Raw genomic sequence first — 57,671 nt, 5'->3', positions numbered from 1 at the left:
ACAAAGCATGGGGCTATGCTTTAAAGTTTACGCCAAGTTTGACTTTGGCCAGTCAATCAAGAAAGGGTGTAGCCAATAAGATTTCTGAAATCTATTACAAAAATGGTTTGGAATTGTTCAACTCAAAAAAGGTGGATAATAACATTCAATCGGTTGACCAGTTTAAGTTGGCTTTAAAATGGAATGCAAGTCATCCGGATGCCAAAAACTCTTTGCAGGCAGCAACAGAGAAAATTGCAGAATACTATTATGCATCTGCAATCAAATTGGAAAAATCAAAATCGGAAAAGGATAAGATCATTGCTTTGTATCGAAATGCCCAAAAGTGGATCCCAGATTACAAGGACTCTATGTACCGCATTTACTCCTTGCAGGTTGGAAGTGAATTGGTGAGTTTAAAGAAAAATTTAGCAGAAACAAGGAAGCAATATACAGCACTAACTGGAAGAATCAATACGGTTTCGACAGCGGTAAATAAAAGCTGCGAGGTAATGGATATGCTAACCTATGTATCAGACCAAACCAGAAGTTTAAATACCAAAATGAAAAATGTTGGTAGTACTCTAAAAGCATTCAATCTAATTCCTATTGTAGGAACTGTGAGTGGTGTAACTTCAAAATCATTGTCTATTGCTCAAAAACCAATTGGCGGTTTGGTTGGCAAGTTTAATACTATAGAAAAACCATTTATAGACCCTACAAAAACAGCGGTTCATAATGTAAAAGTAGCAGTAGATGGACTGAAAGGCGTTGTTGTAACTACCAAAGATGTATTGAAAAAAAGTGAAGTTACTGTTGCCACCATCGATGATTGTATTAAAACCTTGAAAAAAGAGAATGATTTTAAAAAGGTAGAAGGTGCAATTAAAGAGGTCAATAAAGGATTAAAAGGTGCATCAGATCAAATGAGAAGTTTGAATAGTAGCTTAACTACATTCGAGAAAGGAGCTAAAGCTTTGGCCGTTATGCATAATCCAGCTAAAAAAATTAAGAACGGATTGGGTAAGATTAAGAAACCTCTTGATAAGGCTAGTAAGGTGACTCATGAAATGGATAAAGTGCTGAAAAAAGAATTTGAAGTTCTTGGGAAAAAATTATCACTTCATAAAGCACTTACTGCAGGCGGTATTGTAGCTGAAAAAATTGCTGATTTGGGTATGAAAGCTGCCAAACCAATTATGAATAAGATGAAGATAAAATTTCCAACTGTTCCTGGAGTGGATGAACTAAAAGGAAAGCTTGATGTTGTGAAAAACGAATACAACAACATTAAAATGAATACCACGAAAATCAAAGATTCTTACCAGAAGTATTCAGATTTCCAGGGAATCATATCAAAGAACCTAAACAAAATTGTTGAAACGACAGGCTGTAGTATTCATGTTGAAGAGAACCAGGAAGTAGCAGCCAAATAATTTGAAAATCTGTGCATTGCTCTCTATGCTTTTTGTGTGCATAATTGGGTAGAACTGTGATTAGTATAGGGGGCAATTTTAAAAATAAGAATGATTATAAAGCTGACCATTTCAATCTGAAAAGGATTTGAAAACAGGTCAATAAAAAACAATGAAACACATGAAAAAATTAATTACAGGATTATTGATTCTATTCTTTGGCATTCAGGTGAATGCACAAATTAAAACCAATAAGTCAGGTACGATGATGGGACAGGCTTATTACAAGCTTAAGTGTAAATCGGTAGAGGGATTTGTGAATTATGATATTGCAAATCTGGTATTTACTAGTGGAGATGAAGAGTCGGCTTGTGCTTTTAAATTGGTGGAGATTCCGCATGATGATAAAAGTTTGACAAAGCAGACATATACTTACAAATCGGATAAGGTGAAGGCGAATAAAATAAATCTGCAAAAGAAGGTTCTGAGCGGAAGTAGTGGCTTAGTAATTGACAAAGATGGTTATTTAAAGATTCGTATTGCTGCTGATGCTGATTTGCCTAATGCAAGTTTAATATATGTTGAAGTCTGTGAGGATGGTGAGCACGTTCGTTTTTACGATGCTAAAAGAAAAGCACAACTGAATGATGCAGGTACCTTGGATCACTATAAGTTAACCGATATAAAATACTTAACTCTTGTGGAAACACCAGAAGGCAAAAGAATCACTTTCAAGAATAAGCCCGAAGGAGATAAGTCGATGTGGAAGTTGTTTAGAGTGCAATAATTTAATAAAGAAATAATAATGCTAAACCCTATAATTATTAGGGTTATGTAACAACTGAAGAAAATTTAAATACATGAAAAAGATATTTGCAATGTTAACATTGGTAATTGTTGCAACAACATTTGCCAATGCCGAGAAAGTAAGAACCTATACCATGAAAATGCCTTCTTTTGTTTTCGAAGGGGTTAAAACGGTATACATTAAAGATATTCCTGTTGAGGATGGTGAATTGTGGAACAGAGGAACAGGAATGGAAGTGAAAAAAATATTAAAAGAGAACATTCAGAATGCCAGAATTGGTGAGAAGGCAGGACATAAACTTTGTACGCCATGGATGAGCACTCAGTTCTACCAATTGGTAAGTAGTGAGGCTGAGGCTGATTTGGTAATTTCAGGAAGCATTCGTTCAAGTTTAAGAAAAAATGAAGAGGTTGGTTTAAAGGGAAAGTACAACACAGAAACACACAAACTTCCTTTTTTCGTAAAAAAATATTCGAAAAATAAGGATGCTGAAGCTTCTATCGATTTGCAGTTTACAAACAAAGATGGTGTGGCAGTAAAAAGTTATTCGAAAATGAATATGACCTATCATTATTCGAAAGAGTATTTGGGCGCTCCTAAATTGACCAAAGATGGTAATTACGAAGGCGAAATTCGCGATTATGATATTACTATGAAATGCATTGCTCCTTATCTGAATACCATTGTAGCCGAAATTACACCTAAATTACTTTGTAAAACCTACGATGTAAAAAAAGTAAAAAAGATCAAGGATAAAGAATTGAAAAAAACGAACAAATCGGCTAACAAACTACTTAGAAAAGGAAGCTATGTCGAAGCGGCTGATATTTTTGCAGAGGTAGCAGCCAATGCAAACGATTCTAGATCTGTTGCTACAGCGAACAAGGATGCTGGCATATTGTATATGGTGACGGGAAATTTTGAAAAGGCTGAGGAGTTCCTTAAAAAGACAAGTGATTCTGCCTTGCTAAACGATTTGAACAAGAGAAAAGAGCTTTATAACGAATTGAAAAGGATAGGTATTCTATAATTTTTCAATCGCAGAAAAATAGATTTGTGAATAAACAGTGCACTCGAATGAGTTGATCTAAAATCGTAAGTTTAAATATTCACTTTAAGCCTTAATTCATTCGAAGTGGATTGGTATTGGAATGTGATTTTTTAGGTGATGAATAACTATGAAAGAGAATTGGTTCGATTAAAATAGAAGCTAATTATATTCATGTAACAGAACGGTAAAAGTGAACTCTTGTCAGTTGCTTTGAATAGGAAAAGCCTAGAAATAGAAAAGTAATAAAAATTAATTCAAAATTTTATAATGATGCAAAATGTTAAATTATTATCATTAGTAATAATTCTTTTATTTGGGAGTATTTTGCCATTAAAGGCGCAGTACGAAAAAGCAGCTGATATGCCACAATATAAAAGGGTAAGAATCCAATCGGCAATGAGTTATGGGCGCAGCGACAAAGGTTTTCTGGAGTTTCCTGGCGGCGAGAAATATTGGAAGAGAAAAGGAAATCAAATGGATATTTGGACCAAAGATAATAACAGTAATAAATTATTTTATCTGCGCAGGAATGCAGATGGGTATTTCTTTATTCAACCATGCGCTTGTAAAGGAAACCTTGATGCCAAAAACGTACCACCTGAAAACGGTACGCCTCTACATTTGTGGGATACTCACGGAAAACCATCTCAACATTTCTATTTTAAGCATTTAGGAAATGGTAGATATAAGATTTATCATAGAAGTGGAAAAGTAGTATGTCTTAAAGATAATAAAACTGACAGGGATGGTAATAAAGTACACCTTTGGAATGATCACAATGCCATTTCAACCGAATGGTTCATTCTAGATGCCAATACAAATAAACCTATAGTAATAGACAAAAAAGTAGGTATCGTACATAAATCATTAAAAGGGGCAAGAATTAATGAATTTCAAACCTTCTATATTCAATCAGCAATGAGTCATGGTAGAAGTAGTAAAGGATATTTTGAATTTGGCGGTGCAGATTGGCAAAAAAAAGGTAATCGTGCACAAATTTGGACAAAAGGTGGTTCTTCATCAAACAATAAGATGTTTAGATTTCAGAGAACACCAAATGGAGAATTTTATTTAATTAGAGCTGCTAAAAGTGGAAATGGTGTTGTAGATTGTAAAGGTGGAGGCACAAGTAATGGTACGCCATTACATTTTTGGTCTGAACATGGTGGTGAATCGCAAAAATTTTACCTGAAAAAATTACCTAACGGTAGTTATAAGATATATCACAAAAGTGGTAAGGTAGTATGTTTAAAAGATAACAAAACCGATAATAATGGTAATAAAGTACATCTTTGGAACGACCACAATGCGATTACCACGGAATGGTATTTAATACCTGTTCGTTAAAATAAATTTGCAACTACAAATACTCAATTCTAATGTTTATAAGTGTTAGAATTGAGTATGTTATTGTTTTTATAAGGAAATTACTACACTTCCCATTTTATAGTTTGCAAGCATTTGAAGATTGCTGGCAATAATATTAAAAATGACAAATGAATAAGCTTAAATTCTTTCTTGTGGTATTAATAGCCCTATTTTGTGTCAATACGCTTTTTGCAAACAAGCACAATGCAAACTATCCCGATAATAATTCAATAGCATCTGCTGATGAACAAGTAAATATTGGTAGTAATATTTATACACTTCAGAGAAATGAAGAGTTTGTTTATGGTAAAATTGGGAAAAACAATAATGGAGGGATTAAGTATACGGTAGCTGTAGTTCGTGTTCCAAATGCAGAAAAAGAAGTATACGAATTTTACGGTCCATATTATGGCCCTCGCCCAATTGGAGCGAATTTAAGAAAAGCCAGAACGCCAAAGGAATACAATAAGTATGATTATTACCTAATATTTAATGGTAATAAAATGGGTCCATACGATCATATTTATTCGCTCGACAGAGATCCGGATATCGACAAATGGGTGAGTGAGGATGGCAATCGAATTAGCTTTTGTGGCACAAGAAAAAATAAATACTATCCAATTATTGGCAATAACAAAGCCTTTTATTATTGGGGGCCTAGTCAGGCACCAGAATATGATACCTATACAGGCAAATATGCATTTAGTATTCAGTGGTCGCAAAATGATTACCGTATTTACGAAAACGGCATGAATATAATTAAAGGAGCCAAAATGGTGAGTGAACCGGTTTATTCAAGAAGTGGCAGGTTGCTTTATGCCAGCGCGCCCGAAAAACGTGATGAGATGTATGTTTATGTGGATCATCAACAAAAATTCGGCCCTTTTAAAATGATTGCACACAAAGGAATTGGCTTTATTACCGGAACCGAACAGGTTTTCTACAATACATATCAACAAGTGCGTTGTGGCGAATATGTATACAATTGCAAACCTAACGAATCGTTGAATCAGTTTTCAGTAAGCTCGGATTATGTGGTGTTTTGTGCTAAGGATACCAAAACCCAAAACAATACTGTTTATGAATACAATGTTGCCAATAAAACGGTAAAGAAGCATGGTCCGTATAAAGGGAATTTGTATGTAAAAGAAGCAGGTAATCAATTTTATTACCGACACTATAACACACAAACAGAACGTTACCAATATTTAGGAATGGGTGGAAAAATACTTTGGAATAAAAATCACCTTACCGGGATTGATGGATTGGTTTTTTCGCGTATGAGCGATACCAATGACCTTTATGTGAGCTATGTTGGAACAGATAAGAAAACGCATGTCGATAAAAATGGCAAAGACATGCAAATCAATAAAAACATTGCCAATGTAAATACTCTTCAACCACAGGATAATGAAGTTCTGATACATTTGAATGTAGATGCCAAAGTAGCTGCCACCAAACATGAGATTATATACAAGCAAAACAAATTGTTTGTACATGGCGATTTGGATGCAGGACAAATATTTACGCTTAAAAATACTTCTGATCTTTTTTACACTCTTCGCATTAAAAAAGGTCAAAACCACAAATGGAAACTGTATCGAAATAATCAGTTGGTAAATGATGTTGAATACAGTGATATAAAAGAATTTCAGGCATCTCCTGATGGAAGTACTTATGCTTATATTGATGGAGGCCGATATATTATAGAAAATCGTAGCATGGATTTTTCTAAAAAAGTTTACCTAAATGGAAAAGCCCTTCAGGGAAAGTATGGAGCACCGATTTGGAGCGAAAAATACAATGCCATGTTAAGCATTAAACAGAAAGGAAATCAGCTTGTAGTGAGTGAATTGTAATGATTTGAACTAAGTTCTGTAATTTTCTCACGAGAACTTAATAACAAATTGAAATGAACAGCTATTCAATAATTTTCAATGATATATAAATAGTTTTGTGAATAAACAGTGCACTAGAATGAATTGAGCAAAAATCGTAAGTTTTTTATTCACTTTAAGTCTTAATTCATTCGATGCGGTTTTATAATTGGTAGTAGAGGAACCCCTTCGCCTTTTGGTGAAGGGGTTTTGTGCTAGGTAAGAAATCCTTCTGTTGAAATTTATCAGAGTAAAACTCTTTGATTGAGGTTTGTTGTTTATAGAGTTGCTTACTATGTGGTTACATGCTTTACGATAGATTCACTTTTGATGTGTGTTATGAAATTAGATCGTAAGAAAAATATGTAGAAGGTGGCATTTTAATAAGTTTTTTGAATTTTCAATAAAATATGGTAAAAGATATACAACGAATCATTGAAAACTTATTAATAATCTTCTATAACTTAGGTAATGAGGTGGTTGTTTTGGCTGGAACAGGAAGAGGTCGATAATTTCGTTTTGTGCAGTAGTGGTGACGATTAAGGAAAAGAAAGAGTTGTCAGCTATGTAGCGGTTGGAGAAACTTTTTTAATTTAGCCTCTTCAAATTTTCTCTTGTCGTTTAAGTTTAGTTAAACTATATTGTAGCCCTTTATCTTTGGCATCATGTTGCAGTTATTGAATGTTAATTAAAAGGGGAAGGTTTTGGAAATTGGAGAATAGTTTGAATTGCCATTATTTCCAATAAAATTTCGCACCTATTCATTGCTCAATTGAGTAAGAGTGGACATTGGCTTAATTCCAATTGGAGAAGAGATTGTGAAAAGTCTGCTTCTTTTGAAACAAAATGATGCTTCGCATGTAAAAAAATATATTGTGCCAGTCGATTTGTACTCATGATAATTGATGAGATATGCAGTATTAGCAATGCTGTAGTGAATTAATTTGTGTTAAGTTTTATTATTTAATGAGAAGTTTTATTTCAAGCTGTTTTCTGGTAATTGGCTTCCTACTTTTAACAGTTGTCGCTGAAGCCCAGATAGTACCTGCTAAATCTCTTTGGCTTAGAGCTGACGTGGGAGTAAATTTATCTGGAAGTCGTGTTGTTTCTTGGGTAGACCAATCGGGAAATAGTTGGAATGCCTTTGCTCCTAGTTCTTCAAGACGACCTTTGTATCAATTATCAGGTTCAAACTTTAATCCTACTTTTTATTTCGATGGATCAGATAATTTGGATATTTCTTATCGCAGTGGGCTTAATACAAATAATTTTACTGTCTTTTCGGTTCATCGATTAACAGGGGGAAACAATAGATACCGTTCGCCATTCACTTCTCGTGATGATCGTCCACAAAGAGGTTATATTTTATATGTGGCACCCAATGGAAGGTATCAGTTTTGGAATGGACAAGGAAACAATAGTGGATGGAGAGTTTTAAGTACGACTCGATCTGCTTCTTCGAGTTCCGAGTTATTAATTTACAGAGGTAGTCAAAGTGGTAATAATTTGGTGAAGAGGGGCTATGTTAACGGACAAAGTTTTGCAGGTCCAACAAGTCATCGTTTTGCCCGAAATAGAAGAAGGCCTTATCGAATAGGAGCGGGAGCAACCGAAGGGTCGGGAAATTATTTCTGGTATGGTGATATTTCTGAACAAATTGTCTTCAATAGAGCTTTAAATAATACCCAGCGTCAAATTACAGAATCGTATTTGGCAATAAAGTATGGGTTGAGTTTGGGGAATAATAATCAGGCAATAAGCTACCTAAAAGCTGATGGGACCTCAGTTTGGGATGCTACCTCTACGTATCGTTACGATGTGGCGGGTTTGGCAAGGGAAAATTCTCCATTTGATTTGGACCAAAAGGTTTCATCTTCGGGGAACCTTGGTGTAAATACAAGTGGAAATACTGTTTTTGCAACAACAAATAATTTTACTCTATCAAACCTCGATAATAGCAGACAATCCTTAAGTGAAGGTCAATTTCTATTATGGGGACATAATAATCAAAGCATGAATTCTTGGGTGAATGTGGGGTGCTCTAAACGTATAAATCGTTTTTGGCGATTACAAAATACGATGGATGTAGGGACAATCTTTCTGCAAATAAATTTGAAAAATTTTCCAGCTTCTTCAACAGGAACTTATACCTTGTTTTTAGATAATGACACAAATCTTTCCAACGGTGTTATCAGCACTCATACCTTGATTGGAAATGGAGATCAGTATGCAACCTCTTTTGATCCACCTGATGGGGTGAGCTATTTTACAATTGGAGTCCGTGATGAAACTCCTCCGGTTATTTCTAATTGTCCTTCGAATATTGATGCTTGTAGTGGAGATGTGATAACATGGACAACTCCAACAGCAACTGATAATTGTGGTACACCAACATTAACGGCAAATATGGCATCAGGACAAGTATTCCCAGATGGAGATACCACAGTGATTTATACAGCTACAGATGCTTGGGGTAATACATCAGAGTGCCGTTTTACAGTATCAGTTAATTCAAAACCAGTTCCTCTTGGAATATTTTACGAGTAATTTAAAATACAATAAGTTGGACTCTAAAAATATTCCCTTAACTGCCGCACGAAAAGAAGTGCGATGAAAGTCCACCTTTCGTGCGATAGTATAGGCTTAGAAATATTATTTCTTAATCAAACTTCTTTTCGAAAGGGTCTGTATTTGAAATTTTAACATTGACTTTCTTTACTTCCTCAAGGAGTTGATTGGGGTAAATGACTTTATTTTTAAAAATGACCAGTTCTATATTACGTGTGTTTTGAATCTTTTCAAGAGGATTGGCATTCAACAGTACCAAATCAGCCAATTTGTTTTCATCAACACTTCCCATTCTTTTTTCCTTGTGCATATAAGTGGCTGCATTTATGGTGGCAGTTTGAAGTGCTTCGGCATTCGAAAATCCCGCATTCACAAAATATTCAAGCTCATCATGTAAATTATAACCAGCACATCCCTGATCGGAACCCGCTATTATTTTTATTCCTTCCTTTTGCATTTGATAAAGTAATTTCTCTTGCAACTTTAACTCTCGCTCAAAAGGCTTCATTTTTTTCATCTTTTCCGCATCGGGGCGATATCTTTTCTGAACAGGAGGAGGGAAAAAGTCATATCGATTGTCGGTATATACCCAATCCAATTCATTGTATTGAAAGCGATGTTTTACGCCAAGAGTTGGACATTGGTACATGTTATATTTGCTGAGTTCATGAATTACAGAATCAGCCTTTGCCTGATTGAAAGACCAAAGTGCTTTGGTTGTACACCCCATGATTTGCATTTTCAAAATCCCTGATAGCTTTTCCTCTTTCGAAGCTACATCAAGCAAACTGTCTAATCTTGCATGTAAAAACTTCTCTTGTGTCGAGCATGACAGGAGTAAACCATTTAGATGTTCATTCGATTTTTGACCCAATCTTGCCGCTTCAATAAGTCCTATGCTGTAGGGAACATGTCCTGCAAATTCAAAATTTAATCGATTACATTCATTAACAATGGCCATATATTGATCTCTGGGAACCAAACTAAGTAATTTGATAAATTTACTTTCACTTTTCTTTGCCTCCTGAACAATTTGAATGGCCTGCTTGCAATCTTTAACGGGAATCTCATTTTCGAACCATGGAGTAGGACCATCTATAATCTGACTGGAAAACATGATTCTCGGCACATTGCTATTTTGCTCTGTGCTATCTTGCCATTCCATACGATATCCTGTCATTTCCCGGACGCCAACAACACCCTTGGCCAGGTACATTTTTAGATATTCTTTATCAGGAAAATAAAAATGCACGTGCATATCCCAGAGCCCAGGAATTAAATACTTGCCATTCCCATTAATCACTTGAGTGGAATCATTTGTTGATAATTGATTTCCAGTCGTTATTTTTTTTATGACTTGTTGTTGAATGCCAACATCCTTATTTTTTAGGATACTGCCTGTTTCAACATCAACGATATTTACATTTTGAATGATAATATCGTAATTTTCACTTTTTGAAGGAAAAATAAATAATGTGCATAATAGTAAGCATAAGCTTAATTGTTTCATTTTTAGGTGTTTTTATTATTAGTTAAAGGTTTGAAAGAACTTGTTCCCAAAAAATACCAAACATATCATGTCATATTGAACGAAGTGAAATGTTTGATTTTCAAATCCTGAGATTCTTCTCCCGTGGCTTTTGAATCTGAATGACAATTAATATTGGATTTTTTAAACAAGCACTAAGCTTACATTATGACGAATGAAAACAGGATTTGACTACAGAGAAATTAATTAATATTATTCTTTATTTGTAAGATGTTTATAGGTAGGGGAATGGAGAAATGAATAAATGATAATAAAAGCTTTGTTTATTCCTCTGCGCTACCGAACTTTGTTTTGTGCGGCGGCGAAGATGTACTATGATTAAGTTAGTAGTCTTGCTCACGCCACCCTTTGATTCATTAAAGGGAACAGTACTTTAAGCAAGCTCCTTTGAGGGGTGGGTATAAGTTAATTGAAAGCTAAATTAAATAACAAAGAAACTACTATTAGTATTACTATTTTTTATTTTTTGCGAGAATTGCAAAGCACAGCTCGAACTTCACATTCAAGAATTGAATAGAAGTGAGAATGCAATTAATCTGGAAATAGAAATAAAAAATACAAGTCAAACAGATAGTGTGTTATTTTATTTTCCTCGTGATGAATCTGTTTTTATGTCGCTCATTAATATTGTGTTCAAAAATAAAGAAACAGGTAAGATACATGAATATTGGCCCAGTGATGAAATTTTAGATATTGACAGATTATTTGTGACCAAAAATAATTCTGTACTAATATTACCAGACTGTACTGGTAAATTTCAACAGGAAATTCGATTGAAAAGAATATCTCCATACTTAGAGAAGTCAAAATATTCAATGAGTATGCAATTGTCATATGAGTATGGAAATCTGGAAACAGATCTAGGATGTAAACTATTCACAGGAGCTATGAAATCTAATTCAATAGAAATCAATAGGTAATAGTATGAATACATTTTTAAATATTCTCTTTAAGACCTCGGACACCTTTGATTATCTGGATGACCAATTTGAAGATCAATTAGAAACGAATGCTAATCTTTTATTTATGTTGGCAGGAGCAGTTTCGGGAATAGATTCCTTCTTTAAAGATTATCATCATTTTCAGGAGTATCCTCTGCTAATCGTGTTTTTAGGATTCGTGTTGGCGACTGCAGGGATTGGTCTATTAATGGGAAGATATCTTTCTACCTACATTTTGTATGGAATAGGAAAACTATTAAATGGCAAAGGAAAAATCATCGACATGCGTGTTGTTGTAGCTTATTCAGTGGTTCCAATCTTTATGAAGTTTCCAGTAGTTTTGTATTTAGGCATTACTGGAGATTTATTGAGTCCGAAAGGCTATTTGTATTGGATTATCAGTTTGTACTATCTGATCATATGGTTGTGGACATTAAAGATAATGATTCAAGGTGTAATGAGATTTAATGGATTTGGATTTATAAAAGGAGTTATTAATGTTAGTCCATATTTAATATTAGGTGGAATTACATTCATTGTAATTGTTAGAAATGTGATTTCTTCATTTTAATGGACAAACAAACTCAAACCACGCATAAGATCAAAGAACAACAAAAACATGATAGATCACGAAGAAGAGGTAAGGCGCAAAGATTATGAATTGCTAAAAGAAATAGCAGGGGATGAAGTGGCAAACAGATATGCCAGTAAAGAAAATTACAGCATGAGAAGAGCGGGTTTTGCTATTCAGAGATATTCTGTCGTGAATTTTGCAAAGAGAAGTCCTTTAGATTTTACGATGATCACTATAGTGGCATTGCTACTGGGCTTCATCTTCATATGGAAATACTTTACTTATTGAATTCAAAACCAATATTAGCAGAAATTTATATCACCCCCAATAAACAAACATCTCAATGCAAAGAAACAGACTCTATTACTTCTTATTAATCTTATTTACCATCATTATCGGATTGGCATCTCGACATTTTTCGAACTACCTTCCCGAAATCATCAACTTGGGATTGGGAGATGCCTTATGGGCATTGATGATGTATTGGATGATTGCCTTTGTTTTTCCTGCAGCAAGTATTAGAAAGCTGACCGCAATGGCTTTGAGTGTCTGTTTCCTGGTTGAGTTTAGCCAACTGATACAAGTTGATTGGCTCAATGCATTGCGCAGCAACAAATTTGGCGCATTGGTTCTTGGCCAAGGCTTTTTATGGTCGGACCTTTTGGCTTATACCATTGGAGTAGCTGGTGGCATGTGTATTGAAATGAATTTGATGAGGAGGGGAGTAGCTTCATAGCATCTCATTCTATCTTTCTTCCCGGTTAATCGGGACGGGCTCTAAAGGAGAAAAGAATACGTGTTGTAAAAAATAGTAATGCATTAATACAATATAACTGTTTTGCCTGTAAGGCAAATATCATAATAGCCCAGGGGAAGGGAGCGAAGCGACCGTCGCCCTGGGTTCATGGATTCTATAGTAAATCGTCGCAATTGGGAGTGTTGTTTTGTTGGCGGATTTTATTGCGACGGAAAAGGATGGTTTTACCCTAGAAAACTCTCACAAATATCCTACGTCTTCACAATCTTTGCACAACTTCCTCTCCTTAAGGAGAGGATTGAGGTGAGGTGATATAGGAAGGAAAACACTTTATTCTATCTTGTCTTCAAGCCAGACGGGCTATTCTTTTATTCATTCATAATTTTAACGGGCATTCATGAGCTCGCATAGCTCGGTTATCATTGCTATAAAAGAACCAAAAGATCTAGACGCCAAAAATTTAGTTACCCATAACGATTTAAAGTCTAAACAACCGAACGAAGTGAGCTCATGAACACCTTACAGATATAATTATTCTGTGAATAAAATAATATTCACTCGTACCTCGTTCATGGAATTCTGTTTTTAACGACTTTTTCATCTATGGGGCCCAACAAATTTTTGGATGTCACACTTACTGCAACAAACAGGAGGTGGTTTCAATATGTTTTGCCTGAAAGGCAAAGATCATACTAGCCCAGGTGAAGGGAGCGAAGTGACTGCCGCCTTGGGTTCATGGATTTTGTAATTGATCGTCGCAACTGGTTAAGTTGTTTTGTTGGCGGATTTTATTGCGACGGAAAAGGATGGTTTTATCATAGAAAACTCACACAAATATCCTACGCCTTCACATTCTTTGCACAAATTCCTCTCCTTGAGGAGAGGATTGAGGTGAGGTGATATCGGAGAGAAAATACCTCCTTCTATCTTTCTTCCCGATTAATCGAGACAGGCTCTAAAGGAGAAAAGAATACGTGTTGTAAAAAAAGCATAATACAAATTACCATTTGCCTGAATGGTAAATATCATTAAATCATTCTATTGTGGTCTTTTTATTCAAGTAAAAGCTATTTTAAATTTAATAAGATAGGGGTGAAAATTTAACATTAATATTTGAAGATGGATTGTTGAAATTTTTCATCAATTAATGTGATGGTTTTTGTAATCAATTGAAAAATAATGTTTAAGTTTAATTAAACAGAAGGATATATGATGAGAATGTAAATGCTTATTAAGCTTTGTTTTTGCAGATTTTAGCAATGGAATGAAGAGTACAATATACTTATTGATAAGAAAGTGAAAAGAAGTTGAGTGCTGGCAATTAAAGATTGACAGAAAGAAGGGGAAAGGTGATGCTACTCTTTGAAAAATTGTTAATGCCATCATAAAAATGGTAAGTGAAGTTTGGCTAATTGTAAGTGTTGATGCCAAAAGTGTAAGTGCAGCATCCAAAACTGTAAGTGCAGAACCCAAAACTGTAAGTGCAGCAAGCAAAAGTGTAAGTGATCAACTCAAAACTGTAAGTGCAGCAAGCAAAAGTGTAAGTGCAGCAAGCAAAAGTGTAAGTGCAGCAAGCAAAAGTGTAAGTGTTGAACCCAAAACTGTAAGTGATGAACTCAAAACTGTAAGTGCAGCAAGCAAAAGTGTAAGTGATCAAATAAAAATTAAGGCATAGAGTTTTGAGAATGCTTCTGTTGAAATAAAAAATGCGCATGACAAAGAAGAAATTGCTTCTTCTGAAACAGAAATGCTTCTGAACAAACTAGAATGTAAGTGAAACAATTGGATACGTATGGTACTAAAACCTCTCTCTTGAAACTCGAATAGAGTTAGATACCTAATAAAGCTTAAAAATCATAAACATATTTTGTATGAAATCTAAACAACTGATTTTACACAGACAGGTGCAAGATTTGTGTGCATTTGATCTGAAGCATCAGACCAAGTTACAGGAGGATACAAATTATAATGATTTGATGGCACCCATAAGGGAAGTGAATGCGGAATTGGCGGTGCTGGTTCCAAAGCAAGCCCTTAGCAGTAAAGCCTATACCATTAATAAGAACAATTTGTTTGAAATTATGGTAGGCAATTGTGCCAAAGTGAATGATCTGATTATTAGTTACGGTACGCTTCATGAGTTTGAAATATTCTCGAGTGTGGAAGGATGTTTTGAACACCAATTGCACAATTGCAAGGAGGAAGAGGCCTTAATTCGTGCTGATAGTTTACTCTCTATTGTTGCCAATAATGCTACGCAGGCTACAGCAGCCAAAGTAGATGAGGATTTAAAAAGTGCTTTGGAAACAAGTATTACGAATTTTTCCAATGTGATAAGTGCGCCCAAAGACTTTAGGGTAGAGCATGCCGATATTACCAAGCAGATTGATGTATTGTTAGACAAATACAATTTGTTGGTAAAAAGAGGATTGATGCTATACATGCGTAGCGTTTATGCTGAAAGTGATCCTGATTTGTTCGATGAGTTTTTGGTGATCATGACCAAGGACAATGCTTCGAGCAGACAAAGAGCTCTACAGGGAATGTTTTCCAATGCCAAAACTGGTGAATCCATACGTAATGTAAGGATTTCCATTGATGGCAAGAAAGCAGTTACCCACCGTGGAAAGCAGGGTGGTTTTTATATCCAAACTTTAAGTGCTGGTGAACACGAGTTGCGTTTCAGCAAGAAAGGATATCTGGATGTTGTAATGCAGGTAGTTGTTTTACCAGAACATACCTTACAGTTGGATGTGAAACTGGAAGCTGTTGAAACCAATAAGCCTGTAATGGCTTAATAAACCTATAGTACCATACTTTTCAATTGTATTTAGCCCCCAAGTAATTGGGGGCTTTTGTATTACCCAATCATAATTATGTAGACTTATTCTATTTTATGCATGCAAGTTATTTTACTCCAGTAAGTTTATTGTTTGCTTTTGATTTTTCATAAATTTGATAGGCTAGATATTTAAGTTGTGTTTATATACAAGTTGGCGTTCATTGAGTGCAGAATCCAAGAAATATTACATTTAATTAAAGCTGGAATATAAAAGAAGGAAAAATGAGTTCATCAGCAGCAAAGACTATAATAGGATTTGATTATCAATATTACTATTTTCTATACTTACTTCTCAATTTAAAGCAAGGTGAGAAAATAGGATATGAAGTCAAAGATGATATTCACCTAGATAAACATGATGGAAAAAAAATTCTACTTCAATTAAAGCACACCCTTGATTCAGAGAAAAATTTAACGGAAAAAGATTCTGATTTATGGAAAACACTTTATAATTGGTTATCAGATATTAAAAAAATTGAAACCAGAGATGAAAGGATACAAGAGATAAAAAGTACATCATACGTATTAGTAACTAATAAAAAATTCAGTTCACAGAATGAATTATTAGTCAAACTAGGGAAGTTACAAATATCTGAAATCGATTATAGCGAATTTGAACAATACGTTAAGAGTTTGAACTCCAGTAATGACGATATTAAGAAATATATGGAATTTTTACAGAGCTTACCAAAATATCTCTTAATTAACTTTTTTAATCAAATTTCTTTTTCATTCTCAGTAGATGAAATTATTGATAAGATAGAGTTAAGACTGCAAGAGCTATTTATTAAAAAGGAATACGTTAGTGACGTATTTTCTTGCTTAGATAGCAATATCCGCAAAGATTTCTATTTAACAACAAAATCACATGGAATAAATGAAATATCATTTAATGATTTTCAACTTAAATATGTAAACTGTTTTAATTTTGGTCGTACAAATAGGTTGCCAATTCGGGAATTTGACGATGCAATCCCTCTAAATCCATTAAATCAATTATTCATTAAGCAGTTAGTTGAAATAGGTGATGTAGATTCGTCCGAAGAAGATATTATAAGGGAATATACAAGGCTAAAATTATTGATGTATAATAACTTAAAAACTTGGAATATTAAAGGTGAGTTAACAACACAGCAAAGTGAGAAGTTTACAAAAAATTGTTTGACAATATGGCGTAGTTTGTTTAGGGAAAGTCACCGCCAAAATATAAAGGATTTGTCTAATGGGCTAACTGTTGATGATATTCAAGAGAAAATTGAAGTTGCAGGTCTTAATTGTTTAAATGAAATTCGAAAATTAGAATTAACAATTGATGGTGAAGTACTCGATTACGAAGTTAGCAACGGACAGTTTTATTTACTTTCTGATATTCCTAGTATAGGTTGGCATGTCGAATGGAAGAAAAAGTATTTGGATGAAAAATAATATACATAACAATGAAGCTATTTCTGCAGCAGTTCTATCTTCATTTATTAAAGAATATGGCGAGATTGAATATGCTAAAATCGTTTTGATTTTACCTTTTCTTTTGAACCCAAATTTAGTTCGTTTTTTAAAAAATAAACGAACAATAATTAGAAGTTTTGAAGAGCTAATTGCTAAAAAAGGTGATTTGCTAATTAATTTTACTGCTCGATTTAATGAATTATTGCCTGTCTCAATAAACGCTATTTATATTTTATCACAGCTTAAGTATATAAAATTTGAGGACGGAAAAATTGAGCACAATAAACTGCTTGTTGTTAATAGTAAGCGAGTCGAAGAAATAAAGGCTGCTATACCGACTTTGTCTTCGCTATTTAGTGAAAATACTTCTTCAATGTATTTAAAATTAAGAATTCAATTATGAAGTTTTATATAAAAAAAATACTTCTTTGGCTTAAAGATTCAGAACAGCCAAGAGAGCTTGAATTTAAACCAAATAAAATTAACGTAATAACAGGCGCTCCTGGTACTGGTAAATCCTCAATTTTAGCAATAATAGATTATTGTTTACTGGGTAGTGAGACAAAAATTCCTGAAGATATTATAAATGAAAATATTTTGTGGTATGGTTTGGATTTTAAGATAAATGGTAAGGATTATTTTATTGCACGTCAAGGAATAGTAAACGAAGTACTATCTTCATTTTTATACTTTTCATCAAACGGAGAAATTCCTGATGAATTATCCGGAAATATCGGATATACAGAACTAAAAAGAATAATTGAGACTGATTTTGGTGTAAATCAAGATTTAGTAATACCTTATGGTGGGAAAAAGATTAAAGCGGGCTCTAAAATCTCCTTTCGATATTTTCTTTTATTCAATACTCAATCAGAAAATGTTGTAGACAATAGCAATACGTTTTTTGATTTTGACCTTTATGATAGTGAGAAATATAGAGAAGCACTTGATAGAATATTTGATTTGTCGATTGGTGCTCTAAACCAAAAGAATACACTAATCAAGGAAAAGGTTCAATCTCTAAACAAAGAAAAGTTAAGCCTAGAAAGAAAACAGAAAATTTTAGAGAAAGAATATAAATTATTTAGTGAAAAAATACTTGAATTAATATCAAAAGCTCAAGAGTATGATTTAATTGAGTTTAAATTATTTGAAATACAGGAAGGATATAGTCGGCTTAAGCATCTAATTTCAGATTATAAAGAGGATAAGATTTCCACAGATATTTCCTTATTAGAAGAATTATATAGTCGCAGAAGAAATATTGCGCGAACCATACGTAATATTAAAGCTTTTGATTCTGAATATACTCAATATCAGAAAACTCTAAAATTCGATTTTGACAGTTTATTGCCAATTCAAGCTATTAGTGAAAGTAGTCAAGAATTGATAATTAATCCAGAAGTAGCACATTTCATAGAAGGCTTAGAATCCGAATTAAGAAAGATTAAGCAAGCTATTTCGGGTAAAAAATCTATGAATAATAACCTAAGTTCTAAATTAAAAGAATTAAACGAAGAGCTTAAGGATGTGCAAGGTAAAATAGACACCATGCCAATGAAATCCAATGATTTTAAGAATAATGTTTCAAAATATATATTCATTGGAGAGCTTAAAGCAAAATTGGCATTCTATGACAAGGAAACTGAGCAAAGTTCTGAAATAGAAAATAGAATAGAGGAGATTGATGATGAATTAGAGTTACTAAGTCAAGGATTAGAGCAAGACGCATCAGAACGTAGGATTTTGCTTGAAATGTTAGAAAGCTTTATTCAAAAGAATATTGACGAATGTAAATCATTAGGTAATTATACAAAATACAAAGCATTCTTTGACACTAAGAAAAAGGTTTTGAAACTTAGAAAACCAGATAAAGCAAGTCCTATAAATCAAATAGGTAGTAGTTCTAATCATATGTTTCTTCATCTATTTTTATTCCTAGGTTTACATGAACACTTTATTAACCTGAAAGTCCCATATATTCCAAGCTTCTTAATACTAGACCAGATAAGTAGACCATATTTTGATATGTCTGTTCAGACAGAAGGTAAAGAAACTAAAGTATCAGAGGATAAACAAAAACTTACTGATGCATTAACTCTTCTTAATAGTTTTATGGATAGAGTATTACAATATGAGGATGCTGAATTTCAAATTATTTTGTTAGAGCACGCGTCTAAGGATTATTGGGAGAATGAAAAACTATTGCATTATCATTTAGTTGAAGAATTTAGATTTGGCAATGCGTTAATTCCTAATAAATAATAACAACGAAACGCCAACAATGTGTCATACGCAATATGCCTGCCGCAGGCGCAACACAGGCAAACTGCGCATACACGCAACGTTGTATGCAATAATAAAACCAAGATTACTCTATGATTGAGTTTTTAATAAAATACAAAGAACTGATTGTTATTTTCTCAGGAATTGGGACTTTCATTTCTGCATTGATTGCTGTCTTTACTTTGAAAGAAGTAAAAAAACAAAGGTTGTCATTATACCAACCTGATATTCTCATAAAATCATTTTTAGTTTCAATTTCAAAAAGTCCTCTTCACAAGGAAAATGAAGAATTAATAGAATATAAAACTTGTGATTTTAACGATTACTCAAATAACTATAATGAAATAGAATTTGAAGTGTCCTCGAAGTATAAAATAGACAATCTAGGTTTTGGGATAGCAAAAAATATTAAGTGCACTTGGCAATTTGACACAAAAAAAGCCATCAAAAAAATAGAAAAATTATTGCCGACTAATTATCAATTTAGTTGGCATAAAAATTTGAACTTATATTTCTTGAACAACCTAGAAAATGAAGATTTTCACTATTCTGCGAATGCGAATATCGGAAGACAAGAGATTGATTATATTTCACCAATAAACGTCCAGAAAAATAATCATTTACATACTATTCCTGAGATTGTTATTTTCACTCATTATCTTTTCCTTCTTTTTGAGAATAACTTAACAGATAAAGAAGGAAAGAATTTTAACGTATTTGAGTTTTGTGATTATAAATTCCCAAACCCTGTTTTAAAGGTGGAATACAAAGATTTAAATGGGAAAAAATATAAATATGAATATAAATTTCAACTTTCCGCAGTTGACACCCAAGTTCAAGAGAAGTTAGATTTGACAAAGGAATTTGCTTATCTACATTTTGAATTAATATAAAATTACAGCATACAACAATAAATTTAGGTCATTTGGCAGATATCGGTAAATTAGAAGTGAGTACAATTAATAAAATATATAGCGGTTTGACAGTTTGGAGCTTTGAAATGCCAAACTCTTGCTAGCGAGAGCATGTAGCTCGTGCTCTGCGTAGCATAATTCTTTTCTGCCCAATGGCAGAGGTCCGAGCTATAAGCTCGAACCAGCAGAGACTAAAAACACATTACATTGAATGAATAATGGGGAAATAAACGCAATTGCTTGTGTTTGTACATATGTTACAGCTTATTATAAGAAAAGAAATAAATGAAATATAATATTGATAGAATACAAAAGGATTTTCGGGCAAGTAAGAAACAGAAGTTCTTATTTTTCTGGGGACACCAAAAATTAAAAAATGCTGAAATCGGACAGACTTGTTTAAGTCAATGGTGGTCTTCTGAATTTGAAATAAAAGGAATTAAATATTTTTCTGCAGAACACTATATGATGGCAGAAAAGGCAAGACTATTCAATGATCAAAAAAACTTAGAAAGAATAATAAATTCAAAATCACCTGGACAAGCAAAACAATTTGGACGTGAAGTTACTGGATTTAAAGAAGAAATTTGGATTCAAAATAGATTTGAAATTGTTAAAGAAGGAAACCTTGCGAAATTCGACCAAAATGAAAGCTTGAAAGAGTTTCTATTATCAACCAAGAAAAGAATATTGGTTGAAGCAAGTCCAGTGGATACAATTTGGGGAATTGGACTTGCAAAAGATAATGAACACATTGAAAATCCATTAAAATGGAAAGGACTAAATTTATTAGGTTTTGCACTAATGGAAGTTCGAGAACAATTATTAAAATAATAACAAGCAAAATCAAGCCTGATGACAAAATTACTAATAATATTATCAATCATTACCCTAAGTTTTTCTGGTTATAGTCAGGAAAGTAAAAGAAATTTTAAAAATGTAAGGGGAGAAGTCACTTGGCAAAAAGTATTTGAAAGTGAACTTCAAAAGAGTGCCATTAAAGAGTATTTTCGAAACTCAGGCATTTTTAAAGAAATTGAATTTACAGATAATGGCTTAACGGGCGAATTACGACTATTCGAACCAGACCATAGAGGTGCAGGCTATTCTGTATTCAAAGCTTCTGATTTAATTTATGAATATTATCATTCTGCTTTTGTTTCAATACAGTTTAAAGAATCACGATATCGCGTTACCATTAATAAAATTACTTTGATTAAAAAAAAGGATAACTCATCGGGAAGTCAAGGAAGTATAGAGCTTTTGAATGCGCATGCAATCACTAATAAAGGTCTCTTTGGAAGATTATTTATTAAAAATTCAGTACCTATTTACGATTATACTTTCCTGAAAATGTTTGAGCCTAAAAACATTGGTAGTGATGATGATTGGTAGACTTGATTCAACTACTGGTGAAAACTCCCCCGCTGCCGCACGAAACGAAGTTCGATAAAATCAATCCCTTCGTGTGGCTTCATATCTAAAGCAAAATCTCACGAGAGGACTAGTAATGGGTTGATGTTTATTTTAAAAGGCAATTTTATTCACGAATAAAGTTTTTTTTAAGATTAATAATAGAGAGTTTTAGAATGAAAAAATTCCAATTGGCAAATACAATAGGAGCAATTTTATGGTGTGTTGGATTTACTTTAGAAAGATTTGATCTTTATCCATACTATAATATTGGGTTATATGGAGCTCCTCCGATTATCTTTATAGGGATACTGATGACATTCAGTTATAATGTAAAAAAGAGAGGATTGTTTCCAAGTTTATCTGCACCCACAAATACATCCGAAAAAATTGAAGACTATATAAAGCACTATCAAGAAATATGGATGATCGTGATTGTATTGTGGGTTATCATTGTTCATATTACAACTGCATCATTTAAAACTTCAAAACAATTTCAAGCAGCTGTTGAACACATCAAAAAAGATTCAACCATTCAGAAAAAGATCGGGGGATTTAAGACAACAGGTTTTTCGGTGGAAGGAACAATGGGACACGTTAAAAGTAAAAGTGAATTCTATTTTACTGTGGTTGGTAATGTAGATCAATTAAAAGTAAATGTTGTGGTTGATCCTATTGGTGAAGGAATGTTTGAAGTAACCAATATTGAATATGAAGAAATAAAATAACAATACATAAATGAAGAAAAATTTACTAAGTCTATTATTCTTTCTTTCAATTACATTTTCCTATGCTCAAGAAAAGAATAAACCTGGAACGGAAAAAGTTTTGAGAGTGAACTTTCTAAATCCTGGTGTTGAAATGGAATGGCCAACAGGCACTTATTCTACATTTTCTGCTGAACTTGGAATCGGATATGGTGGTGGATATCCCGATCTGACTTATGCCGGGAATGGATTTATTTATGTCATTAGTCCTTTCTTAGATGTTCAGCAAAAATGGTTTTTCAATCTGAACAAACGAAAGAGAAAGAATAGAGTAACTGATAATAACTCTGGAAACTTTGTTTCTTTAAGGTTTATAACCCGTGGAAGCTCAATTGCCGAGAACGTTTATCGAACTTCTGATTCCGATTTCGCAATTGGTCCTACTTGGGGAATTCAAAGGAAATTTGGAAAAAACTTTCATTTGCTTTTTGATATTGGACCTCAATACTATTTCGATACTCATGGAAATGGAAATATTTGGCCAATAATGTTGCAAATAAACTTAGGTTTTGATTTAAAGAAGAAATAAAAATATTTAAACTCGGCTAGCGCGAACTTGTAGCTCGTATTTTGCAAAGGTAAAAGTGATAAGGAGACTAAACTAACTGCTTGTGTTGATATACAATTAGTATTTTATTATAAAAAAAAGAAATGAAAGTATTCTGCAAAAAATGTAATGTTGAATTGACAAATGAGTTGGTAGAGTTATCAGATAGAGAATTATTAACAGAAGATGATGGTAAAGATTTTTTACCCAAAGGATATTACTTCGTAAGTGATGGAGGATATTTTACAGCTTCTGAAGGCAAAATAATAATCAACCTTAAAGATCTTATAAATACTCAAAATCATAATGATTTTAAAAGACTTAATGGTTGTTGCGATCTTGACGGAATGGATGGAATTAATAAGGTCTGTAAAAACGGACATGAAATAGGAACTGTGAAAAAAGATTGTTGGATGCCACACTGTATAATATTTGAATCTAAGCTTGTAGATCCTAAATGATAGAAACCCGCTAAGCCATATTGGTGTGCGATTCTATCGCATTCATATCTAAAATAAAACCATATGAGCGGACTTATGCGATAGTAGGGAAAATATAAAATAATACATATATGAATCCATTTAAAACAAAAGGAAGAATTACCATAAAAGAATATGCTTGGAACATAGCAATTTCCATAGCCATTTTGACAGGAGTTGTAAAGATTTCAAACTTTATGATTGATGATTTACAAGGGGTATCAAGTTTTTATGAATCTTTTGGATCTGTTCTTTTAATTGTAGGAGTGATATTTTTTCTAATATCAGTAGCTTCTTACAGTGGCAGAAGACTTCAGGATATAGGTAAATCACCATCGGGTTTCGTGACAATATTCATTCCCTTATATAATCTTTATATGATAATGATTCTATTCTCTCAAGTAGGATTTGGAAATAATATGTATGGGCCCGAAGTGACAAGAAATGAAGTTAAGGACAAAGTATATTTACTAAGGTTAATCTCAATAATTTTAATGGTTACGATTTGCGATCAGGGCTTTCAATCCTATAATGAAAAACTACTACAGAACTTTCTGAATGCTCCTGAGAAAAATGATCTATATGTAATTAAAACAGATCTGGATGGACAATATAAGTATCAGTTATACAATATCACTAATGTTTCTGATAATCAGATCAATTTTGCTGTGGCTAACTATGTTTATATAAGTACTTCTGAAATAAAGAAGGACATTGAAAGCAAAGAAATTAAGGCTTCTGAGTATTTTATAGAAAATATAACTGTTGATCGAGAAAGTTTGAATCCCCAAAAAATAGAAAAAATCATTAGATACTATTAAGTGTATTCTTTAGTTAATATGGGCTTGTAGCTCGTATTTTGTGAAAGCAATAGGAAGTATAATAATAATTCAGAATATGAAATATTTAATAGCAGCAGTATTATTACTCATTTCGATGAATTCATTTTCTCAAACGACATATTACACTACTGATGGGAAAAATAGGATTACAGAAGCTGAAGCGAATAAAATCCTTTCTGAGCAAGTTGAGAAAATTAGTAAAGTAATGGGAAAACAAGTATATGGAAATTTAACGATTACCACTACTGAAAGGAAAAAAGACTCTATTATTTCAAGAATAACATTTACAATTAATTACAATAAGCCTGAAAACCCGAAGAATTCAGGACAGTTATCTGCATATAAAAACAAGGAGTTTCCAAAATTTGACTTGAATACTTTGGCAAATGAGAAATTTAATTCGGAGCAATTAAAAGGCAAACCAACCATTATAAATTTTTGGTTTACAGGATGTGCACCTTGTGTTGACGAAATGCCAGTTCTAAATAAAATCAAAGAAAAGTACAAAGATGACTTTAACTTTGTTGCTATCACCTATGAGAAAAAAGAAGACGTAACGTCTTTTTTGGAAAAGCACCCTTTTGAATTTCAGCATTTGGTGGATGCGAAAGATTTCATCGATCAATTAGGTATAAAAACATACCCAATGAATTTGTTTTTGGATAAAAATGGAGTTGTAAGAGATGTTAAAGGAGGAATTCCATATGAAAGCATGGAAGGAGAAGAATTGAAAATGGGAGAAGGAAATGAATTTATTAAGATTATAGAAAAACTAAGATGACTCTCCGCAGATGTGCGATTCTATAGCGTTGCAAATCTAAAAAAGAACAATATGTGAGGTCTCGTGGGATAGCCGGGGGGAATTACACTTATAATTAAAATGAGAATAAAAGAAACTATTTTTGGAATTCTATTATTTGTAACAATGATTATTGGTTTTTTTACAATATATATAATAGTAAGTCAGACTATTGTAAATTACGAAAAGCCATATCTTTTTGGGGCAATTTTTATTGTTCTAGGTATTCTGTTTGGAATTAAACTATCAAAAAGGATTAATCGGGATAAAGCAATTAAATATGATTATACGCTACCTTTTTACTTATCAATTATTTTTGTGGGGCTTCTAATGTTTTCTTCTACCATATGTAATGAGAGGCTTTCAGAAACTTCGGATTATAAAGTAATAGTTGAAAATAAAGATTATAGCCAGGGTTATCGTGGTAGTTCTGGCACATATACTCTATACTTTTATATTGGAGATGAAAGAAAACGATTAGTTTGTAGTGAAGAATTAGGAGAAACAATAAATAGAGGAAATGAAATTGAGATTCGTTTTCATAAAAGTAAAGTTGGATTTGATTTCATTACCTATATTGAGAACTAAACCATGATTGTGGGAGCTTGTAACTCGTATTTTCAAAATCAATAACAAGAGTAACAACAGGGATTTATATAAAAATCACCCATTATTTAAGAAAATGATAACCCATAGAATAAAACCAAACCTAATGAAAGAAAACGCCATGAAAAGAATAATGCTAATTGTATTGTGTGTGTGCATGTGTGTGTGTTATGCATGCGAACAGAAACAAATTACGAAGCTGAAAGTAATGTCTTATAATATCAGGCACGGAGAAGGAATGGACAATGTTTTGGATTTATCGCGTGCAGCAGGAGTAATAAAAGAACAAGCTCCTGATTTGTGTGGCTTGCAAGAGGTTGATAATTCTTGCTTGCGTACTAACAAGATTGAACAAAGCTCTTATTTGGCTGAAAAAACACAGATGACAGGAACCTTTAGTAAATTCATGGACTTTGATGGTGGTGAATATGGTATGGCCACCCTGTCGGCAAAGCCTATCATTTCAACAAAACGATTACAATTGCCTGATGGAATAGCAGAAGCTCGCTCTGCCATAATTCACGAAGTGCAAATTGCTAAAGCCTGTACAATTGTATTTGTAAATGTTCATTTCGATTGGATAGAAAGTGAAGAGGGAGTGTCTTCTCGTTTAAACCAGGCCAAAGCGCTGATGCAATATTTGGATGCTATCAACAAAGCAGTAATAATAACAGGCGATTTCAATTGTTCACCAGCTTCTCCTACAATGAAATATTTTAATGAGCAGGGTTTTGAGTTCATAAACAAAGGAGAGGATAATTTAAGCTTTCAGGGAGAAACAAAAGTTGAATTGGATCATGTTATTTTTCGAAATACAAATGATATAAAAATTAAGGCGATAAGTATTGATTTGTTGGAGGAACCTATCGTATCTGACCATCGTCCTTTGGTAGCAGAATTGGAAGTGGAGTATTAATATCCCCTGGTAATTGCGCTTGTTGATTGTGTTTTGCAAAGGCAAGATTGATAAGAAGAGTAATGAATTGTATTAATATACAAATTGGTACTGGACTTCATGAAAAAACAGGAAGTTACAAAGTGATTATTTGGGCGATTATTCTAAAAAATCTCTTTAAAAAAGAGATATACAGTTGCCAATCAAAAAATATAGCCTTACTTTTTGGCTTCGCTCAATATTACAATTTAAATATATGAATACCGATATCCCATTAATAGAGTGTACATCTAATCGATTTAAGAAAGATGGAATAAAAATCCTTAGCATTGATGACTTAAAAAACAGAGATAAGAGTGAGAGGTATGAAAGACCTCACCGTTTAGATTTTTACATGTTTGTTTTTTACACAGAGGGGAAAAGCAAACATTTAGTAGATTTTAATTGGCATGATATAAATAGGAATACATTGGTTTATTTAACTCCGGGGCAAATAAATGCTTTTTCTTTTGATAATGAGAGCAAGGGGTTTGTTATTATTTTTACGAAAGACTATTTGAAGAAGCAATTAAGTAGGATTCCTAAAGACGCAATGATATGTCTGTTTACTCCTCATTTATTTAGATCTGCTTTTTATATACCCGAAAAATCAAATACAGAAAGTTATATTCAACTTTTATTTAATGAGTATAATACTGATGAACCTGATACTAATAATGACCATATAGTTGATTCCTTATATGTTATCATTTTTTCGAAAATAGAACAATTAAAAACACTAAATGCTTTGTATCCAAAAGAAACAGACAAGCTGGATACATTTTTAGAATTCTTACATATTTTGGAAACTGACTTCTCTAAAAGTAGAAACGCCGATTATTACGCCAAGAAATTAAATATAACTTACCAGCAATTGAATCTTATTTGCAAAGAGATTGTGAATAGTTCTGCAAAGCAATTTATTGACGTATTTATAATAACAGAGGCCAAAAGAAAACTAGTTAATTCTAATATTAAAAGTAGCGAACTGGCCTTTTCAATGGGGTTCGAGGAGTCTACAAATTTCATTAAGTATTTTAAGAAAAACACCAGATTAACCCCAAATCAATTTAAAAAACGATATTCAGAATGATTATTTAGCGAAATTTACCCTTTTTGCATTCAAATTGATCTTGTGCCAGATCTCATAGCCTCCTAAATTTGTACTTGATTATAAATCAAAAAAATAAAGGAATTATGAGTAAATTAAGTATTACAAAGAAAGAGGGTGTTGCAAATGTGATGATTAGTAATCCACCAGTTAACATTTTAACTATAGAAGTAATAAAGGAGGTAAATGCTTTTATTAACTCACTTAAGGATGATAAAGAAATCAAGGTAGTATTATTTAAATCATCTAATAATCAGTTTTTTTCTGCTCATTTTGATCTGAATTTAATCAATGGAACTCCAGAAGGAATATCGGGTTCTACTGAGTTTAATAATATGATTGACAATATCAAAAACATGAAGCAACTTTCAATAGCTTTTGTTGATGGAATTGCACGAGGAGGAGGAAATGAATTCGTTATGGCCTGCGATTTAGCTTATGGTACAGAGAATGCTGCTTTTGCACAACCAGAATTAGGAGTAAACATACCTACTGGTGGTCAGGGAGCTGTACAATTTGCAAGAAGAATGGGGAGAGGTAAAGCTCTTCAGGCTTTACTAACAGGAGCTGATTATACTGCCCAACAGGCAGAGAAATTAAATATCATTACTCAGTTTATACCTAAGTCAGAGGCTGATACATTTTTGGAAAAGATGCTTGCTGCAACAAGAAATCTAGACCTTAGAGATATTGAAATGTATAAAGAAATTGTAGAGACTTCAATCAGGGATGAGAAAGCTGGTGCAAAATTAGAACTACGTTATTTTCTAGATCGCGCCAGGGAGGATAAAACCCAAGCTATCTTTAATGCTTTCCTAAAACATGGTGGACAAACCGAGCGCGAAGCATCTGATTTTCCAGGATTGTTTGCAGATACTGCAGCAGAACTTTCCAAGCAGCAATAATTTAAATGTTTGCTAACAGTAAGTCTAAGTGGGAACATTCATTTTGTTCCCACTTAATTATAAATGCGAATTATTATAGTTTATGAATTTTGAAGGAACAACTTATAGACCGCCTGTAGAGGCAAATAGTATGCTATTACAAGTTACAGTTGGATGTGCTCATAATCAATGCACCTACTGTAATATGTATGACGATGTTAAATTTAGAGTAATAAATACAGATCAGATTGAAAAGGATTTAATAGAGCTCAGAAGGATTTATAAAAAGGCAGAACGTTTTTTTTTAGTTAATGGTGATGCATTTGTTTTAAGTGCCAATAAATTGAAAAAGATTTCTGAGTTGATCAAGAGATATTTTCCAGAGTGCAATACAATATCTATGTACGCTTCAATTCAAAATATTCAATCTAAGAGTGACAATGATCTTAGAGAGCTGAAAAATTGTGGCATAAATGATTTATGGGTAGGTGTTGAATCAGGCTGGAATACCGTGATTCTTGATATAAATAAAGGGTACACAGTTAAAGAAGCAAAAACTGAACTTTCAAGACTTAGTATTGCAGGAATAAACTATATGGCAGGTTTAATGCTTGGTGTGGCCGGAAAAGATAAAGGAATAGAAAATGCCAAGCATACAGCAGATTTCTTAAATGAAACAAAACCAAAACTAATTTGGGCAGGTACTTTGGGATTATTTGAGGGAACACCTATGGCGGAGGATGCAAAAAAAGGGATTTTTTTACCTGCAACTGAAATTGAAATTCTTGAGGAAGAGAAAGCTTTAATTAATGGGATTACATTGACTAATGTTCCTTTTTATGGTATCCACCCTACGAACACATTTCCTGTTATTGGCAATTTACCTGCTGATAAACAAAGTATGATTGATAAAATAAATGACGGAATTAACGAAATGGGAAGAGCAACACTTTCACAATCTTTTCAGCGTAATTCATTATAAACTTCACAATTAAAGTAGAATATGAGATACGAAGGTAAAATTTTTAGGCCACCGCCAGAGGCAGATAGTTTTTTATTACAATGTACAGTTGGATGCTCTCATAATAAATGTACTTTTTGTGGTATGTACAAGGATCGTAAATTTCGAATTCGAAGTGTAGAAGAGATTATTGGCGATATAAAAATGGCAAAGGTTAGTATGGGAAGACGCTTGCTCAAAGTTTTTTTATGTGATGGAGATGCTATTTCTATGAATACAAAAGATTTACTTCGCATTTTATCAGAACTTAAGAAAGCCTTTCCTTTTCTTCAGAAAGTAAGTACTTACGCAGGCCCTCAAAGTACTCTTAATAAAAGTGCCGAAGAACTAAAGCTTTTAAAAGAGGCTGGTCTAAACAAAGTATATCTTGGTGTAGAGACTGGAGATGATGAGTTATTGAAAGTTGTGCAAAAAGGGGCGAGCTCCTTAGAGATTATAGAGGCAGGTAAAAATATTGTTGGATCAGGAATTAACTTAACAACAATGGTGATGTTAGGTTTAGGAGGTCAGGATTCAGGTAAGCATATTATGGCTACATCTGAGCTTATTAATGAGATTCAACCTCAAAATGTCGGTATTCTGACAACAGTTCCTGTGGAAAACACTTCGTTATATAGAAAAGTAAAAAATGGAGAATTTCAACTTCTAGATGCCTATGAAATACTGGAAGAGATGAAATTGTTAATTGGAAATATTAAGGTGGAAAATATTTTAGTAGATGCAACTCATAAATCGAATGTTTTATCTTTATTAGGTAGTTTGCCAAAGGATAGAGGTAGATTAATAAAAGAAGTTGAATATGAATTACAAAATAAAAATCCAGAACTAACTGGAAAAGCATATATAGGCGATTTTTAATTAAAAAAAATATCCTAATGCATGATTCTATCATGTTCCATTTCTAAAGCAAGATCAAAGAAGATAACTGATTTGATTGAACTATGTTACGTGTGGTAGCATATGGAAAGTGATCGATTAGAATGAGTTGGACTTTCTTCCATAGCCAACTTATGGATGATATGGAAAAAAGTTCCAGGAATAACGCTTCCTGGAACTTTTTTTTGTAGAATTATCTGTAGCAGGTATTAAAATATCAGACTTGTTAAACCCTAATGTTTCTTTTTACTCACTTATAGTTTGAATGTTCGAGGGATAATCTTTTAGATTTCGATACACGAACCAAATGATAGATGATATAATGAGAAGCATCATGCCAAAAAATGGGGCGATAAAAGAAACTTTTAATCCTCCCGCTAGCATATGTGGGCCTATACTGTTACCGCCCATGCTTTGAATAACATCAAAAGCTTGAATAAGACCTACCATTTGCGCGCTTATCCCGATTAAAAATGCGAGACTCCCAAAAAACAAAATACCATCGTTTGTCTTTTTTAGTTTTTGAGGATTTTTACTGCCGCGATACAAAATGATAAAACGAACTGCCAGGCTAATTACGATGATCCACATCAGGTAAACAAGAGACATGAAAGTGGGGCCACCCTCGAAAAAGAATCTAATTATCATGATTTTAAATTTTAAAATTAATAATGGAACAATAGTAAATATTCATGATAAGCTTTTAAATATTATTATGGGAACAACATAAATGGCATCCTTAACAACAAATTTAAAACAATAAATAGTATTTGTGTTATTCAGGGTGCGTTTCGTGTTGTTGGCATAAAATAAGGATCATATTTATTAACGAAGCCAATTTCCTTTTATATTTGTTAGCTATGGCTATCAATAAAAACATAAAATCAAGAAACAATTTTTTTTCAATCTGGGAAATCATTTATTGGTTCATAGCAGCTTTATTTATGTTTTTTGTTTTCAGTAATAGACATTACGATATTCATATACGTACGAACCTATCTATCTTGCTTTTAATAATAAGTTTTGCGAGTGCTAGGATATGTAATAAAATTTTAATTCCTAAGTTTTTATTTAAAGGTAAAAGAGGCTTATTTATATATTTACTCATTTTCTTGCTTATTATAAGCTTATGGTTGATTAGCTTTGCTCTGTTTATTATCACTTTGTATAGCAACATTGCCCTTCCCGATACAATTTTGCCATCTTTCGAAGATGTTATTATTCTTCTAACAGGTACCTATTTAATTTCACTCTTATCATCTGTTTTTTATTTTACGAAAGAATCTTATCGATCCAAAGAAGAGAAATCAATTATTGAGAAGGAAAAAAACATGTTGGAGTTAAAGTTTAAAGAAGTTCAGCTACAACTTCTTAAGGAACAAATTCATCCTCATTTTATCTTCAACATGATGAATAACCTGTATGCTCTGGTAAATGAAAGCCCTGCTATTTCGAGAGAAGTGATTGTACGATTATCTGACTTATTGGAATATATGCTTTACGAATGCAATACAGAAAAGGTAGAATTAAGCAAAGAAGTGGCATTCATCAACAATTATATTGAGCTTGAAAAAATAAGACATGACGATAGTTTTAATGTAACGACTGATTTTCCTAAGAATGTAACTGGGATAAAAATTGCCCCATTAATTCTATTTCCCTTCGTTGAAAATGCTTTCAAGCATGGATTAAAACAAACCAACAAGGATTTTATTTCGATGAAATTAGAAATCACTTCACCCAGAATACAATTCAGCATCAATAATTACAAACATGATACTGTACTTGCTGAACACAAAACTAAAAAGAGTAAGGGTTTAGGTCTTAAAAATGTGCAGGAAAGACTTGATCTATTGTATCAGAATAGATATGATTTACAAATATCAACGGATAGGAACCTGTTTGAAGTTAAACTAAAAATTGTAAGATAATGCCCGGTAAAAATAAATATACTTGTCTGATTATTGACGATGAACCTTTGGCAATAAAAGTGATACAGGAACATATTGGAAATTTTAGTGATCAGATTGAGTGTGTTGGAATGTACACAAAGCCTATTGATGCAATACCACTTTTAAACAAAGGAGATATTGATTTATTATTTCTAGATATTAATATGCCATCTATTTCTGGCATTGAATTTTTAAAAGCCATTCCCAATCAACCTTATGTGATCTTTACCACTGCTTATAGGGAATTTGCGGTTGATGCTTTTGATCTCAACGCTCTTGATTACCTTGTAAAGCCTATTTCAACCGGAAGGTTTTTAAAAGCAATCAACAAGTTTCTTTCAATGGAACAAAAACAACTAACAAAGCGAAAAGATATCATTCATATTAAGGCAGATAAAAAGAATTATAATATACCTGTAGAAAGCCTACTGTATATTGAAGGAGTAGATAACTACATCAAAATTAAAACGACAACAAACAGTCTCATTTGCTACGAATCATTAACGAGTATGGAAAAGGAATTGCCTGCAGAGATATTTATACGTATCCACCGTTCTTTCATTGTTAATATCAATCAAATGGACCACTACACATCGTCATACATTAAGCTGGATGACCGAAAGTTTACCATTGGCAGAAATTATAAAGAACAGGTATTAAATTATCTGGAAAAACAATAAGCTCTATTCTTAATAATTTGATAAAACAAAATGTACAAATAAATGTCTAATGCTATTGGTTAGCACATAACTTAAAAATTGTGCTATTGCCAATTCATTTGTAATAAAGAAAAAGTGTTCCATGAAGAAATCTTTGAGGAACACTTTTTTTGTTGAACAAGCAGTACAGGAAAAAGAATAATTCATTCTCTTAAAATTAATTACTGTAAAATGTTTTAAATAAAAATTATAGTGTATAAATTTAACGAAGTAATATATGTTAGGTGCACAATACATAGCATGGAATCAGTATTGTGCAACTTTTTAATCGGAGATAAGAAAAACAAATGTACCAGTTTACATTTTATACCAAATGTAATATTTAATGAGCCTTTATAGGGGATAGTATAATGCCGATGTATAAAATGTTAGGTAGTGCGAGCTTGCGAAGAAGTGGCTCATGCCGTTTTCACAATTGGTATTAGAAGTTATGGGTAAGGAATAGCATCCGGAAGTGAATCGCAACACTCCCAAGTTATGGGAAGGATAAGAGTGAAAAATAAGGAGAGTCATTATAAGTATTATACATTATTCACTACTATGAAAATAAATTTAAGAAAGGAAAAGGTTGTATCATTTCTAAAGGAACTTACAATAGTAACAACTGGTGTGTTGATTGCATTAGTGATAAGCAATTTCAAAGAAAACTATCAAGTACGAAAATATCATAAAGCATCTATTGAAACTATTAATAGTGAAGTTGAAGCAAATTATTCTAGTCTGAAAGGAGTAATTGAGAAGCAAATGCAATTACACGATACACTTGTTAAATACATTGAAACACCAATCGTAATTGGTGAAATATTTGGGAGAATGGGCGGTTTAAAAGCTTCTGAATTGAGTAATGCAGGATTGGATTTATATAAAAGAAATAAGATTGATGCAATTGATTTTAAAATAATGTCCATACTTGCTGAAATGGATTACACATCAAATATTGTTGATGGTAAGTTAGATAGACTAGTAAATTTTGTTTATTTAAATATCCTTGATAGCTCTAAAGAAAGTAAATTAATTGTATCTCTTCATATAAAAGATGTTTTAAATAGTGAAAAGCATTTATTGAAAATTTACAAGGACTATATTGACAAAAATATTGAAACAGAAAACAATAAAAAACTACTCACAACAAGCCATCAAAAAGTGGCTCTCGATAGCGTAAGCTTGTAGTTTGTGTTTTAAAAGCAATAATTAAAACCTGAAAATGAGAGTACTTTTCATATTAGTAGCGATTTTGATTTCAAATGAATTGGTTTACAGTCAAAATAATGACAATTCATTTAAATTAACTCGTGACATTGGTAGGTTTTCAGAGTTAATGACTGAATTAGATACGATCATAGTTTATTCTAATATGAGTATTTGTCACAGTGAACGATATGAAAAAGATGTTATTACAAAAAAGAATGACAGTGTATTTATTCAGGTATCAATAAATGATGACTTTGATGGAATTGCTCATTATGAAAGAAGATTATATGAATATGACAATTCGGACACGTTAAATTTTGAAACAATCTATTCTAAATTAAAAAATCATAGCATTTCAAATCATCAATCTACTTTGAGGTTTGAAATAATCTACAATCAATCAGACACGTTAAGTTTATTTACTTTCGGTTTAATGGATGCTCTAAAAGTTTCAGAATATATTACGAAAATTAAAAATCAAATTTATAATGACAAAGACTATTATAAACCACTTCTAATGCCTAAAGAACCAGTAAGATTGCCAGATTCTTCTAAAAATGATTTAATACATTTTGATGAACTAGAAAACTTATTCGAAGATGAAAAATAACGATTACTACAAAATCTAAATGGCGGTGGCGAGCAACATGATAAAGTAACAAAAACAATAAATGCAAACATTGTTTGATAAGGTGGTAGTTGTATATCGTCCTCAAATTTTAGCAAGACTTTTATGGAGAAACCAAGAACCGAAGCACTAACAAAAAACTGAATGATTAAGATTTTCACGAACAATACAAACAGGCTGCATGGATTAGACCATTTAAGGGCAATTGCAATTATTCTCGTGATGATCTTTCATTATGGGAGAGGGATTCCTGATTGGTTAGAACCAATTAAACGGATTGGTTGGACTGGAGTCGATCTGTTTTTTGTTTTGAGTGGTTACCTGATCGGCTTTCAGCTTTTAAAGGAATTTAAGGGCAATTCAAAAATCAATTTGAAGCGTTTTTACATGAAACGTTTGTTTAGGATTGTTCCGGCATATTTAGCCGTACTGATATTGTATTATTCATTGGGTAGTTTAAGAGAAGGTTCGGGATTGCCACCATTATGGAAATTTCTAACTTTCACTCAAAACTATGGACTCGACAGCCAAACACAGAAATCATTTTCCCATGCATGGTCTTTATGTGTAGAAGAACAGTTTTATTTACTAATGCCTATCAGCATCATTCTGTTTTTTCAAACGCGATTACAAAAGCTAGCGCCATACTTTATGCTTGCCTTAATTGGAGTAGGTATTTTACTTCGAATTTACAATTGGAATGAGTTTGTTCAGCCTTTTATCGAAAGTGGTAGTAGGAGACTGATGGTTCAAGGACTTCTCGAAAAAGTATATTACCCAAGTCACAACAGAATGGATGGATTGATTCTTGGTGTTTTGATTGCATCAATTTTTAATTTTAAACCAGGCTGGCAAACCTTCTTAAGCAAATATGGAAATAGTAGCCTTTTGCTGGGACTTATTTTATTTCTGCTTGCATATCAAGTTTGTGAAAGTATCCTTTCGTTCAAAGCAATGGTTTATGGATTGCCATTGATTTCATTGGCCTATGGATTTATTGTGATTGGAGCCATTAGTCCTACAAGTATTCTTTACAAGTTAAAATCTCGATTCACCTTTGTCATTGCAACATTATCCTATGCCATTTACCTAAGTCATAAGCAGGTATATCACTTTGTGAAAATCTGGGTCACCGATATCGATAATGGATTTATTCAGCAAAATGTATTCTGGATTTGCCTGATCCTTGCTGTAATAGGCGGATTGATATTGCATCTATTCATCGAGAAACCATTTATGAAACTAAGAGATCAATTATTAATTGGAAGTGAGAAGAAGCAAGAGGCCAGAGGGAAGTTAATTTTAAATTATATAAAAAACATTTGGAGATAAAAAGCCAGGGTATAACCAGACCCATTGCTAAGCTAAAAGAACAATCATGAAAAAAATTAAATTTGATAATTGGAGAAAATACGGATTTGAGTTTTTGTCAATTTTTATTGCTGTTGTTTCTGCATTTGCATTAAACAATTGGAATGAAAACAGGAGAGATGCTCGATCCGAAAATAAAATTCTTACAGAAATATCAAATGGCCTCGAAAAAGACTTGAGTGATATTAAATTGAATGAAAAGGGGCATCGTGATGGAATTACTGCCTGCAACTATTTTAGAAAAGTATTTACAGGAAAGAACATAAATGCTGATTCTTTGATGTACCATTATTTAAAACTTACGCGTGATTTTATATCCATTCAGAATATAGCCGGATATGAAACCTTGAAATCAAAAGGGCTGGAATTAATAAATAATGATTCATTAAGACTTCAAATAATCACGCTATATGAGTATGACTATAACACTTTAAGGAAATTAGAAGAAGAATATTCAGAAATGCAATTTCAAGAAAACTATTTCAAAGGTATTAATGAAGAATTAGCCCCGCACTTTAACATTGACAGTGTTGGCAATGTTAATGGAATTGATTTGCCTCTAAAAATTCAAGAGAATAAAAGAAATAAGCTACTGATTTACCTGTGGAAGATTCAGGAAAACAGAAACTTTATTCTTGAATATTATTCAGAAATTGAAAAGAAAATTGATAAAGTCAGGAAGAATATCAACAATGAAATAAAACACTAGTATATTCCTTGCTGGTGGGTTACCTGGCAAAATCTAAATTCCATGAATGTTAACACATTCTGGATAGAGTTTGATACCGTGAGATTGTAGTATGATCGTTATAAATTAAATAGGTGATATTGAAATGATTTTAAAATGGATAAAGAAAAAAGAAATGACCGGATGGGAAGTTTCTAATTTAACTGAAGCCTTGAGGGCAGAATTTGAAAACAAATCAAATGCACTTTATAAATTCACAAAATCTTATCCATTGGCTGCTATAAGTTTGGATAGAAATTACTTTGTTGTTATGCGCGATTATTTATGCAATACTGTAGATGACAAACAAAATATGCTTAATGCTGCAGCAGAAAATGAAGAATCTCATAAAGGGATGACCTTAGTCAGAATCCTTGGCGATGCTGTTCATGCTAGAAATGTAATATTACCTAAAGGAATAAATTACAGAAAGCTTGAATTAGATGGAGATATCATCAGTATATTTTTCGATGATGGTAAAATCACAACAAATTTCCAAGAAATTAACAAATTATGGACTTTTTATAAATTATCAGAGAGTGAAATACTTGAAACTTTTTTGGGATTTACAAATGAGTTTAAGGAGAAAGTTAAAATTGAAAAACAAGCTGCTAAAACTATTGATACAGATTTTTTTGGCACTTTAACTTTAGATGATGAGTTAGATAGTTATTGTGGTAAAATCCTGCTTGATGACACCGAAATTCAACTTTCATTTTCAAACTTTGAAAAAAAGCAATTTGATAAAAATTTGCTGACAACAAAAAAAGCCATTGCTAAATCAAAAGAACTTCAAGATTCCATGATTAATGAAATGTTGAAGTTGAAAAATGATGTTTGGTTAGACGAAGATCAAAGCATAATAGATAAAGCTGAATTTTCAACGGAAATTAAACTCTATGGACTGAATATATATGAAGATGGGGATATGGAGTTTTTTTATACTGCTGGTGACTTATTCTGGGGACATGAAATAGCAAGCAGTGTTGATTCAATAGGAGAGTACCTTGAATCAAAGTTAATAGGATAAAAATAAGCTTAAAATTGCGATTTTATAAAAAAAAGATGGGATATGCAGTTGAAATAATATTTGATTCCAAAAGTGAAGAACAGATTCATAAATTAATTGAAAGCATAGATGCTAATGGTATCGAAAATAAATTGACAAATCTAAAATGCACTCCTCATATGGCTTTATCAGTTGCTGACGAAATAGATGTTGAGAAAACGATAAAGCTTATAGAAAATATAGCCATACCGTCATTAAGAATTTCGATGAATGCTTTGGGAACATTTCAGGGAGCAGAAAATGTTATTTTTTTAAATCCAAAAGTAACAATGGATTTATTAGCTTTTCAAAAAGAACTGTATAACCAATTGTTTACATTCTCAGAACAGTGGGTTTATTATCGCCCTGAGAATTGGATTCCACATTGTACGCTTGCGATGGGTATTGCTGAAGAGGAATTTTTGAATGCTTTCCAGGTATTGCGTAAAAACATGCAAGACATCTCAGCAAGAGTTGAAAAAATACGTTTAATTAAATTTCATCCTGAAGAATTAATATACGAAAGAATTGCTAAGCACTAATAAAACATCACAAAACGAAAACCAAACTTCTTAGAAGATGATGACCTCCTTATTGTTATGGAGAGTCTGCGACAAAATGTAACAAGCCTTTTAAATAACAAGAATACAAATGAATAATTTTGAACACAATAGAGAGAGCTGGAATGAGTTGACGGCTTTGCACACAGAATCTAGTTTTTACAATGTAGAAGCTTTTAAAGCAGGGGAAACTTCGCTGAACCATATTGAGTTGGAAGAATTAGGAGATGTAAAAGGGAAGCGAATGCTTCATCTTCAATGTCACTTTGGAATGGATACTTTATCCTGGGCAAGAGAAGGAGCCGAAGTGGTGGGCCTTGATATTTCTGATGCTTCTATTCAGAAGGCTACTGAATTGTCTGAAGAGCTAAATATTCCGGCAACCTTTGTGCGATCCAATGTATATGATATTGAGAAGGTATTGGATGAAACTTTCGATATCGTTTATACCTCTTATGGTGCAATCAATTGGCTTAATGATCTTGACAAATGGGCGAAAATTATAAACCGTTATCTAAAACCAGGGGGAGTGTTCTACATAGTTGAATTCCATCCCTTTATTTATACCCTAAATGATGATTCCGAAATTACTGATAGTTATTTCAAGTCAGCACCAATGGAGACCATTGTAGAGAAATCTTATACCGACAAGTCAGAGATTTCCAATAAAAACCTAAAGCACATTGAATGGCATCACTCTTTAAGTGAGGTTCTGAATAGTTTGATTTCAAATGGAATGAGGATTGAGTTCATGAATGAATTTCCTTATCAGGTTTACAACTGTTTCCCCAACCTGACTGAACTTAGTGAAGGAAGATGGGTATCCGAAAAACATGGAACTAAAATTCCTCATATGTATTCCATAAAAGCCAAGAAGTTAAGTGGTAGTAAGTAAGCTGTGTCTCATTCATTTTCTATTAGCGACCTTACATGCGTTTAATTTTTTTAGGACAATATGTATTTACTAGTGATTGAGATTCTTACTTCAAGAGGGTTTATTAATCATTTATAGATTAACAGTACGAGCTGTACGATAAGTTTTTCTTTCAGTGACATACTAAAAGTATCTCCTGGAAATGATTTATGTAATTTAAAGATGCTTTAGCTAACTTTGGACTCCTGTATTGAAATAGTAAGATCAAAAGGAGTAGCCTTTCATTAAAACCATTAGTTGTTTTGTGCAAATATCTGCATCTTGAGGCGTTTTGCATATTTAATAGAGCATAAGTGCTTAATTGTATATAAGTACTTTCTGCACTCTAAAGCATAAAAGTCTGATCTATTGAATAAGAATTCTGAATCTGATACCATTATCAAGCATGCTTTTTTAAGCTTCAACTATTTGATGGTAAACCAGAACAAAACTCAACTTAAACCAACAAGCTTATCGAAAAAGAAAAGCAACCTTAATTAGATATAAAACCAAAAAATATGAGAAAACTAACATTAATTACCCTGGCAATAGTCAACCTGCTATTTCTACAGTCGATTCATGCAGAGGTGAAGCTTCCGGCAATTGTATCGTCGAATATGGTTTTGCAGCGCAACACCACTGTAGAGCTTTGGGGCTGGGCCGATGCCAATGAGAAAATCACCATTGAAACCTCCTGGCTGAATGAGGCCATTCACATTAAAGCCGACAACAAAGGTACATGGCGCATTGCTGTTACAACCAACAACAGCAAGGAACCTCAAAGCATCAATATTAAAAGCAAGGAATCGAACATTAGCCTGGACAACATCCTGTTTGGAGAGGTATGGTTGTGTTCGGGGCAATCAAACATGCAGCAACCCATGAAGGGCTATACCGGGCAGCCTACATTTGGATCTGTTCTGGCAATGGCAAAATCGGCTAATCCGAATTTGCGTTTGTTTACTGTTAATAGGTTTGGCTCCAAGACTCCCATAAAAGATGCCAAGGAATATAGCGCATGGCAGCAAGCATCACCTGAGAGTGTTGCAGGCTTTAGTGCTGTAGCCTATTTCTTCGGACAACAACTGCAGGAGATTCTGGATGTTCCAGTAGGATTGATCCATACCTCCTGGGGTGGCAGTGCAGTGCAGGCATGGATAAGCAAGGAGGTGATGGACGGCTTTAAAAAGGTAAATCTTGAGGAAGTAGACATTACAAAAAAGACAAACAAGATTCCCACAGCATTGTTTAATGCAATGATAAACCCATTAATTCCTTACACAATAAAAGGGGCATTGTGGTACCAGGGAGAAGCCAATCGTCATGAGCCTGAGATGTACAAGAAGCTTTTTCCGGCCATGGTGAAAGATTGGCGCAAAAGATGGGGAATTGGTGATTTTCCATTCTACTACGTGCAAATTGCTCCTTTTACCTACAGCAACAACAATGCATTTCAAGAGGTTGACAATACGGCCTTTATTCGCGAAACTCAGTTGCAGTGTTTAGATTTGATTCCAAATTCTGGTATTGCCATTACCATGGATATTGGAGATGCTGTAAGCATTCATCCGCCCAAAAAGAAACAGGTGGCAGACAGGCTACTATTCAACGCGCTGCACGAAACCTATGGTTACAAGAGCATAGATGGTGCTGCTCCTGTTTTTGATTCGCAAGAAGTGAAAAACGGCGGATTGATTCTAAAGTTTAAAAATGCAGAAACAGGACTTTATGCCTATGACAAGCTGGAAGGATTTGAGATTGCAGGAGAAGACAAGGTATTTTATCCTGCCACTGCAAAAATTATTAAGCGAAAGGAGCTTTTCGTACAAAGCGATAAAGTGCCAAAACCTGTGGCAGTGCGATATGCATGGCGCAATTGGGTGATGGGTTCGCTTTATGATGTTAATCTCTTGCCTGCCTCGTCGTTTAGAACCGACACGTGGACCGATGCCACCCAAGCTAAAGAATAAAGTCTTTCGGAAAAACAATTAAAATGGAAACTCCGTTTAAAATGGATTTCTTACAACGGAATTATGGCATTAAACGCAAGTGGGGCTTTAAATTCGGTTCAGAAACAAAAGTTTACATTGATTGAAAGACAAAGAGCCATTAGAAATCAGATAGAAACCCAACTCTTTTTGTGTAAGTAGTTTATATCTTAAAATACAAGGGAAGCTTTAAAGTCATGGAAATTCTCCTGGCTTTAGAGCTTTTTTCATTTGGAGTCAGAAGGAATCGAAGTATTGAATTTGAAAGTTTTAAAGTGGGAAATATTTTGTTTAAGATTTATTGTTTATAAATTTGATTGCTCTTACGCGATATACTTGTGCAATGCTTGTTTTTAAAATATACAAGCCACAAAGAGCAACATTAGAAAAAGTCAGCATGTACCAATAGACAGCAATCAAATCAGGATATACTATGGATTTACTAGTAAAGACGAAAGAACAGCTGGAACGGAACAATTTTGAAGTATTCATTTCAGAGAGTTCAGAATCTGCATATCATACATTTGTTAATGAAATATTGCCAACCTTAAACGCAAAGAGTGTTTCCTATGGTGATTCTAAAACAATGCATGAAACCAGAGTGCTTGATTATATCAAAACTTCCGATTCATATGAGTTTATAGATACATTTAAGCCAGAGGATACTTGGCGCGAACAAATTTCACAAAGGAAAAAGGCTTTGACTGCAGATCTGTTTTTAACCGGGAGTAATGCCATAACAGAAAGGGGTTGTCTGGTGAATCTGGATATGATTGGAAATAGAATTGCAGCACTCACTTTCGGACCGAGACATGTGGTTTTGTTTGTTGGGAGAAATAAGATTGTAAAAGATTTGGAATCAGCCAGGAGGAGGGTGAAAGGTATTGCAGCAATAAAGAATGCTCAAAGCCATAAAAACTTAAATATTCCATGTCAGAAAACTGGTAAATGTATGGATTGTAGTAGTCCTCATAGAATTTGTAATACGTGGACCATTACAGAAAAATCCTATCCAAAAAACCGAATTAAAATTGTACTGATAAACGAAGATTTGGGATATTAAAGTAGGTCTCAGTAAAAAAGGAAAAGTATTTGGGTAAAGAATGATATGGTATAAAATATGTATCTTGATTATGCTATGCTTTAAAGATGAATAATAATTAAGAATTAAAATACAAACAACATGACTAGAACAATATTAGGCTTACTACTGATGGGATTAATCTCTCTTGGAGCCTGTAAGGAAAGCAAAAACACAGGGGAGAAGAAGATTAAAAAAGAAGGAGTTGAAAAATCTGAAGTCCTTGTCAATAAACAGTTATTGGTAGGCTCTTGGTTGGATACATCGGCATCTCAACTTCATTTTTCCTTACTTGAAGATGGAACGGCACGTTCAGATAATATGGCGACCCTTTTGTATCAGAAGTGGAGACTGGAAGGGAACAAATTAATTTTAACCGTTAAAAGCATTGGAAATGGCAGTTCATCAATCGATGAGGAAAGCTATGAAGTTAAAACATTAACGGAAGAAAAGTTGGTGCTACAAAATGGAGATTACACCATGAAATATACAAGGAAAACAGTTACAGAATAACAATAGCTGTTAGGCTGGTAACTACAAGTTAAAAGGTATTGATTGAAGCTTTAAAACTTGGGGAAACCCATAGCTTTTAAAGCTTTTCTGTTTGTATGCTGTTGTCGGTTCCAATAGGATAAGTGAGGATTCAATTCTCTTAAATATTACTACTGTAAAATGTTTTAATTAAGTTTTATTGTTTATAAATTTGATTGGTTTTTCGAAATATACATTCTTCGTGTTGGCACAATAAACCGAACCATTCCTAAAAAATAACAAAAGGATGATCAGAAAATATTCAAATACAGACAAATCAAAACTGATTCAATTGTTAAGGCAAAATATCCCTGAATACTTTGCTACTTCAGAGGAACTTGATTTTAAGGAATACCTCGAAAATGAAATAGAGGATTACTTTATTTATGAAGAGGATTCTGAAATTATTGGTGCTGGTGGAATCAACTACTTTCCTGACGAAAAAATTGCTCGAATTTCCTGGGATATGATTGACCCAAAACATCAGGGAAAAGGAATCGGAAAAAAGTTGACGCAGCATAGAATCAATCATTTGAATGATAATCTAAATGTTGAACTTATCATTGTTCGAACATCACAGCTAGTATACAAGTTTTATGAAAAAATGGGCTTCGAGCTCGAAAAAATAGAAAAGGATTTTTGGGCAAAAGGTTTTGATCTTTATCAAATGAAAATGGATAATAATACCAAAGTGAGAAGATCCTAACTTGGTGTCCATTTTACCGATTACAACGTTTAAAAAGAATAATATATGACACAAGAAATATATCAGAGGGCAATAAAATTTGCTGGTGAAAAACACAAAGATCAGAAGATGCCAGGAAGCAATTCGAATTATTTGCTGCACATTTCCAATGTAAGCATGGAGATATTGATGGCTTATGCAGCAGAGAAGAATTTTGATGTGGATTTTGCCATTCAACTTGCCATATTGCATGATACCATTGAAGATACGAATACTGAGTTCGGTGAACTAAAGGAAACATTTGGAGAACGAGTTGCCCAGGGAGTTTTGGCTTTGAGCAAAAATGAAAATCTTCCTTCGAAAGAAGAGCAAATGTTGGATAGTTTGTTGCGCATTAATCAATTGGAAAAGGAAGTTGGAATGGTAAAGTTGGCCGATAGAATCACAAACCTTCAGGAGCCTCCATATTACTGGGACAAAGTTAAAAAGGAGAAATATCGTAAAGAGGCTGAAATAATTAGTGAGACACTTATCAATAAAAATGACTATTTGAATAAAAGATTGGAAAATAAGATTGAAGAGTACATACAGTATCTAAAATGATGATGCAAACTGCGATGTGTTGCTTCAGTAATCAGAATGATGAATATTACAACACAAGCTCAATTACTCTTCAAAACTCCACAAAATAGATACATTACTTCTAAGAATGAGAAAGCTTCTGTTATTAATTACAACACTATTAAGTATTTCACAATTTACATATGGTCAGAATCAAGTAGGGGTTTGGAATGTAAAAAATGGAAACATTGAAAGCAACAAATCCGAAAATGATCAGTTAGGACTTCAGTACTGGGAAACCATACATTCCATTTTACCCAACGATTTATTGAATAAATATGTGCTATCCTTGAGATTGTTTTCCGATGGAAAAAGTGAGGACATGGGAGGGATGAATCAATTGGATGAAACGGTTGAGTTTTGGCAAATCGATTTGGATACTGCGGACATGAACATTTTTACCCGGGATTCCATTCAAATATTGGATTACACCCATACGCTGATTCATGAGTTTGGTCATTTGCTGACTTTAAATACCTCGCAGATAGAATTGACAGATGATGAAACGGAAGATCCAGATCGAGGATATCTAACCACCGAGGGATATGCCATCAAGGGAAGTTATCTGAACTTATTTGTGGAAGAGTTTTGGAAGCCAAAATTGCTGCAAGAATGGGACAGAATCAATAAGAAACGAAACAAGAAAAAGTTGGTAGACCGCTTGTACGATTTTTATCTCGATCATGCCGAGGAGTTTGTAACAGACTATGCTGCCGAAAGTCCCGAGGAAGACATTGCTGAGTCGTGGACATTTTTTGTTTTATCGGATAAGCCATTAAAAAGTGGTGGTAAATATGAAAAGATTAAATTTTTCTACCAGTTTCCTGACTTGGTGAAATACAGAACGCACATACGGAAAAATATTTCTTTTGTCCCTGTTAAGTATGTTGAAAATTTTAAAACTGATTCTAATTAAAAATGAGTACGAAGAAATACATATTGCTAATACCTGCACTAGTCATCGCATTGTTTGCCTGTAATCAAGAGAAGGCGAAAAAACTAAGTATTGACAAACTGGTAAATGGTGCAGAACAGTTCGAAGGAAAAAGAATAGAAACCGAAGGCATGGCTGTTCATTTTTGTGGAGCCGGTAAAAAGAAGCTAAAGCTGAAATCGGAGGAAGGTTCGGCGGTAAAAGTGATTCCTTCTAATTTGTTACTTCATTTTAGTGCCAAGTACAATCATAAAAAACTAAAGATTGTTGGTAGGGTTGATATAGAGCGAGTTGAAAGATCATTTATTGACCAGGTAAACAGTGAGAAAACCCTTTTGTGTCACATCGATCACACTCCCTGCATAGATGAGGAGTGGGTGAAGCGCAAGCAGGAAACTGGTGTTGCAGACAGCCTATCATCTGTTGAGGTGAAAAGTTTAAGAGACAAGATGCAAAAATCAGGCAAAGACTATATTACGGTCGTTACCATCCTGGCTGATGAGATTGAAATTATCAAGGACTAAATTTGTTACATACTCTTTTGTAAAGGGATTTTTCTATCATTAATACGGCTTCTCCTAAATTTTCATAAACCAATTGAATTTATTTATTGAATGAGAGATGTTGTTGATTAAAAAACAGGATTTAATTATTGATGTATAGTTAGAATTTAAAACTTATGCTCATAAAACTTGGAGAGCTGTGTTTGTAAAAATCTGGAAGTTAGATGATATAGTGGATGGTTTATGTTTTGAGGTGTTGAGAGGTGATGTTTTTGATATTTCATTTAGTTAAAATAACTTTTAATTTTGCAAGAAATAACTATAAACATCTATTTTATGTATAGAAAAATTATTTCGGCTTTGTGCCTCTTGTGTGCTTTTACATTTGTTGCATGTGATGATGATAATGAAGATGCAATTGTAAAAGTAAGTTCGATTGAATTTGAGGAATCTGCTTTGGAATTGGAAGTGGGTGCAACAAAACAGTTAAAGGTTAATGTTCTGCCTGAGGATGCTTTTGATAAGAGCGTAAAGTGGTCAAGTTCTAATGAAGAGGTTGCTACCATTGACGAATCAGGATTACTTACTGCTGTTGAAGCAGGAAATGCTACTATTACAGCTACTGCGGTAGATAGCGAGATTTCCAAAACTTGTGAAATCACAGTACTGGCAAAAGAGGTAGTACCAGAAGGAAAAATTCGTTTTAAAGGACAAATCGTAGATGAGGGAACTAAGTCTGCAGCAGACGAAGCAACAAGAGAACTTCTTGTTGTGTATACCGAAAAATTTACCGAAGATAACTTTGCTGACGGAATGACAACCACTAAGATTGAAATTGCAGAAGATGGAAGTTTTAGTCTGGATATTGAAGATGAGAAAGAGTTTATTGTGTTCTTGATGGAAAACAATAGAGTGAAAGGTCTTGTGGGGATTGATGCAGGTGGTGAAGAGTACTGGGAAAATCTTAACTCAGGATACCTAAGTGGCGTTATCGAGTTGGGTAATGTACCATCTTCGTCGGAAGATGGACTACTGATTGCAGAAAAGACAATTGCAGACTTAAGCGTTGTTGAAGGCAAATCAGAATTGATTCAAAAAATGTCGAGACTGGATGATCATATTAGAACCTATATGAATTTTACCAATACAGGTTTTAAGAACTTTGCAAGTCCTGGTTTTGTTTTTTCTTCAAATTTGGTTTTCGGAGAACAAATAGATGCTGATGATTTGTCTTATGCAGGATATCAGATTTATGCTTGGGGTAAAGGTTTGGAAAATACCATGCACTTATTTCCTCCAGCAGAAGTTGCAAGAGGTAATGGTGAAAAATATAACGATCAAACTCCAATTCATGGCGAAGCATTCGATCCAGGTTCAGAATTTAAATTTATGGGATTTATTGGTGGTGAAACTTCAGCTGATCTTCTTCAGGGGGATATACCAGCCGGAGAATGGTCAATGCAAACAACTTCAGGCACTGAATTGGCTTCATATAGTTTAAATTCTATTTTGCCATTGGAGAATGATAAAATTTCGGTTCCTGTTCCAGCGATTACAATTAATTCTGATGCAGATGGCGTAATCACTGAAATTGATTTGAACTGGCAGTATTACAGAGGAGGAGAGCTTGTAACAATTGATGATGTTGAGCCTTTAAAAGATAGAATCAGTAATACTAATATTGAGTATATACAAGATGAAAATACAGGCGAAGATCATCCATTTAATTATAATGATACAAGTATTGTGCCTGACAATCAGAATGTATGGTCTGTTAATGGAGAAAACAATAATAAAAAGCTAAATACTTTGGTAATTGGTTATACCATTGATTGTGTTTTTTACCAGGTGAAAATGGTAATCGCAGAATAAGAATACAAAAAGAGCCTAAAAGAAAAGATGTGATTTATAGGGCTCATTTGGTATGATATTTGGCTTATGCTTATAATTAAAAGCTGCTCTTCATTAAGAAAGAGCAGCTTTTTTATTGGAGGCCGTGAACCATTTCCTTTTGATGCAGATGAGTTTCAAATGGTATTATCTGATTGAGTGTTTCCCTTTTAAAGAACCAAAACAAGGTACCTCGTCCATGGAATTCTGTTCTTTACGACTTTTTCATCTATGGGTCCAATAAATTTTTGAATGTCACTGTTAGTATAATAGATAAGAGGCGTTTTAAATGAATTTTGCCTGAAAGGCAAGTATCATTCTAGTCCAGGGGAAGAGAATGATAATGACCGCCGCCCTGGCTTAATGACACGGTTTATAATCGTCGCAACTGCTGAAGCAATTTAGTGTGGAATAATTAATGCGCCGAAATGAATTTGAAATCAATTCTGTCATCACACCAGAATACGATCACAAAGAAATTGATCAAACACCTTTACCTTTTGCACAACTTCCTTTCCTGAAGGGGAGGGCTGAGTTGAGGTATAATTGCAAGCTGCATTACCATTGAACTAAACTTGCAGAAAAAAGAGTAGGTGTTTAGAATTACTCATTAAACAATACATAATATCTACTTTCCTTCTTCATTATTAAATAAGGATAATAATCCTGATTAAAGGATAGGTTTTGCTGAAAATAATAATTTCATAAAAAAATTATATCTGGCAGCTTTCTTCTGCTTTTACCGAAAACACTAAAGGTTTACTGTGATGCGAATGGCTATTAATGACTGACAAACAGATGATATTTTAATATTAATCATCTTTTTGTTTGGAAATTAAAGAAAATATTCTCTAACTTTAAGTAATGATTCAACCAAACAACTGCTAGAGTAATAGATCATAAGTAGGATTTTAGCTCTGGTTTACACTTTAAATACATAAAAGACTATTAGGTTGATGTATTTTACATTTGCTGAATGACTCCCTCGATTCCGATTGGCACCGGTACTTCGCTGTTAGCAAAACTTAAGCTCATAATTATTGGCTCTGCATAATCTGCAGATTGGTCTACATCCTCAATAAATGGAAGAATACACTTCCAGAGAGTGTGTATGCCAAAAATCATTAATGGTAAATCTATTAGGAACGGAAATAGATTGTTCAGAAATGAAAATAGATCCAAAAAAAATTGAAATAGACTGCGCAGAAATGAAAATGGATCCAACAAAAATTGAAATAGACTGTGCAGAAATGGAAATAGAAGGTTCAGAAATGAAAATAGATCGTTCCAGAATGGAAATATATCCTTCAGATTTCAGCTAAATCAAAAAAATTAAAGAGCTGATAGATCAATAAACGAAATAAATTAAACCTCTTATGTCGCGTGCTGTTGTATGATACAATCATAAAGCGCGACTCTGTGTCTTTGGGATGATTATCAACTATTTAAAAAAACTTAAAGAATGGATAATGAAAGTAATTTAAAGTTAGATTCTTTTGTACAAACCAATACGGCTTTGACTGAGAATGCGAGTATTTATGAAACCAATGTGAACACCAAAGCTCAGGCCGATCAGTTTGCTTCAGATCTGGAACAACTTTTAAATTTGAAAGAGGAAGCCGATCAGCCTGTAAAATGGTTAATTGGCGAAAAAAATGCAGTAAAGAAATCTTTGATAGACAAGCTCTATCTTGTATGTAATGGATTGGTATGTTATGCCAACTCTGTATCAAACAGTGAGATATTGGGGAAGGCAAGTGTTACAAAGTATGTTTTAACGAGCTTTAGCGAATTGAAACTGATTGATTTTTACAAGCAGATCATTGGTATTGCTAGGCAGCATGTGGCCGATTTACCAGCCTTTGGTGTTAGCGAAGAAAGCATTGCGGCTGTAGAGACCGATGGCAAAGCCTTTGAGCAAAAGCGCGCCGATCTGATTCTTTTAAAAGAGGACAAGGCTACTGCAAGGGATGAATTCAATCGTTTATTGAAGAAGATCAATAAGCTTTTAAACTACAAGTTGGATTATAGCATTGAAAACCTGCGTGCTACCCATCCCGATTTTGTGAATTACTATTTTGCAGCCCGACAAAAGGCCAAAGGAGTACAACGCCATTACGATGTGTTAGGTTACTTAAAAGACAAGGCTAGCGGTGAGCCAATTTCACTGGGCAAGGTATCGGTAGAAGGTATGGATTTATCGACCCACATAACTGCGAACGGTACCTTTAGATTCAGGCACTTCCCGGAAGGGGAGCACCGACTCATTATTGAAAATATCAATTACAAAACCTTATACATTCCAATTCGTCGCTATGCTTCGGAACGAAGCAAATTGCATTTGAAAATGGAAGCCATTCCTATAGAAGTAGTTTAAGTATTGAAGAACCTTTGTTTGTTCCATTTTCTGGTTTTGGTTGAATAATGCTGGAAGGGAACAAGCAAAACCAAGCTGTGGTGGGAGCGCCACAGCTTGACTACACTCAATTTTAATTAAATATGTTCTTCTTGATATCTGTGTTGTTTTTTACATGACTAAAATTTACTGTTTCCTGTTGATTTTTAATGAATTTGATAGGACAGATATTCAAGTTGCTTTGTTAATACTCATATGTTGGAATAAATATAATGTTTTGAATGGATAAAGTATCTCTACGCTAGCAGACAGCTTTATTGATTGTATAATCATTTGGGATTCGCATCATCAAAGAAACAAGAAGTAAACAAACTAAAAGAAAAACTATGGAAACTTTAAGCTTAGAAGAAAAATTAGGTGAACTAAAACAATTTGCTACAAGTCCAATTCATCATTTGGCAGCTACTGTTGATACACAGAAAAATTTCCAAATGGATATTGATCCAAGTATTCAGCATGGCATAACAGATGGAACACGTGTTATAATTGATATAGAGACCTTAAAAAAAGAACTCGAAAATCCGCTTACTCCAGCCGGTGCTCCTGTAGAAATACATACCAAAGAAAATTACAAAATCTACAATTGCCTTAAGCGAATGCCAAATTGCATTAAATCGATGGAAATCACACGAGGCGATAAGGGGGCAAAAATTGGAACAAACCGACCTCTTGAGAACACAATTTGTGTTGCGATTCATCATATCGATGATAAAACCTATGGCGGTTTATGTGTTTTGCGCGAATGGGGTGCTACAGATATGTCTACCATTTTTGTAGGTTACAATCCACTTCAAACTATGATTTGGCGTGAAATTTTGGATGATATTCCTGACGCTTTATTTACTAGCTGTATTCTTCAATCAAGACCACCTTTACCAGGTTCTCCGGCATGGGCAGAAGGTATTTACGAAATTGTTAAAAGTTTTAATAAATTTCCTGCCGATCGTCCTTTACCAAGTGATAATTTCAATAAGATTTTTAGTGGTAATGACATTGTTAAGAATCCATTAAACAAGCCACTTACTTTTCTTAATGCTCAACGTAGTTTGGCTGCCTATAATTTTTTACAAGCAGTTGCACGTGGACATGTAGATAAAAAACAAGTTTTTGTATGGGAAGATGGAGGTTACTTAAACCCAATTATCGATCAGGCAATTCACGATAATATTTCTATTGCCGAATTCCGAAAAATTCATATGGTACCCGACGATGCTAACACCGATAGAATACTTCCAGAACAATTTGCCGATGCAATGAAAGATGTTTTTCTTGGAAGTGTTGAGCTTACACGTAATGGTTATGATATGAGTGCGGTTATTGGAGAGGAGCGTGTCATGAAAACCAGATTTTTTTCCATCGCAGCATCATACGAAAAAATTATGCTCGAAGGTGATTCAATTACACTTGCTTGTATCGATGCATTATCTCAGGTGCTTTACTCAACAGGATACAGTTTACGAGACAGAACTGTTCTGGTTATGGGAGCACGCGGAAATCTAGGCCGACTATCAGTAGGTCATATTGCTAATATTCTTGAATCATCGAAAGACCAACTTTGGGGTTGCGATATTAAATTAGCATGGCCAAAACCAGGGCCAGAAACGATTCCCGATTGGGCAATGTGGTCGGCATGCGATGTGCCACTGGAAAATGTGGCTGGCGAAGTATTTGCTTACAAAGACCTGGAATCCGAAGCACGTTACGATATTGATGTAATATTGGGTTGGACCGGTGGGCCACGAACACGAACAGAGAAAGATCCTGAAACAGGCGAAGAAAAGGAAGTAATCTATGAAACGATTACCGGGCAAGACGTTGCCGATTGGTTAACCATTGGCGATAAAAAATCGAGTTTGTATCTTGTTTCAGGTAGTACAAAAACTGTAGAGTTTGCCGATGTGCTTACATGGTTGGAAAGTGTATTGAATCAACGAACTGAACAAAAAACGATAAATGGCATTATACTGGATGCTCTTATCCCCGGTCCAATTCCAGATCAACTTTCAATTGCTGCAGTTCAGCAAATGTGGCCCGATCAGACTCCGCCCCCAACAACAATTAAACGCAACTTAGGTACTCAATTTACTTTTGTGTTTAAACAAAAAGGCATTCAGGTAAGCAAAACTATTTACTTGCTTAATAATACCATGCCGGTTAATTTCATGTATTATGGTACTCCAACCGAAATTATGGATTTAACCTATAGCCAGGTAACTAGTTGTGCGGTAGCTCTTATGGAAAATAAGAATATCGAAAATGGTATTTACCCAACTGACTATAATAATAAGGCTACCCAAAAAGTGTATCTGGGGCGTGATCTTAAAAAGGATTATCCTTTTCCACCATCCTTATAATAAAATAATGAATCTTTTTAAAAGATAGATATATAGCTTATTACAAAATATAAAACTAAAACAATGACAAACGAAGAAGCTTTTGAAGTTGCAAAAACTGTATACACACAATTTTATGCATATGTAAAAGAGGTTATAGAGGAGTTTGGTATGGAACCAGCCCTAAAATTATTAACTAAAACCAATGTGGCAAGTGGCCTTGAGTTAGGTAAACAGATCAAGGAGCAGTCTGGAGGCGAGAAATTTATGGTGCAAAACACAGCCCGTAAAGTTATTGAAATTGCAAAGGGAATCGGTGGTATTGATATAATTGTAGAAGATACTCCCGAAAAGGTTGTAACCAATACTGCATGCGACAAATGTCCAAATTACGCTGCAGCACATGCTGCAGGTATGGATAATGAGACTATTAAAGCTATGTGCCTTGCAGGATCATTACAATTTTTCGACACTTTGGTAAAACAACTTAATCCTGATTTAAGTTATCAGTCGAAAAAGTTCAGATCTGGAACAGATGATTTTTGCTTAGAACAAACTGTTCTAACAACAACACAAAATTAATTCAGAGATTATTCTATATCAAAAAAGAAAATTATGAGTTCTCAATACAATAATTTATCAGAAAACTTGCTGCAAGCCAGTAAACATGGTTTACAGGTTGATCATCCATATGGCATAACAAATATCGATCCTATTGCTCATAGAGAAAAGTTTATGCGGGCAGCAGCAAAAGAAGAAACTAAAAGCAAATATAAAGTAGATGACTATGTTCATAATATGCCTGCTATAGGAGGATTAATTGAGGCAGCAAGAAAAATAGGTGATCCAAAACCTTTTGCAAATACTTCTATTTTGATGATTCAACACATCACGGCAGAAGTATTAGGATGTATCTCTGTTTTACGTTCTCTAGGTTGTAAAGATTTAGCAACCGTTTTTGTTGGGTACAATGTTGATGCAGAAAAAGCATACAGACCTGATTTATTAGATTTACCAGAAGATGAATCTCGATGCTTTATTCTTAAAAATAGTACTACCGAAAGTGCAGAGCAGGCTCAGGGAATTTACTCGGTAAAACGCGATTTTACCATTTTACCAAAAGCCGAAGATGCAAAAATGCAATACGATCAACTGGATAAAGTAATGAAAGAGAAAGAAATGACCTTTATTCAAGCCATGAGATGTCTTTGTATGGATACATTTTTTAAGCAATTAACACGCTCAAGTGCAGAAGGCAGAGAGCTTATTGTTCTGGAAGATGGAGGTTACATTACACCTATTTTAAATCAATCGGCAATTAATGGACAAACCGTAAGCGATGTCCGCAAACAGTATTTTTGTCCATTAGATGAAGAAACAGATGCCAAACTAGGAAGTTGTTTAAAGATGTCTGATGTTCTGAAAAACAATAAAGTGGTAGGTAGTGTTGAATATACCAGAAACGGATACGACCATGATGTTGATACTGAAAACAATTGTGGTGGAAAATTATTTATTCCGAATATGGCTGTTGCAGTGTCCTTCAAGAAAACCCAAATTGAAGCTAGTGGTGTTGCCGAATCCTGTTTAAATGCGATTACATCGGCTATGTATTCTTACGGAATGGTGTTGAAACACCGAGATGCTATGGTGATTGGTAGTCGTGGTAATATTGGTCGTTGGTTTATTCGTTCCTTACATGCTCGACTGGATCGTAGGGGATTAGATTGTGAAGAAAAACCAAAAGTTATTGGTTGCGACATAAAAGTAGGTAGGCAACAAGGACCAAATCCTATTCCTTCGTGGCAGAAGAGAGATGATGAGCCTGCATTGCAAGATATCGAAGAACATGCTTGTTTCAACGATTTTGCACCAGAACGTCTTCATGATTTAGATTTGGTTATAGGAATTACAGGAGGGCCTACACCAGGTCATGAAACAATGAATCGAAAACATTTAATGGAGTGGTTAGCCAATGGAAATAAGGATACGATCTTTATCGCCAGTGGTTCAACAAAAACCGATGAATTTCCTGATTTATTGGCTTGGGTTAATGAAATTCTTGAAAACCCTACCATTAACATTCTTGGAAAGGAGGCTAGCGTTGCAAAGTTAGATTTAAAAGATGCACTCTCGAAAAGAAGTTTTGGAGCAAGGTATCAGTTTGTTATCAAAGGAAATACGAAAGTACAAACCAAGAATGTTATATTCTTGAACAATCTGATGCCAATTAATTTCTTATTCTTTGGTGTTCCAACAGAAATTATTGATGAAACATTGGCTCAGTTGCTATCGGTAACAGCCAATCTTCATCGTCAGACACCAAAAATTAAGAACCCAAGAGTGTTTGCTATTGATTATGATAGGATTGCCTCAGAGAATGTTTATGGAGCTAAAATGCCTGAGCATGACATACCAATACCTCCCTCCGTAAATTAGAGAGAAACTTAATACCAAAGAATAAACATTTAGTATAAAAAAAACTTCCTGATCATCACCAAATACAGATGATCAGGAAGATCAAAAAGATAAAAACTAATGAAAGCATTCGTTCAAGGAGAAAAAATCTCTGTACAAGCAATCGCAGGAACTCATGTTGTTCTTTTAGGGCTCAATACCACAGAAGCAGGCAAAAAAGATTTAATTGGATTTGGTATTTGCAGAACAGATGAAACTACAAAAAGAACAATTCATCTAAGAGGGTATCAGCATTTTAAAGATGGACAAATTGGTGGAGATTCTATGACTAATCCCATTCAATCCTTTTTATGGGGTGATTATAGCACTGTTCCGGGTAGAAGTTATACTTATTCAATTACTCCTTTTTATGGTAATCCTGCAAAACCCGAAGAAGATTCTATGATCAAGATTAAGGTTTTAACAGAAGAATCGGAACATAAAAAACACGCTGTATTTTTTAATCGTGGTGTAGCAGGAAGTCAGTATTATAGCGAGAAGTTTGGTCAATACAGAAAGTATTACCATAATGAAAAATATGGTAGAAAATATTGGGAAGAATGTATAAAACCAGATGATGTGCCGAATCATGAAGCATGGGATTGGCTATCAAGAGGTTTAGAATCGGCCATGATAAACTTTATTAAGCAAGCTAAAGACAGTTCATACAGTATAAGAGCATCTCTTTATGAATTAACACATATTCCGGTTCTTGAGGCATTTGCTGAATCGATGGAAATTGGAGCTGATGTTAAAATTATTCATCATTCAAAAACAAAAACAACAAGAGTAGTTAAAAAGGGAAAAGAAGTTAAAGTTGAATCTTTAGACGAAGTGGGAGAAGCAGCTTATGAAGCAATAGAAAAAATAGGAATTAAGGAAAAAGAGAATACTTGGAAATGGGAAAAACTTTTTATTCGAAGAACAAAAGCGCAAATTTCACACAATAAATTCATTGTACTCTTAAAAGACAATAAACCAGTGCAAGTATGGACCGGTTCTACAAACATTACTGAAGGTGGTATTTTCGGGCAATCTAATGTTGGACATATCGTTCGCGATCCTGAAGTTGCGCGAAATTATTTCGATTATTGGACTGAGCTCTCAAAAGATCCTAAACGAAAAACATCTAAAGGTGAAGAGGGGATAAGTAACTGGAATGTTAATTATCAAAAAGATCTTTCAGGCGATCCCAAGAAAAATACCATAACCCCTATTTTTAGTCCCAGGCTTACAACCGACATGTTAAAATGGTATGCAGAAAGATTAGGGAAAGCAGAAAATTCTATTCATTTCACTGCAGCCTTTGGTGTAAGTAGCGAAATTGGTACGGAACTCGTTCAAAAGCCAAGCGATACTACAAATGGACCTGTAGTACGTCAGGTATTGCTGGAAAGTAAAGATAGCAAAGAAAAATCTGATGAGAAGAAGGCTAAAGCCAAAGAAGCAGGAAAACCAATTCCTTTGGATTATTACGATTTTATTAAAATACCTAACAATCAAGTTGTGTATGGTGATCTTATAAAGGAATGGAGTGATGCCACTGATGCAAGAACTGAAGTGATACAACAGGAATACCTTACAGGACTAAATACCTATGTTGATTACCTTCATACAAAATATTTACTTGTTGATCCATTAACAGATAATCCCCTGGTAATTTCAGGTTCTGCTAATTTTAGTAATGCTTCTACGGTTTCTAATGATGAGAACATGCTTGTAATTGATGGTAATACAAGAGTAGCAGATATCTTTTTAACTGAATTTGTTCGATTATTCCGTCATTTTCAGAATCGAAACGATTTTAATAGCTTAAGTGAAGACGAACGTTTTAAAGCCTTATTATTATGCGAAAACGATTCATGGACAAATAAATATTTCAAGAAAGGAACTCCCGAATACGATGAGCGACTTCTTTTTGGAACAAAAAAAGCCAATTATTAGATCTAAGCCAATTGTGTCCTAAACAATAAAAGTCGAACCATTATCATTGTGTAGTTTTTTCTCTCAAAGAAATAGATGAAAGAAAACAAATGGTTTTTCGATTGTTTTGGACAAGGTATTGATGTAATGATAAAAAATCTTTGTTTGTTCCATACTCTCATAAGGACTGAATTGTACAATAAAGGAACAAACAAACCAAGCTGTGGTAGGAGTACCACAGCTTGGTTTTATTACCCAATCATAATTATGTAGACTTATTCTATTTTATGTATGTTGATGATTTTACTTCTGTAAGCTTATTGTTTGCTATTGGTTTTTCATAAATTTGATTGGTGAGAAATTCAAGTAGCGTTTGTAACTCCAATATGGGGGGATACGTAATACATTGAATGAATAATGGAGAGATAAACGCAATTGCGTTTATTTACAAGTTGAACAAAAACCGCCTACAGCGGTAGCTTACAAATAAGGTTGTAACTTGCTTAAGTATTTATTCATTAAAATATTAAGTCATGAAAAAAAAGC

General features: G+C 33.7%; 54 protein-coding genes (1 of these 54 running past the window's edge). 52 read left to right on the top strand and 2 right to left on the bottom strand.

Going from position 1 to position 57,671, the window contains the following annotated elements; genetic code table 11:
• The 6 genes from BXY64_RS20965 to BXY64_RS20940 all read left to right on the top strand — a co-directional run.
• A protein-coding gene (locus BXY64_RS20965) for a hypothetical protein (protein ID WP_211334570.1) crosses the window boundary here: on the top strand, positions 1 to 1,415 show its 3' portion. The gene continues 661 nt to the left of window position 1, outside the view; 1,415 of the gene's 2,076 nt are visible here — the last part of the coding sequence; its start codon lies off the left edge, out of view; the stop codon is at positions 1,413 to 1,415.
• A 160-nt stretch (positions 1,416 to 1,575) separates the two neighbouring features.
• On the top strand, positions 1,576 to 2,181 hold the full coding sequence (locus tag BXY64_RS20960; RefSeq protein WP_147376070.1) for a hypothetical protein: 606 nt from the start codon (positions 1,576 to 1,578) through the stop codon (positions 2,179 to 2,181).
• Positions 2,182 to 2,254: 73 nt separating this feature from the next.
• Entirely contained in the window at positions 2,255 to 3,232 is a 978-nt protein-coding gene (locus tag BXY64_RS20955) for a tetratricopeptide repeat protein (protein WP_120241928.1), read from the top strand.
• 291 nt (positions 3,233 to 3,523) lie between these two features.
• Positions 3,524 to 4,600 (top strand): RICIN domain-containing protein, encoded by a 1,077-nt coding sequence (locus BXY64_RS20950; RefSeq protein WP_170150725.1) that lies wholly within the window; start codon positions 3,524 to 3,526, stop codon positions 4,598 to 4,600.
• 149 nt (positions 4,601 to 4,749) lie between these two features.
• Positions 4,750 to 6,480 carry a hypothetical protein gene (locus BXY64_RS20945; RefSeq protein WP_120241926.1) on the top strand — a complete coding sequence of 577 codons (1,731 nt, stop codon included), beginning with the start codon at positions 4,750 to 4,752 and terminating at the stop codon, positions 6,478 to 6,480.
• 984 nt (positions 6,481 to 7,464) lie between these two features.
• Positions 7,465 to 9,045: an HYR domain-containing protein gene (locus BXY64_RS20940; protein ID WP_120241925.1), complete on the top strand. Its 1,581-nt coding sequence runs from the start codon at positions 7,465 to 7,467 to the stop codon at positions 9,043 to 9,045.
• Between the two features lie 112 nt (positions 9,046 to 9,157).
• On the opposite strand, the gene BXY64_RS20935 is transcribed toward BXY64_RS20940, so the two are convergent.
• A complete protein-coding gene (locus tag BXY64_RS20935; RefSeq protein ID WP_120241924.1) occupies positions 9,158 to 10,576 on the bottom strand; it encodes an amidohydrolase family protein in 1,419 nt (472 codons plus the stop codon).
• A 548-nt stretch (positions 10,577 to 11,124) separates the two neighbouring features.
• Between BXY64_RS20935 and BXY64_RS20930 the strand changes: the two genes are divergently transcribed.
• From BXY64_RS20930 to BXY64_RS20820, 23 genes are all read left to right on the top strand, one after another.
• Positions 11,125 to 11,535 carry a hypothetical protein gene (locus BXY64_RS20930; protein ID WP_120241923.1) on the top strand — a complete coding sequence of 137 codons (411 nt, stop codon included), beginning with the start codon at positions 11,125 to 11,127 and terminating at the stop codon, positions 11,533 to 11,535.
• 4 nt (positions 11,536 to 11,539) lie between these two features.
• Positions 11,540 to 12,127 carry a YIP1 family protein gene (locus tag BXY64_RS20925; protein ID WP_120241922.1) on the top strand — a complete coding sequence of 196 codons (588 nt, stop codon included), beginning with the start codon at positions 11,540 to 11,542 and terminating at the stop codon, positions 12,125 to 12,127.
• Positions 12,128 to 12,175: 48 nt separating this feature from the next.
• Positions 12,176 to 12,418, top strand: a complete 243-nt coding sequence (locus tag BXY64_RS20920; protein WP_120241921.1) for a hypothetical protein — start codon at positions 12,176 to 12,178, stop codon at positions 12,416 to 12,418.
• Between the two features lie 55 nt (positions 12,419 to 12,473).
• Positions 12,474 to 12,866, top strand: coding sequence for a ribosomal maturation YjgA family protein (locus BXY64_RS20915; protein WP_211334569.1), 393 nt, complete (start codon positions 12,474 to 12,476; stop codon positions 12,864 to 12,866).
• A 1,411-nt stretch (positions 12,867 to 14,277) separates the two neighbouring features.
• The gene (locus BXY64_RS20910) at positions 14,278 to 14,562 is read left to right on the top strand and encodes a hypothetical protein (RefSeq protein WP_120241919.1); all 285 of its coding nucleotides are present in this window, start codon (positions 14,278 to 14,280) and stop codon (positions 14,560 to 14,562) included.
• 196 nt (positions 14,563 to 14,758) lie between these two features.
• Entirely contained in the window at positions 14,759 to 15,685 is a 927-nt protein-coding gene (locus tag BXY64_RS20905; RefSeq protein WP_120241918.1) for a PEGA domain-containing protein, read from the top strand.
• 266 nt (positions 15,686 to 15,951) lie between these two features.
• Positions 15,952 to 17,154 carry a dsDNA nuclease domain-containing protein gene (locus BXY64_RS20900; RefSeq protein WP_120241917.1) on the top strand — a complete coding sequence of 401 codons (1,203 nt, stop codon included), beginning with the start codon at positions 15,952 to 15,954 and terminating at the stop codon, positions 17,152 to 17,154.
• Complete coding sequence (locus tag BXY64_RS20895) at positions 17,144 to 17,578, top strand: three component ABC system middle component (RefSeq protein WP_147376069.1); 435 nt, start codon at positions 17,144 to 17,146, stop codon at positions 17,576 to 17,578. The genes BXY64_RS20900 and BXY64_RS20895 overlap by 11 nt, the downstream gene beginning before the upstream one ends.
• Positions 17,575 to 19,440 carry a DUF3732 domain-containing protein gene (locus BXY64_RS20890; protein WP_120241915.1) on the top strand — a complete coding sequence of 622 codons (1,866 nt, stop codon included), beginning with the start codon at positions 17,575 to 17,577 and terminating at the stop codon, positions 19,438 to 19,440. Before BXY64_RS20895 ends, BXY64_RS20890 begins: the two co-directional genes overlap by 4 nt.
• 113 nt (positions 19,441 to 19,553) lie before the next feature.
• Positions 19,554 to 20,354 (top strand): hypothetical protein, encoded by an 801-nt coding sequence (locus BXY64_RS20885; RefSeq protein ID WP_120241914.1) that lies wholly within the window; start codon positions 19,554 to 19,556, stop codon positions 20,352 to 20,354.
• A gap of 306 nt (positions 20,355 to 20,660) precedes the next feature.
• On the top strand, positions 20,661 to 21,209 hold the full coding sequence (locus BXY64_RS20880) for an NADAR family protein (protein ID WP_120241913.1): 549 nt from the start codon (positions 20,661 to 20,663) through the stop codon (positions 21,207 to 21,209).
• 21 nt (positions 21,210 to 21,230) lie between these two features.
• The gene (locus tag BXY64_RS20875; RefSeq protein ID WP_120241912.1) at positions 21,231 to 21,770 is read left to right on the top strand and encodes a hypothetical protein; all 540 of its coding nucleotides are present in this window, start codon (positions 21,231 to 21,233) and stop codon (positions 21,768 to 21,770) included.
• Positions 21,771 to 21,964: 194 nt separating this feature from the next.
• On the top strand, positions 21,965 to 22,516 hold the full coding sequence (locus tag BXY64_RS20870) for a cytochrome c oxidase assembly factor Coa1 family protein (RefSeq protein WP_120241911.1): 552 nt from the start codon (positions 21,965 to 21,967) through the stop codon (positions 22,514 to 22,516).
• A 10-nt stretch (positions 22,517 to 22,526) separates the two neighbouring features.
• Positions 22,527 to 23,084, top strand: a complete 558-nt coding sequence (locus BXY64_RS20865; RefSeq protein ID WP_120241910.1) for a hypothetical protein — start codon at positions 22,527 to 22,529, stop codon at positions 23,082 to 23,084.
• A 122-nt stretch (positions 23,085 to 23,206) separates the two neighbouring features.
• Positions 23,207 to 23,563, top strand: a complete 357-nt coding sequence (locus BXY64_RS20860) for a hypothetical protein (RefSeq protein ID WP_120241909.1) — start codon at positions 23,207 to 23,209, stop codon at positions 23,561 to 23,563.
• Between the two features lie 110 nt (positions 23,564 to 23,673).
• Positions 23,674 to 24,402: a DUF805 domain-containing protein gene (locus BXY64_RS20855; RefSeq protein WP_120241908.1), complete on the top strand. Its 729-nt coding sequence runs from the start codon at positions 23,674 to 23,676 to the stop codon at positions 24,400 to 24,402.
• Between the two features lie 76 nt (positions 24,403 to 24,478).
• Positions 24,479 to 25,204, top strand: coding sequence for a TlpA family protein disulfide reductase (locus tag BXY64_RS20850; RefSeq protein ID WP_120241907.1), 726 nt, complete (start codon positions 24,479 to 24,481; stop codon positions 25,202 to 25,204).
• Positions 25,205 to 25,303: 99 nt separating this feature from the next.
• On the top strand, positions 25,304 to 25,810 hold the full coding sequence (locus BXY64_RS20845; RefSeq protein WP_120241906.1) for a hypothetical protein: 507 nt from the start codon (positions 25,304 to 25,306) through the stop codon (positions 25,808 to 25,810).
• Positions 25,811 to 25,934: 124 nt separating this feature from the next.
• Positions 25,935 to 26,744, top strand: coding sequence for an endonuclease/exonuclease/phosphatase family protein (locus BXY64_RS20840; RefSeq protein WP_170150724.1), 810 nt, complete (start codon positions 25,935 to 25,937; stop codon positions 26,742 to 26,744).
• A gap of 235 nt (positions 26,745 to 26,979) precedes the next feature.
• Positions 26,980 to 27,855, top strand: a complete 876-nt coding sequence (locus BXY64_RS20835; RefSeq protein WP_120241904.1) for a helix-turn-helix domain-containing protein — start codon at positions 26,980 to 26,982, stop codon at positions 27,853 to 27,855.
• 104 nt (positions 27,856 to 27,959) lie between these two features.
• The gene (locus BXY64_RS20830) at positions 27,960 to 28,778 is read left to right on the top strand and encodes an enoyl-CoA hydratase/isomerase family protein (RefSeq protein WP_120241903.1); all 819 of its coding nucleotides are present in this window, start codon (positions 27,960 to 27,962) and stop codon (positions 28,776 to 28,778) included.
• An 82-nt stretch (positions 28,779 to 28,860) separates the two neighbouring features.
• Positions 28,861 to 29,739, top strand: a complete 879-nt coding sequence (locus BXY64_RS20825; RefSeq protein WP_120241902.1) for a radical SAM protein — start codon at positions 28,861 to 28,863, stop codon at positions 29,737 to 29,739.
• Positions 29,740 to 29,760: 21 nt separating this feature from the next.
• Positions 29,761 to 30,636: a radical SAM protein gene (locus tag BXY64_RS20820; protein WP_120241901.1), complete on the top strand. Its 876-nt coding sequence runs from the start codon at positions 29,761 to 29,763 to the stop codon at positions 30,634 to 30,636.
• A 264-nt stretch (positions 30,637 to 30,900) separates the two neighbouring features.
• Here the strand turns inward: BXY64_RS20820 and BXY64_RS20815 are convergent, their stop codons facing one another.
• The gene (locus BXY64_RS20815; protein WP_120241900.1) at positions 30,901 to 31,302 is read right to left on the bottom strand and encodes a MotA/TolQ/ExbB proton channel family protein; all 402 of its coding nucleotides are present in this window, start codon (positions 31,300 to 31,302) and stop codon (positions 30,901 to 30,903) included.
• 212 nt (positions 31,303 to 31,514) lie between these two features.
• Between BXY64_RS20815 and BXY64_RS20810 the strand changes: the two genes are divergently transcribed.
• The 23 genes from BXY64_RS20810 (at position 31,515) to BXY64_RS20700 (ending at position 57,146) form a co-directional block, all read left to right on the top strand.
• Positions 31,515 to 32,585: a sensor histidine kinase gene (locus BXY64_RS20810; RefSeq protein ID WP_120241899.1), complete on the top strand. Its 1,071-nt coding sequence runs from the start codon at positions 31,515 to 31,517 to the stop codon at positions 32,583 to 32,585.
• Positions 32,585 to 33,286, top strand: a complete 702-nt coding sequence (locus BXY64_RS20805) for a LytR/AlgR family response regulator transcription factor (protein ID WP_120241898.1) — start codon at positions 32,585 to 32,587, stop codon at positions 33,284 to 33,286. The genes BXY64_RS20810 and BXY64_RS20805 overlap by 1 nt, the downstream gene beginning before the upstream one ends.
• 516 nt (positions 33,287 to 33,802) lie before the next feature.
• On the top strand, positions 33,803 to 34,495 hold the full coding sequence (locus tag BXY64_RS20800; protein WP_147376067.1) for a hypothetical protein: 693 nt from the start codon (positions 33,803 to 33,805) through the stop codon (positions 34,493 to 34,495).
• Positions 34,496 to 34,529: 34 nt separating this feature from the next.
• Positions 34,530 to 35,126 (top strand): hypothetical protein, encoded by a 597-nt coding sequence (locus BXY64_RS20795; protein ID WP_120241896.1) that lies wholly within the window; start codon positions 34,530 to 34,532, stop codon positions 35,124 to 35,126.
• Positions 35,127 to 35,288: 162 nt separating this feature from the next.
• Positions 35,289 to 36,476, top strand: a complete 1,188-nt coding sequence (locus BXY64_RS20790; RefSeq protein ID WP_120241895.1) for an acyltransferase family protein — start codon at positions 35,289 to 35,291, stop codon at positions 36,474 to 36,476.
• 46 nt (positions 36,477 to 36,522) lie between these two features.
• Complete coding sequence (locus BXY64_RS20785; protein WP_120241894.1) at positions 36,523 to 37,224, top strand: DUF6090 family protein; 702 nt, start codon at positions 36,523 to 36,525, stop codon at positions 37,222 to 37,224.
• A gap of 124 nt (positions 37,225 to 37,348) precedes the next feature.
• Positions 37,349 to 38,272, top strand: a complete 924-nt coding sequence (locus BXY64_RS20780; protein WP_120241893.1) for a DUF2262 domain-containing protein — start codon at positions 37,349 to 37,351, stop codon at positions 38,270 to 38,272.
• 35 nt (positions 38,273 to 38,307) lie between these two features.
• Complete coding sequence (locus BXY64_RS20775; RefSeq protein ID WP_120241892.1) at positions 38,308 to 38,832, top strand: 2'-5' RNA ligase family protein; 525 nt, start codon at positions 38,308 to 38,310, stop codon at positions 38,830 to 38,832.
• 109 nt (positions 38,833 to 38,941) lie between these two features.
• Positions 38,942 to 39,745, top strand: a complete 804-nt coding sequence (locus BXY64_RS20770; RefSeq protein WP_120241891.1) for a class I SAM-dependent methyltransferase — start codon at positions 38,942 to 38,944, stop codon at positions 39,743 to 39,745.
• A gap of 536 nt (positions 39,746 to 40,281) precedes the next feature.
• On the top strand, positions 40,282 to 41,733 hold the full coding sequence (locus BXY64_RS20765; RefSeq protein WP_120241890.1) for a sialate O-acetylesterase: 1,452 nt from the start codon (positions 40,282 to 40,284) through the stop codon (positions 41,731 to 41,733).
• A 451-nt stretch (positions 41,734 to 42,184) separates the two neighbouring features.
• The gene (locus BXY64_RS20760) at positions 42,185 to 42,814 is read left to right on the top strand and encodes a lactate utilization protein (protein WP_120241889.1); all 630 of its coding nucleotides are present in this window, start codon (positions 42,185 to 42,187) and stop codon (positions 42,812 to 42,814) included.
• 120 nt (positions 42,815 to 42,934) lie between these two features.
• Positions 42,935 to 43,345 carry a lipocalin-like domain-containing protein gene (locus tag BXY64_RS20755; RefSeq protein ID WP_120241888.1) on the top strand — a complete coding sequence of 137 codons (411 nt, stop codon included), beginning with the start codon at positions 42,935 to 42,937 and terminating at the stop codon, positions 43,343 to 43,345.
• Positions 43,346 to 43,610: 265 nt separating this feature from the next.
• Positions 43,611 to 44,069, top strand: a complete 459-nt coding sequence (locus BXY64_RS20750) for a GNAT family N-acetyltransferase (RefSeq protein ID WP_120241887.1) — start codon at positions 43,611 to 43,613, stop codon at positions 44,067 to 44,069.
• Between the two features lie 45 nt (positions 44,070 to 44,114).
• Positions 44,115 to 44,651, top strand: a complete 537-nt coding sequence (locus BXY64_RS20745) for an HD domain-containing protein (protein WP_120241886.1) — start codon at positions 44,115 to 44,117, stop codon at positions 44,649 to 44,651.
• 106 nt (positions 44,652 to 44,757) lie between these two features.
• Positions 44,758 to 45,585 carry a hypothetical protein gene (locus tag BXY64_RS20740; protein WP_120241885.1) on the top strand — a complete coding sequence of 276 codons (828 nt, stop codon included), beginning with the start codon at positions 44,758 to 44,760 and terminating at the stop codon, positions 45,583 to 45,585.
• Positions 45,586 to 45,587: 2 nt separating this feature from the next.
• Positions 45,588 to 46,127 carry a hypothetical protein gene (locus BXY64_RS20735; protein ID WP_120241884.1) on the top strand — a complete coding sequence of 180 codons (540 nt, stop codon included), beginning with the start codon at positions 45,588 to 45,590 and terminating at the stop codon, positions 46,125 to 46,127.
• Positions 46,128 to 46,442: 315 nt separating this feature from the next.
• Positions 46,443 to 47,978 carry an Ig-like domain-containing protein gene (locus BXY64_RS20730; RefSeq protein WP_120241883.1) on the top strand — a complete coding sequence of 512 codons (1,536 nt, stop codon included), beginning with the start codon at positions 46,443 to 46,445 and terminating at the stop codon, positions 47,976 to 47,978.
• 1,100 nt (positions 47,979 to 49,078) lie between these two features.
• The gene (locus BXY64_RS20725) at positions 49,079 to 49,318 is read left to right on the top strand and encodes a hypothetical protein (protein WP_147376066.1); all 240 of its coding nucleotides are present in this window, start codon (positions 49,079 to 49,081) and stop codon (positions 49,316 to 49,318) included.
• 140 nt (positions 49,319 to 49,458) lie between these two features.
• Complete coding sequence (locus BXY64_RS20720; protein ID WP_120241881.1) at positions 49,459 to 50,373, top strand: peptidase associated/transthyretin-like domain-containing protein; 915 nt, start codon at positions 49,459 to 49,461, stop codon at positions 50,371 to 50,373.
• A 365-nt stretch (positions 50,374 to 50,738) separates the two neighbouring features.
• Complete coding sequence (locus BXY64_RS20715; protein WP_120241880.1) at positions 50,739 to 52,766, top strand: hypothetical protein; 2,028 nt, start codon at positions 50,739 to 50,741, stop codon at positions 52,764 to 52,766.
• Between the two features lie 63 nt (positions 52,767 to 52,829).
• Positions 52,830 to 53,327: a hypothetical protein gene (locus BXY64_RS20710; protein ID WP_120241879.1), complete on the top strand. Its 498-nt coding sequence runs from the start codon at positions 52,830 to 52,832 to the stop codon at positions 53,325 to 53,327.
• A 33-nt stretch (positions 53,328 to 53,360) separates the two neighbouring features.
• Positions 53,361 to 55,184: a hypothetical protein gene (locus BXY64_RS20705; protein ID WP_120241878.1), complete on the top strand. Its 1,824-nt coding sequence runs from the start codon at positions 53,361 to 53,363 to the stop codon at positions 55,182 to 55,184.
• A 99-nt stretch (positions 55,185 to 55,283) separates the two neighbouring features.
• Positions 55,284 to 57,146, top strand: coding sequence for a phospholipase D-like domain-containing protein (locus BXY64_RS20700; RefSeq protein ID WP_120241877.1), 1,863 nt, complete (start codon positions 55,284 to 55,286; stop codon positions 57,144 to 57,146).
• Positions 57,147 to 57,671: the final 525 nt, after the last annotated feature.

It is taken from the genome of Marinifilum flexuosum (assembly GCF_003610555.1).
GTDB lineage: Bacteria > Bacteroidota > Bacteroidia > Bacteroidales > Marinifilaceae > Marinifilum > Marinifilum flexuosum.
The sequence above is the reverse complement of the archived record's forward strand: the minus strand, read 5'-3'. Positions and strand labels throughout refer to the sequence as shown.

Bases quoted from the DNA above. Each gene is read 5' to 3' on its own strand.
- BXY64_RS20710 (WP_120241879.1), top strand. From the start codon at position 52,830: ATGACAAACGAAGAAGCTTTTGAAGTTGCAAAAACTGTATACACACAA.
- BXY64_RS20740 (WP_120241885.1), top strand. From the start codon at position 44,758: ATGAGAAAGCTTCTGTTATTAATTACAACACTATTAAGTATTTCACAA.
- BXY64_RS20780 (WP_120241893.1), top strand. From the start codon at position 37,349: ATGATTTTAAAATGGATAAAGAAAAAAGAAATGACCGGATGGGAAGTT.
- BXY64_RS20915 (WP_211334569.1), top strand. From the start codon at position 12,474: ATGCAAAGAAACAGACTCTATTACTTCTTATTAATCTTATTTACCATC.
- BXY64_RS20865 (WP_120241910.1), top strand. From the start codon at position 22,527: ATGAAGAAAAATTTACTAAGTCTATTATTCTTTCTTTCAATTACATTT.
- BXY64_RS20715 (WP_120241880.1), top strand. From the start codon at position 50,739: ATGGAAACTTTAAGCTTAGAAGAAAAATTAGGTGAACTAAAACAATTT.
- BXY64_RS20775 (WP_120241892.1), top strand. From the start codon at position 38,308: ATGGGATATGCAGTTGAAATAATATTTGATTCCAAAAGTGAAGAACAG.
- BXY64_RS20870 (WP_120241911.1), top strand. From the start codon at position 21,965: ATGAAAAAATTCCAATTGGCAAATACAATAGGAGCAATTTTATGGTGT.
- BXY64_RS20940 (WP_120241925.1), top strand. From the start codon at position 7,465: ATGAGAAGTTTTATTTCAAGCTGTTTTCTGGTAATTGGCTTCCTACTT.
- BXY64_RS20745 (WP_120241886.1), top strand. From the start codon at position 44,115: ATGACACAAGAAATATATCAGAGGGCAATAAAATTTGCTGGTGAAAAA.
- BXY64_RS20850 (WP_120241907.1), top strand. From the start codon at position 24,479: ATGAAATATTTAATAGCAGCAGTATTATTACTCATTTCGATGAATTCA.
- BXY64_RS20770 (WP_120241891.1), top strand. From the start codon at position 38,942: ATGAATAATTTTGAACACAATAGAGAGAGCTGGAATGAGTTGACGGCT.
- BXY64_RS20730 (WP_120241883.1), top strand. From the start codon at position 46,443: ATGTATAGAAAAATTATTTCGGCTTTGTGCCTCTTGTGTGCTTTTACA.
- BXY64_RS20925 (WP_120241922.1), top strand. From the start codon at position 11,540: ATGAATACATTTTTAAATATTCTCTTTAAGACCTCGGACACCTTTGAT.
- BXY64_RS20860 (WP_120241909.1), top strand. From the start codon at position 23,207: ATGAAAGTATTCTGCAAAAAATGTAATGTTGAATTGACAAATGAGTTG.
- BXY64_RS20720 (WP_120241881.1), top strand. From the start codon at position 49,459: ATGGATAATGAAAGTAATTTAAAGTTAGATTCTTTTGTACAAACCAAT.
- BXY64_RS20825 (WP_120241902.1), top strand. From the start codon at position 28,861: ATGAATTTTGAAGGAACAACTTATAGACCGCCTGTAGAGGCAAATAGT.
- BXY64_RS20800 (WP_147376067.1), top strand. From the start codon at position 33,803: ATGGGAAGGATAAGAGTGAAAAATAAGGAGAGTCATTATAAGTATTAT.
- BXY64_RS20960 (WP_147376070.1), top strand. From the start codon at position 1,576: ATGAAAAAATTAATTACAGGATTATTGATTCTATTCTTTGGCATTCAG.
- BXY64_RS20795 (WP_120241896.1), top strand. From the start codon at position 34,530: ATGAGAGTACTTTTCATATTAGTAGCGATTTTGATTTCAAATGAATTG.
- BXY64_RS20705 (WP_120241878.1), top strand. From the start codon at position 53,361: ATGAGTTCTCAATACAATAATTTATCAGAAAACTTGCTGCAAGCCAGT.
- BXY64_RS20920 (WP_120241921.1), top strand. From the start codon at position 12,176: ATGATAGATCACGAAGAAGAGGTAAGGCGCAAAGATTATGAATTGCTA.
- BXY64_RS20950 (WP_170150725.1), top strand. From the start codon at position 3,524: ATGCAAAATGTTAAATTATTATCATTAGTAATAATTCTTTTATTTGGG.
- BXY64_RS20815 (WP_120241900.1), bottom strand. From the start codon at position 31,302: ATGATAATTAGATTCTTTTTCGAGGGTGGCCCCACTTTCATGTCTCTT.
- BXY64_RS20790 (WP_120241895.1), top strand. From the start codon at position 35,289: ATGATTAAGATTTTCACGAACAATACAAACAGGCTGCATGGATTAGAC.
- BXY64_RS20855 (WP_120241908.1), top strand. From the start codon at position 23,674: ATGAATCCATTTAAAACAAAAGGAAGAATTACCATAAAAGAATATGCT.
- BXY64_RS20750 (WP_120241887.1), top strand. From the start codon at position 43,611: ATGATCAGAAAATATTCAAATACAGACAAATCAAAACTGATTCAATTG.
- BXY64_RS20820 (WP_120241901.1), top strand. From the start codon at position 29,761: ATGAGATACGAAGGTAAAATTTTTAGGCCACCGCCAGAGGCAGATAGT.
- BXY64_RS20765 (WP_120241890.1), top strand. From the start codon at position 40,282: ATGAGAAAACTAACATTAATTACCCTGGCAATAGTCAACCTGCTATTT.
- BXY64_RS20910 (WP_120241919.1), top strand. From the start codon at position 14,278: ATGGTAAGTGAAGTTTGGCTAATTGTAAGTGTTGATGCCAAAAGTGTA.
- BXY64_RS20905 (WP_120241918.1), top strand. From the start codon at position 14,759: ATGAAATCTAAACAACTGATTTTACACAGACAGGTGCAAGATTTGTGT.
- BXY64_RS20840 (WP_170150724.1), top strand. From the start codon at position 25,935: ATGAAAGAAAACGCCATGAAAAGAATAATGCTAATTGTATTGTGTGTG.
- BXY64_RS20875 (WP_120241912.1), top strand. From the start codon at position 21,231: ATGACAAAATTACTAATAATATTATCAATCATTACCCTAAGTTTTTCT.
- BXY64_RS20935 (WP_120241924.1), bottom strand. From the start codon at position 10,576: ATGAAACAATTAAGCTTATGCTTACTATTATGCACATTATTTATTTTT.
- BXY64_RS20835 (WP_120241904.1), top strand. From the start codon at position 26,980: ATGAATACCGATATCCCATTAATAGAGTGTACATCTAATCGATTTAAG.
- BXY64_RS20755 (WP_120241888.1), top strand. From the start codon at position 42,935: ATGACTAGAACAATATTAGGCTTACTACTGATGGGATTAATCTCTCTT.
- BXY64_RS20700 (WP_120241877.1), top strand. From the start codon at position 55,284: ATGAAAGCATTCGTTCAAGGAGAAAAAATCTCTGTACAAGCAATCGCA.
- BXY64_RS20890 (WP_120241915.1), top strand. From the start codon at position 17,575: ATGAAGTTTTATATAAAAAAAATACTTCTTTGGCTTAAAGATTCAGAA.
- BXY64_RS20900 (WP_120241917.1), top strand. From the start codon at position 15,952: ATGAGTTCATCAGCAGCAAAGACTATAATAGGATTTGATTATCAATAT.
- BXY64_RS20895 (WP_147376069.1), top strand. From the start codon at position 17,144: ATGAAAAATAATATACATAACAATGAAGCTATTTCTGCAGCAGTTCTA.
- BXY64_RS20760 (WP_120241889.1), top strand. From the start codon at position 42,185: ATGGATTTACTAGTAAAGACGAAAGAACAGCTGGAACGGAACAATTTT.
- BXY64_RS20880 (WP_120241913.1), top strand. From the start codon at position 20,661: ATGAAATATAATATTGATAGAATACAAAAGGATTTTCGGGCAAGTAAG.
- BXY64_RS20810 (WP_120241899.1), top strand. From the start codon at position 31,515: ATGGCTATCAATAAAAACATAAAATCAAGAAACAATTTTTTTTCAATC.
- BXY64_RS20945 (WP_120241926.1), top strand. From the start codon at position 4,750: ATGAATAAGCTTAAATTCTTTCTTGTGGTATTAATAGCCCTATTTTGT.
- BXY64_RS20725 (WP_147376066.1), top strand. From the start codon at position 49,079: ATGGAAGAATACACTTCCAGAGAGTGTGTATGCCAAAAATCATTAATG.
- BXY64_RS20805 (WP_120241898.1), top strand. From the start codon at position 32,585: ATGCCCGGTAAAAATAAATATACTTGTCTGATTATTGACGATGAACCT.
- BXY64_RS20885 (WP_120241914.1), top strand. From the start codon at position 19,554: ATGATTGAGTTTTTAATAAAATACAAAGAACTGATTGTTATTTTCTCA.
- BXY64_RS20830 (WP_120241903.1), top strand. From the start codon at position 27,960: ATGAGTAAATTAAGTATTACAAAGAAAGAGGGTGTTGCAAATGTGATG.
- BXY64_RS20955 (WP_120241928.1), top strand. From the start codon at position 2,255: ATGAAAAAGATATTTGCAATGTTAACATTGGTAATTGTTGCAACAACA.
- BXY64_RS20845 (WP_120241906.1), top strand. From the start codon at position 25,304: ATGAGAATAAAAGAAACTATTTTTGGAATTCTATTATTTGTAACAATG.
- BXY64_RS20735 (WP_120241884.1), top strand. From the start codon at position 45,588: ATGAGTACGAAGAAATACATATTGCTAATACCTGCACTAGTCATCGCA.
- BXY64_RS20785 (WP_120241894.1), top strand. From the start codon at position 36,523: ATGAAAAAAATTAAATTTGATAATTGGAGAAAATACGGATTTGAGTTT.